Origin of the sequence: Bacillus sp. AG4(2022) (genome assembly GCF_031844465.1) — a bacterium.
Taxonomy (GTDB): domain Bacteria; phylum Bacillota; class Bacilli; order Bacillales; family Cytobacillaceae; genus Bacillus_AB; species Bacillus_AB infantis.
The window spans coordinates 973,136-1,030,806 of sequence record NZ_JAUZVH010000001.1 but is presented as its reverse complement, the minus strand read 5'-3'; the positions used below and the strand labels follow the sequence as shown (position 1 = coordinate 1,030,806).

54 protein-coding genes and 1 other annotated feature (1 of these 55 cut by a window edge) are annotated in these 57,671 nt (G+C 46.4%); of the genes, 41 read left to right on the top strand and 13 right to left on the bottom strand.

Annotated features, from left to right (window positions below; all coding sequences use genetic code 11):
- Together Q9R36_RS05055 and Q9R36_RS05050 are read right to left on the bottom strand one after the other, a co-directional pair.
- A protein-coding gene (locus Q9R36_RS05055) for an MATE family efflux transporter (RefSeq protein WP_009794041.1) crosses the window boundary here: on the bottom strand, positions 1–1,048 show its 5' portion. The gene continues 320 nt to the left of window position 1, outside the view; 1,048 of the gene's 1,368 nt are visible here — the first part of the coding sequence; it begins with the start codon at positions 1,046–1,048; its stop codon lies off the left edge, out of view.
- A gap of 125 nt (positions 1,049–1,173) precedes the next feature.
- Positions 1,174–2,937 (bottom strand): alpha-glycosidase, encoded by a 1,764-nt coding sequence (locus Q9R36_RS05050; protein WP_129611929.1) that lies wholly within the window; start codon positions 2,935–2,937, stop codon positions 1,174–1,176.
- Between the two features lie 327 nt (positions 2,938–3,264).
- Between Q9R36_RS05050 and Q9R36_RS05045 the strand changes: the two genes are divergently transcribed.
- The 6 genes from Q9R36_RS05045 to Q9R36_RS05020 all read left to right on the top strand — a co-directional run bounded on the left by Q9R36_RS05045 (position 3,265) and on the right by Q9R36_RS05020 (position 11,974).
- Complete coding sequence (locus Q9R36_RS05045) at positions 3,265–4,539, top strand: extracellular solute-binding protein (protein WP_022543601.1); 1,275 nt, start codon at positions 3,265–3,267, stop codon at positions 4,537–4,539.
- A gap of 197 nt (positions 4,540–4,736) precedes the next feature.
- Complete coding sequence (locus Q9R36_RS05040; protein WP_009794045.1) at positions 4,737–6,017, top strand: carbohydrate ABC transporter permease; 1,281 nt, start codon at positions 4,737–4,739, stop codon at positions 6,015–6,017.
- Position 6,018: 1 nt separating this feature from the next.
- The gene (locus tag Q9R36_RS05035) at positions 6,019–6,861 is read left to right on the top strand and encodes a sugar ABC transporter permease (RefSeq protein WP_094768262.1); all 843 of its coding nucleotides are present in this window, start codon (positions 6,019–6,021) and stop codon (positions 6,859–6,861) included.
- A gap of 88 nt (positions 6,862–6,949) precedes the next feature.
- On the top strand, positions 6,950–8,491 hold the full coding sequence (locus tag Q9R36_RS05030) for an alpha-amylase family glycosyl hydrolase (protein ID WP_311224616.1): 1,542 nt from the start codon (positions 6,950–6,952) through the stop codon (positions 8,489–8,491).
- A 72-nt stretch (positions 8,492–8,563) separates the two neighbouring features.
- Positions 8,564–10,903 (top strand): glycoside hydrolase family 31 protein, encoded by a 2,340-nt coding sequence (locus tag Q9R36_RS05025; RefSeq protein WP_311224615.1) that lies wholly within the window; start codon positions 8,564–8,566, stop codon positions 10,901–10,903.
- Positions 10,904–10,948: 45 nt separating this feature from the next.
- Positions 10,949–11,974, top strand: coding sequence for a LacI family DNA-binding transcriptional regulator (locus Q9R36_RS05020; RefSeq protein WP_094768260.1), 1,026 nt, complete (start codon positions 10,949–10,951; stop codon positions 11,972–11,974).
- 434 nt (positions 11,975–12,408) lie between these two features.
- On the opposite strand, the gene Q9R36_RS05015 is transcribed toward Q9R36_RS05020, so the two are convergent.
- The gene (locus Q9R36_RS05015) at positions 12,409–13,281 is read right to left on the bottom strand and encodes an SDR family oxidoreductase (protein WP_094768259.1); all 873 of its coding nucleotides are present in this window, start codon (positions 13,279–13,281) and stop codon (positions 12,409–12,411) included.
- A 105-nt stretch (positions 13,282–13,386) separates the two neighbouring features.
- Here Q9R36_RS05015 and Q9R36_RS05010 point away from each other — a divergent pair, with 105 nt between their 5' ends.
- Positions 13,387–13,893: a GNAT family N-acetyltransferase gene (locus Q9R36_RS05010; protein ID WP_311224614.1), complete on the top strand. Its 507-nt coding sequence runs from the start codon at positions 13,387–13,389 to the stop codon at positions 13,891–13,893.
- Between the two features lie 171 nt (positions 13,894–14,064).
- Here Q9R36_RS05010 and Q9R36_RS05005 read toward each other — a convergent pair whose 3' ends face one another.
- A complete protein-coding gene (locus tag Q9R36_RS05005) occupies positions 14,065–14,556 on the bottom strand; it encodes a YajQ family cyclic di-GMP-binding protein (protein ID WP_009794052.1) in 492 nt (163 codons plus the stop codon).
- A 185-nt stretch (positions 14,557–14,741) separates the two neighbouring features.
- Between Q9R36_RS05005 and Q9R36_RS05000 the strand changes: the two genes are divergently transcribed.
- A complete protein-coding gene (locus Q9R36_RS05000) occupies positions 14,742–15,608 on the top strand; it encodes a CvfB family protein (protein WP_009794053.1) in 867 nt (288 codons plus the stop codon).
- A gap of 69 nt (positions 15,609–15,677) precedes the next feature.
- Here the strand turns inward: Q9R36_RS05000 and Q9R36_RS04995 are convergent, their stop codons facing one another.
- Both Q9R36_RS04995 and Q9R36_RS04990 read right to left on the bottom strand, forming a co-directional pair.
- Entirely contained in the window at positions 15,678–15,806 is a 129-nt protein-coding gene (locus Q9R36_RS04995) for a DUF3941 domain-containing protein (RefSeq protein WP_311224613.1), read from the bottom strand.
- A 74-nt stretch (positions 15,807–15,880) separates the two neighbouring features.
- Positions 15,881–16,741: a DegV family protein gene (locus Q9R36_RS04990; protein ID WP_009794055.1), complete on the bottom strand. Its 861-nt coding sequence runs from the start codon at positions 16,739–16,741 to the stop codon at positions 15,881–15,883.
- Positions 16,742–16,870: 129 nt separating this feature from the next.
- Here Q9R36_RS04990 and Q9R36_RS04985 point away from each other — a divergent pair, with 129 nt between their 5' ends.
- Both Q9R36_RS04985 and Q9R36_RS04980 read left to right on the top strand, forming a co-directional pair.
- A complete protein-coding gene (locus Q9R36_RS04985) occupies positions 16,871–17,701 on the top strand; it encodes a YitT family protein (protein ID WP_009794056.1) in 831 nt (276 codons plus the stop codon).
- Between the two features lie 18 nt (positions 17,702–17,719).
- Positions 17,720–18,478: a BsuPI-related putative proteinase inhibitor gene (locus tag Q9R36_RS04980; protein ID WP_311224612.1), complete on the top strand. Its 759-nt coding sequence runs from the start codon at positions 17,720–17,722 to the stop codon at positions 18,476–18,478.
- Between the two features lie 41 nt (positions 18,479–18,519).
- Here the strand turns inward: Q9R36_RS04980 and Q9R36_RS04975 are convergent, their stop codons facing one another.
- The 3 genes from Q9R36_RS04975 to Q9R36_RS04965 form a co-directional block, all read right to left on the bottom strand.
- A complete protein-coding gene (locus tag Q9R36_RS04975) occupies positions 18,520–18,711 on the bottom strand; it encodes a DUF3813 domain-containing protein (protein ID WP_009794058.1) in 192 nt (63 codons plus the stop codon).
- A gap of 2 nt (positions 18,712–18,713) precedes the next feature.
- The gene (locus Q9R36_RS04970; RefSeq protein WP_009794059.1) at positions 18,714–18,866 is read right to left on the bottom strand and encodes a hypothetical protein; all 153 of its coding nucleotides are present in this window, start codon (positions 18,864–18,866) and stop codon (positions 18,714–18,716) included.
- A gap of 129 nt (positions 18,867–18,995) precedes the next feature.
- Positions 18,996–19,817, bottom strand: coding sequence for a Cof-type HAD-IIB family hydrolase (locus tag Q9R36_RS04965; RefSeq protein WP_311224611.1), 822 nt, complete (start codon positions 19,815–19,817; stop codon positions 18,996–18,998).
- A 272-nt stretch (positions 19,818–20,089) separates the two neighbouring features.
- Between Q9R36_RS04965 and Q9R36_RS04960 the strand changes: the two genes are divergently transcribed.
- From Q9R36_RS04960 to argF, 12 genes are all read left to right on the top strand, one after another.
- Complete coding sequence (locus Q9R36_RS04960) at positions 20,090–20,884, top strand: prolyl oligopeptidase family serine peptidase (RefSeq protein ID WP_009794061.1); 795 nt, start codon at positions 20,090–20,092, stop codon at positions 20,882–20,884.
- 70 nt (positions 20,885–20,954) lie between these two features.
- Positions 20,955–21,263: a metal-sulfur cluster assembly factor gene (locus tag Q9R36_RS04955; protein WP_009794062.1), complete on the top strand. Its 309-nt coding sequence runs from the start codon at positions 20,955–20,957 to the stop codon at positions 21,261–21,263.
- A gap of 1 nt (position 21,264) precedes the next feature.
- A complete protein-coding gene (locus Q9R36_RS04950) occupies positions 21,265–21,603 on the top strand; it encodes a DsrE family protein (protein ID WP_311224610.1) in 339 nt (112 codons plus the stop codon).
- Between the two features lie 80 nt (positions 21,604–21,683).
- Positions 21,684–22,949, top strand: coding sequence for a molybdopterin molybdotransferase MoeA (locus Q9R36_RS04945; RefSeq protein WP_101550885.1), 1,266 nt, complete (start codon positions 21,684–21,686; stop codon positions 22,947–22,949).
- A complete protein-coding gene (mobB, locus tag Q9R36_RS04940) occupies positions 22,943–23,458 on the top strand; it encodes a molybdopterin-guanine dinucleotide biosynthesis protein B (protein WP_311224609.1) in 516 nt (171 codons plus the stop codon). The genes Q9R36_RS04945 and mobB overlap by 7 nt, the downstream gene beginning before the upstream one ends.
- A gap of 205 nt (positions 23,459–23,663) precedes the next feature.
- Positions 23,664–24,695, top strand: a complete 1,032-nt coding sequence (argC, locus tag Q9R36_RS04935; protein WP_311224608.1) for an N-acetyl-gamma-glutamyl-phosphate reductase — start codon at positions 23,664–23,666, stop codon at positions 24,693–24,695.
- 106 nt (positions 24,696–24,801) lie between these two features.
- Positions 24,802–26,034, top strand: coding sequence for a bifunctional ornithine acetyltransferase/N-acetylglutamate synthase (gene argJ, locus Q9R36_RS04930; RefSeq protein WP_311224607.1), 1,233 nt, complete (start codon positions 24,802–24,804; stop codon positions 26,032–26,034).
- A gap of 10 nt (positions 26,035–26,044) precedes the next feature.
- Complete coding sequence (argB, locus tag Q9R36_RS04925) at positions 26,045–26,815, top strand: acetylglutamate kinase (protein WP_311224606.1); 771 nt, start codon at positions 26,045–26,047, stop codon at positions 26,813–26,815.
- Positions 26,812–27,969 carry an acetylornithine transaminase gene (locus tag Q9R36_RS04920; RefSeq protein WP_148950146.1) on the top strand — a complete coding sequence of 386 codons (1,158 nt, stop codon included), beginning with the start codon at positions 26,812–26,814 and terminating at the stop codon, positions 27,967–27,969. Before argB ends, Q9R36_RS04920 begins: the two co-directional genes overlap by 4 nt.
- A 107-nt stretch (positions 27,970–28,076) precedes the next feature.
- Positions 28,077–29,156: a carbamoyl phosphate synthase small subunit gene (locus tag Q9R36_RS04915; RefSeq protein ID WP_009794070.1), complete on the top strand. Its 1,080-nt coding sequence runs from the start codon at positions 28,077–28,079 to the stop codon at positions 29,154–29,156.
- A complete protein-coding gene (locus tag Q9R36_RS04910; protein WP_311224605.1) occupies positions 29,149–32,262 on the top strand; it encodes a carbamoyl-phosphate synthase (glutamine-hydrolyzing) large subunit in 3,114 nt (1,037 codons plus the stop codon). Before Q9R36_RS04915 ends, Q9R36_RS04910 begins: the two co-directional genes overlap by 8 nt.
- Entirely contained in the window at positions 32,259–33,215 is a 957-nt protein-coding gene (argF, locus tag Q9R36_RS04905) for an ornithine carbamoyltransferase (protein ID WP_009794072.1), read from the top strand. The genes Q9R36_RS04910 and argF overlap by 4 nt, the downstream gene beginning before the upstream one ends.
- A 78-nt stretch (positions 33,216–33,293) precedes the next feature.
- Here argF and Q9R36_RS04900 read toward each other — a convergent pair whose 3' ends face one another.
- Complete coding sequence (locus Q9R36_RS04900; RefSeq protein ID WP_022543603.1) at positions 33,294–34,103, bottom strand: undecaprenyl-diphosphate phosphatase; 810 nt, start codon at positions 34,101–34,103, stop codon at positions 33,294–33,296.
- A gap of 157 nt (positions 34,104–34,260) precedes the next feature.
- Between Q9R36_RS04900 and Q9R36_RS04895 the strand changes: the two genes are divergently transcribed.
- Together Q9R36_RS04895 and clpB are read left to right on the top strand one after the other, a co-directional pair.
- Positions 34,261–34,440, top strand: coding sequence for a YjzC family protein (locus Q9R36_RS04895; RefSeq protein WP_009794074.1), 180 nt, complete (start codon positions 34,261–34,263; stop codon positions 34,438–34,440).
- 205 nt (positions 34,441–34,645) lie between these two features.
- Positions 34,646–37,246 carry an ATP-dependent chaperone ClpB gene (clpB, locus tag Q9R36_RS04890; protein ID WP_311224604.1) on the top strand — a complete coding sequence of 867 codons (2,601 nt, stop codon included), beginning with the start codon at positions 34,646–34,648 and terminating at the stop codon, positions 37,244–37,246.
- Positions 37,247–37,307: 61 nt separating this feature from the next.
- Here the strand turns inward: clpB and Q9R36_RS04885 are convergent, their stop codons facing one another.
- Complete coding sequence (locus Q9R36_RS04885; protein WP_022543604.1) at positions 37,308–37,499, bottom strand: YjzD family protein; 192 nt, start codon at positions 37,497–37,499, stop codon at positions 37,308–37,310.
- Positions 37,500–37,691: 192 nt separating this feature from the next.
- Between Q9R36_RS04885 and Q9R36_RS04880 the strand changes: the two genes are divergently transcribed.
- From Q9R36_RS04880 to Q9R36_RS04865, 4 genes are all read left to right on the top strand, one after another.
- Positions 37,692–38,429, top strand: a complete 738-nt coding sequence (locus Q9R36_RS04880; RefSeq protein ID WP_022543605.1) for a lipase family protein — start codon at positions 37,692–37,694, stop codon at positions 38,427–38,429.
- A 209-nt stretch (positions 38,430–38,638) separates the two neighbouring features.
- Positions 38,639–39,445: a Rossmann-fold NAD(P)-binding domain-containing protein gene (locus Q9R36_RS04875; protein WP_009794079.1), complete on the top strand. Its 807-nt coding sequence runs from the start codon at positions 38,639–38,641 to the stop codon at positions 39,443–39,445.
- A 217-nt stretch (positions 39,446–39,662) separates the two neighbouring features.
- Positions 39,663–40,625: a BMP family ABC transporter substrate-binding protein gene (locus Q9R36_RS04870; RefSeq protein ID WP_009794081.1), complete on the top strand. Its 963-nt coding sequence runs from the start codon at positions 39,663–39,665 to the stop codon at positions 40,623–40,625.
- Positions 40,626–40,646: 21 nt separating this feature from the next.
- Positions 40,647–40,838: a ComZ family protein gene (locus tag Q9R36_RS04865; RefSeq protein ID WP_009794082.1), complete on the top strand. Its 192-nt coding sequence runs from the start codon at positions 40,647–40,649 to the stop codon at positions 40,836–40,838.
- A 77-nt stretch (positions 40,839–40,915) separates the two neighbouring features.
- Here the strand turns inward: Q9R36_RS04865 and Q9R36_RS04860 are convergent, their stop codons facing one another.
- Positions 40,916–41,266, bottom strand: coding sequence for a hypothetical protein (locus Q9R36_RS04860; protein ID WP_009794083.1), 351 nt, complete (start codon positions 41,264–41,266; stop codon positions 40,916–40,918).
- 226 nt (positions 41,267–41,492) lie between these two features.
- Between Q9R36_RS04860 and Q9R36_RS04855 the strand changes: the two genes are divergently transcribed.
- The 10 genes from Q9R36_RS04855 to Q9R36_RS04810 all read left to right on the top strand — a co-directional run bounded on the left by Q9R36_RS04855 (position 41,493) and on the right by Q9R36_RS04810 (position 51,835).
- Complete coding sequence (locus Q9R36_RS04855) at positions 41,493–42,431, top strand: beta-ketoacyl-ACP synthase III (RefSeq protein WP_009794084.1); 939 nt, start codon at positions 41,493–41,495, stop codon at positions 42,429–42,431.
- 81 nt (positions 42,432–42,512) lie between these two features.
- Positions 42,513–43,754, top strand: a complete 1,242-nt coding sequence (gene fabF, locus Q9R36_RS04850) for a beta-ketoacyl-ACP synthase II (protein WP_009794085.1) — start codon at positions 42,513–42,515, stop codon at positions 43,752–43,754.
- Positions 43,755–43,900: 146 nt separating this feature from the next.
- Positions 43,901–44,677, top strand: coding sequence for a DUF2268 domain-containing putative Zn-dependent protease (locus Q9R36_RS04845; protein ID WP_311224637.1), 777 nt, complete (start codon positions 43,901–43,903; stop codon positions 44,675–44,677).
- Between the two features lie 165 nt (positions 44,678–44,842).
- Positions 44,843–45,868, top strand: a complete 1,026-nt coding sequence (locus Q9R36_RS04840) for an ABC transporter ATP-binding protein (RefSeq protein ID WP_009794087.1) — start codon at positions 44,843–44,845, stop codon at positions 45,866–45,868.
- Positions 45,868–46,881, top strand: a complete 1,014-nt coding sequence (locus Q9R36_RS04835) for an ABC transporter ATP-binding protein (RefSeq protein WP_009794088.1) — start codon at positions 45,868–45,870, stop codon at positions 46,879–46,881. Before Q9R36_RS04840 ends, Q9R36_RS04835 begins: the two co-directional genes overlap by 1 nt.
- Positions 46,882–46,930: 49 nt before the next feature.
- Positions 46,931–48,664, top strand: coding sequence for an oligopeptide ABC transporter substrate-binding protein (opp4A, locus tag Q9R36_RS04830; protein ID WP_094768242.1), 1,734 nt, complete (start codon positions 46,931–46,933; stop codon positions 48,662–48,664).
- A gap of 33 nt (positions 48,665–48,697) precedes the next feature.
- Positions 48,698–49,663 (top strand): oligopeptide ABC transporter permease, encoded by a 966-nt coding sequence (gene opp4B, locus Q9R36_RS04825; protein ID WP_022543607.1) that lies wholly within the window; start codon positions 48,698–48,700, stop codon positions 49,661–49,663.
- A gap of 13 nt (positions 49,664–49,676) precedes the next feature.
- Entirely contained in the window at positions 49,677–50,597 is a 921-nt protein-coding gene (opp4C, locus tag Q9R36_RS04820; protein ID WP_009794091.1) for an oligopeptide ABC transporter permease, read from the top strand.
- A gap of 196 nt (positions 50,598–50,793) precedes the next feature.
- Positions 50,794–51,006, top strand: coding sequence for a YuzI family membrane protein (locus tag Q9R36_RS04815; RefSeq protein ID WP_311224603.1), 213 nt, complete (start codon positions 50,794–50,796; stop codon positions 51,004–51,006).
- Between the two features lie 82 nt (positions 51,007–51,088).
- Positions 51,089–51,835, top strand: a complete 747-nt coding sequence (locus Q9R36_RS04810; RefSeq protein WP_009794093.1) for a YjbA family protein — start codon at positions 51,089–51,091, stop codon at positions 51,833–51,835.
- Positions 51,836–52,134: 299 nt separating this feature from the next.
- Here Q9R36_RS04810 and trpS read toward each other — a convergent pair whose 3' ends face one another.
- Complete coding sequence (trpS, locus tag Q9R36_RS04805; RefSeq protein WP_311224602.1) at positions 52,135–53,124, bottom strand: tryptophan--tRNA ligase; 990 nt, start codon at positions 53,122–53,124, stop codon at positions 52,135–52,137.
- A gap of 98 nt (positions 53,125–53,222) precedes the next feature.
- Positions 53,223–53,465 (bottom strand) — a binding site (T-box leader).
- Between the two features lie 604 nt (positions 53,466–54,069).
- Here trpS and Q9R36_RS04800 point away from each other — a divergent pair.
- From Q9R36_RS04800 to Q9R36_RS04790, 3 genes are all read left to right on the top strand, one after another.
- Positions 54,070–55,707 carry a peptide ABC transporter substrate-binding protein gene (locus Q9R36_RS04800; protein ID WP_022543608.1) on the top strand — a complete coding sequence of 546 codons (1,638 nt, stop codon included), beginning with the start codon at positions 54,070–54,072 and terminating at the stop codon, positions 55,705–55,707.
- Between the two features lie 105 nt (positions 55,708–55,812).
- Positions 55,813–56,748 (top strand): ABC transporter permease, encoded by a 936-nt coding sequence (locus Q9R36_RS04795; protein WP_009794098.1) that lies wholly within the window; start codon positions 55,813–55,815, stop codon positions 56,746–56,748.
- 3 nt (positions 56,749–56,751) lie between these two features.
- Entirely contained in the window at positions 56,752–57,669 is a 918-nt protein-coding gene (locus tag Q9R36_RS04790; protein WP_009794099.1) for an ABC transporter permease, read from the top strand.
- Positions 57,670–57,671 lie beyond the last annotated feature (2 nt).

Here is a 57,671-nt window from a genome sequence, read left to right as displayed (position 1 = left end):
CTTTGATGATATCCTGATTGTCCGTAAAGATTCCCAGCAATGAGTCTGAGAAAAAGGTGAAAACGACAGCTGCTCCCACTGAAATCGCAATTGCGAGCTTCAAGCTTCTGATGCACCTTTGATAGGCTGATGCAAATTCTCTTGCCCCGATCATGTGCCCGATCATAATCTGGGTTCCCTGGCTGATGGCGAGGCTGAATAGAAAAATGAACATCATCAGATTCTGGGCATAAACCTTTGCCGTCAAAGCTTCTGTCCCAATCATTGCAACAAAATAGGTGATGACCATCTGAGAGGCGTTATAAGACAGCTGTTCGCCAGCAGAAGGGATGCCGATTTGCAGGAGGTTCCGCAGATGTTCCTTCGGGAAGCGGAAAAGGAGCCTGAAGGGCAGTTCTCCTTCCGTACGCTTAATCAGGACCAGGATGGAAGCAGCAAGGCCGATCGTTCTGCTGACTGCAGTAGAAATGGCCACGCCCTCTACGCCCAGTACAGGAATCCCAAAAGGTCCGAAGATGAAAAGGTAATTTCCGATGACATTCAGTATATTCATCCCGATGGTTATATACATAACATCTCTTGTAAATCCGTAGCTTCTGATGACGGCCCCAATGGTCATGATGAGTGCCTGGACAAAGGAAAAGCCGCCGACGATTACAAGATAAACATTTGCTTCATCCATCAGTTCCGAGGGAAGATCCATCAGCTTCAGCATGGGCTTGCCAAAAATAATCAGGACTGCACTGAGCAGTATGCCGAAGCAAAGGTTGGTCCCAAGGGACACCACCGATATTTCACCGGCTTTCCCAAGCTGTTTTGCACCCAGGTTCTGGGCAACCAGGATGGAGGTGCCTGTTGCTACAAATCCAAACATCACGATGATAAGTGACAGAATTTGGTTTGAAACCCCTACAGCAGCAACAGAGTTATCGGAATACTGGGACAGCATAAGCGTATCAGCATTCCCCATCAGCATATGAAGCAGTATTTCAATGAAAATAGGCCAGGTGAGGGCAAATAAAGTTAAGTTCTTTTTCGGTTGTTTCATTTTGCATATCCCCTAAACAATTCGGTGTGATTCTTTGAGATAAAAGAGTGCCTCCCCCGGGAAGTCATTATGCGCAAAGAAAGGGCTGGCAGAAGTGCCAGCCTTATAAATGTTGGTTTGAAATTTTATAGCTCAAAGGACAATATGGCAGCCCCGTAGCCTTCCAATACGGCAGACAGGGAATCTGCTTCAGCCGCATATTCTTCCTCTGTCAGCAGATCGGTGATTTTTTTCCCTTTTAAAGGAAAAGGGAGGGAGAATGATGCTTCTTCACTTGAAGCATTCAAGAGGATGACAATCTTCCTGTTACCCGAACTTCTGGCAAATGCAGCAACTGTACTCTCCTCAGGAAGCTCCAGAAACTCAAGGCTTCCCTCGTTTGCCAGAAGAGGCTCTGATTTGCGCAATTGGATGAGCTTTTTTATATGTTCAAACATTTCCATACTGTATTCTTCTTCATTCCAGGGCATGCATTCCCGGCATCCCGGGTCCATGCCGCCGGAAAGTCCCACTTCATCTCCATAATAAATGCAAGGGGTTCCGATATAGGTCATCATAAATGTGAATATCAGCTTTGCCTTTTCAAGCGAACCCCCGCACTCCGTCAGAACCCTCGGGGTATCATGGCTTCCAGCCAGGTTGAAAGCAGCCTCGTTAACATTATCAGGATACATATGGATAACAGAGATCATATTCTCCGCAAATTGGCGGGGGCTGATTGCTTCTTTAGCAAACAGATTATGAACATTTGTCAGGAATGGGTAATTCATTACAGCATCGAACTGGTCGCCCCTGAGCCAAGGCATACTATCATGCCAGATTTCCCCGAGGATATAAAGATCCGGTTTGATGCTCTTCACTTCAGCACGGAATTCGCGCCAGAACTGATGATCGATTTCATTGGCAACATCCAGTCGCCAGCCATCGATATCGAATTCCCGGACCCAATAGCGCCCGACCTCCAGGAGGTATTCCTTTGTTTCCGGATTTTGCGTATTGAGCTTTGGCATGGACTCGACAAACGCAAAGGTGGAATAGTTTGGACGTTCTCCGCCTTCCAGCGGAAATTCTCCAGCATGGAACCAATCTTTATATTGGGAATCCCCCTGGTTCTCCAGAAGATCCTGGAAGGGGGGGAATTGATATCCGCTGTGATTAAAGACAGCATCGAGCATAACTTTGATTCCTTTGTCATGGCAAATCTTCACAAGTTCGCGGAAAGTTTCTTTATCTCCGAACTGGGGATCGATTTCATAATAATCTATTGTATCATATTTATGATTGGAGTATGCCTTGAATATGGGTGTGAAGTAAATCCCGGTAATACCCAGTCCGGCAAGATAATCTATATGGTCAATGATTCCCTGGAAATCACCGCCAAAGAAATTATCAGGTTTGGGCTCCTCGCTTCTCCACGGCTTTGTATCCGGCGGATTTAAAGATTCATCACCATTAGCGAATCTTTCAGGGAAAATCTGGTACCATACCGTATCCTTCACCCATTCCGGAGCCCTGAAAACCTCGCTTGCGTGCAGGTACGGGAAGCAGAAGAGGCTGCCGGGATCTTCAGGAAGGGAGTCAAAAAAGCCTTTTTCTGTATAAACGGCCTGCTCGTCTCCTGACTTCAGGCAAAAGCCGTATCTTGTCCTTTTAAACTCTGGCTCGGGCTCAGCCAGCCAGTAATCAAATAATTGGTCTGATCCCGTTTTTTTCATCGGGATCCGGCGGCTTACCCAGCCATCTTCATTCCATTCATATTGGTCTCCGTAAATAAGTTCAGCTTCCTCGATATTGCCTTTCTTGGCTTTCAGCCTGATATGGAGTATGTTTTCGCTATAGGCATACGCAAAGCTGTCAGCAGGCTGGTGAAATATTGACGACCTTTCCAGCATAAATTTTCCCCTCTCTTGTGCAATCGATTGCATCGCAAGTTGACTTTTTTAAAATTTATCAAAGAACAGGCTTTCATTCAAGCTGGAGCTCTTATATCAGATATAAACTTTTTAGCGATAATGTTAAAAAAGGGGGTTGTCAAAATGAAAATAGCAAGTATAATAAAGTTAAAGTTTGTGCAATCGTTTTCACAGGCGGCTGTCCCGAAGGTCATCAGCGGTTATTTTTTTTGAATGGCCTGATAACGCTTTCAGTTGCCTTTTATGCAGCGATTTGTGCAAACGGTTGTACTAGAAAAATATAATTTCTTTGGAGGGGTCAAAATGAAGAAGGCTTTATCATTATTTATGATGATTGTCCTGGTTTTTGGAGTGCTGGCTGCTTGCGGTCCTAAAGATGAAGAAACAGGCACTGCAGGAGAAAAAACAGAAGGCGGCTCAGACAAACCTGAAAAGCTGATTGTCTGGGAAGATACAGATAAAGGAGTCGCTCTTAAAGATGCGGCAGACAAGTTTGAAGCAGAACACGGCATCAAAATTGAATTCAAAGAATTGAATATAACAAAGATGCAGGAAAACCTTGCCCTGGATGGCAACACAGCCAATGCGCCGGATGTTATCACAATGTCTCATGACGGCACTGGCCCTGCGATGGTAAAAGGGTATATTAAGGAACTTGAAGTAAGCGACGAGATCCTTGACCAATTTACAAGCTCTTCAGTAGAAGCCCTGAAATATGAAGGCAAGCTTTACGGACTTCCGAAAGCTACTGAAACACCGGTTTTCATTTACAACAAAGCATTGCTTCCTGAAGTTCCGGAAAACCTGGAAGATCTCTATACTAAATCTCAGGAAGTAACAAAAGACGGAAACTACGGATTCCTTGCAATCTGGGATGACTTCTATCATGCACACGGCGTATTCTCCGGGTTCGGCGGATATGTATTCGGCGAGAAAGACAGCAAAGTGGACGTGACTGATATCGGCCTGAATAACGATGCTTCTGTAGAAGCAGCAGATTATATCAAAAAGTGGTACGCAGAAGGATTATTCCCTAAAGGAATCATCGGAGAAAAATCAAACGATAATATGAACGGCCTCTTTAAAGAAGGAAAAGCCATTGCAGTCCAAAACGGCCCATGGGCGTTCCAGGATTATAAAGATGCAGGCATCGATTATGGTGTAGCCGCTCTGCCGAAGCTTCCAAATGGCGAGCCTGTCAAGACATTCATGGGTGTTAAAGGATGGTTTGTTACTAACTTCAGCAAAAACCAGGAATGGGCCCAGAAATTCGTTGAGTTCATTACAAACGAAGAAAATGCCAAGAAGCGTTTTGAGCTGACTGGCGAGATCCCGCCATTGAAATCATTGATGGAAGATCCTGAGTTCGTTAAGAATAACGAAGGTGCTGCAGCAGTAATGGCGCAGTCACAGTATGCTGTTCCAATGCCAAGTGTACCGGAAATGGCTGAAGTTTGGGATCCTATGAAAAAAGCGGTAGAAACAATCATTACCGGTAAATCAGAATCCAAAAAAGCGCTTGATAATGCTGTGAAGACTATTGAACAGCAGATCGAAGCGAACCACAGCGGAAACTGATCTATAGCAATAAAGGGAAAAGGCGGTACTCCTTGGTGGAGTACTGCCTCCCATTTTATTAAGCGTCAAAGAGAGCAGGATTTTAATAGATTCCAACAGGCATAGCTTCGGCTCTTTCAGAAGACAATAGTGCCGCAAAAAAAATCAATAAAAAAATCGCCCTTTATGGGAATCAGATAGAAAGGGGCATCCTTTCAATGGAAGAAGCATACCGTTCAAACCATCGGAAAATTGCTGCAGGCCTGTCCATCATCCCGGGACTTGGCCAAATGTATAATAAACAATTTGTCAAAGGCATCGCCTTTTTAATTCTAACACTATCATTCATCGTTGCTTTTAAAGACTTCCTCAATATTGGCCTTTGGGGACTTGTCACTCTCGGAGAAAAGCTGCCGAGGGATAATTCCATCTTCCTCCTGGTATACGGAATCATTTCCGTCATCCTTCTTCTATTCGCGGCAGGATTTATGTTCATCAACATTCGCGATGCCTATAAAAATGGAAAGAAACGGGACTTGGGCAAGCACCTGAGCTCGATAAAAGAGCAATATCATACATTGATAGATTCCGGATTCCCATACTTGATGATCACTCCGGGATTCTTCCTGCTGGTTTTCGTGGTCATCCTGCCGATTGTGTTCGTGCTTTTGCTTTCGTTCACAAACTACAATCTGTATCATCAGTGGCCAGCGAAGCTGATGGACTGGGTGGCATTAGACAACTTCGCCAAACTGGTCACATTGGATATCTGGCGTGATACTTTCGTAAACGTGTTTGCCTGGACGATCATCTGGACGTTCGGTGCGACAACATTCCAGATCGCCCTTGGGGTCTTCCTGGCAGTACTTGTCAACCAGAAGGATCTAAAAGGAAAAGCGATCATCAGGACAATCCTGATCCTGCCATGGGCCGTACCGGCATTTGTATCCATCCTGATTTTTTCCGGCCTGTTCAATGAAACGTTCGGTGCCATCAATAACGTAGTACTGGATTTCATTGGAATCGGTCCGATCCCTTGGATGACAGAGGCCCTGTGGACAAGGATCGCTCTCATCATGATCCAGACCTGGCTTGGATTCCCGTTCATTTTTGCGATGGTCACAGGTGTGCTGCAGGCGATCCCGGATGAGCTTTATGAAGCGGCAACAGTCGATGGAGCGACGATTTGGCAGAAGTTCAAGAATATTACGTTCCCGCTGATCATGCTGTCCATCGCACCAATCCTGATTACGCAATATACCTTTAACTTTAATAACTTCAATATTATCTATCTATTCAATATGGGCGGCCCTGCTATTTCAGATCAAAATGCAGGCGGCACCGATATCCTGATTTCGTGGATCTATAATCTGACTGTCACGAAGTCTGAGTACGGAATGGCTGCAGCCATCACGATGATTCTATCTGCGATAGTCATTTCCGTGGCATTATGGCAGTTCAGAAGGACAAAAGCTTTCAAAGAGGAGGATATGATGTGATATGACTACAAAAAAAGAGAAATTCATCAGGCTGTCACTGACCTATCTTGTCATTCTTTTTATGGCGGTCATCATCATTTATCCGATTCTGTGGGCCATTGGAGCATCACTGACGCCGGGAACAAGCTTGACCAATTCATCACTCATCCCGAAAAACGCGACATTTGCCCATTATAAGACGATATTCAACCCGGAAGAGAGCAATTATCTGATCTGGTATTGGAACACGTTGAAAATCTGCGTGATCACCATGCTGGCATCTGTCATTACCATCAGCTTGATGGCTTACTCTTTTTCACGGTACCGCTTTGTCGGCAGGAAAAATGGACTTACCACGTTCCTGATTCTTCAGATGGTGCCTAACTTTGCAGCATTGATTGCGATCTTCGTCCTTGCACAGGTAACAAACCTGCTGGATACCCATCTCGGGCTCATCCTCATTTATGTAGGCGGGGCCATTCCAATGAACACTTGGCTGATGAAAGGATATCTCGACAGCATCCCTAAAGAGCTGGATGAAAGTGCAAGGATGGATGGAGCAGGCCACTTCAGGATTTTCTGGCAGATCATCATGCCGCTTGCGAAACCGATTGTTGCAGTCGTTGCACTCTTTACGTTTATTGCTCCGTTTACGGACTTCATCCTGGCAAAGGTCATGCTAAGAACACCTGAAAAATATACACTTGCCGTTGGATTGTATGAGCTTGTATCAAGACAGTATGGAGCCGAATTCACAACGTTCGCAGCCGGATCTGTCCTGATTGCAATCCCGATTTCAATTTTATTCTTATCCTTCCAGAAATATTTCGTTTCAGGTTTGACTGCCGGGGGCACAAAAGGCTAATCTTAAAGGGTTAGTGACTTTAGGGCTGGGCTGCTTAAAGGGGTGTTTCCTTATGGCAGCTCAGCTTGATATTTAAGGAGGAGCGGAGATGAAAAAAGGAGTCATGGCTCTCATCTTAATTCCGTTTCTTCTTTTTTGCGCCCTACCGGTAGGAGCAGTTGAAAAAGAAGAGCGTAAATGGCAGGATGAAACAATTTATTTTCTAATGGTCGACCGTTTTAACAACGGCGATTTCAGCAATGACCTGGAAACAAACGCAAGTGACCCGAAAGCCTATCACGGAGGGGACTTCCAGGGTATCATTGACCAGCTAGATTATCTGAAGGATATGGGCTTTACAGCCATCTGGCTGACGCCGATTTTCGAAAATGAAGCAGGCGGCTATCATGGCTACTGGATCAATGATTTTTACAAAACGGAAGAAAACTTCGGATCTATCGAGACGTTTAAAAAGCTTGTAAAAGAAGCCCATAAGCGTGATATGAAAATCATCCTTGATTTTGTTGTCAATCATGTCGGACCCAATCATCCCTGGGTGAATGATCCGGACAAGCAGGACTGGTTCCATGAACAAAAGGAAATAACCAACTGGGAGAATCAGGATGAGCTTGAAAATGGTTGGATCTATAATCTTCCTGACCTCGCACAGGAGAATCCGGAGGCCAGGCAATATCTCCTGGATGCAGCCAAATGGTGGATAGAGGAAACCGATATTGACGGATACCGCCTTGATACGGTCAAACATGTGCCAGTTGACTTCTGGGAGGATTTCACGAAAGAAGTAAAAAGCGCCAAGGAGGATTTCTATCTTCTCGGCGAAGTATGGACCGATGACCCTGCTTATATTGCACAGTATGAGAAAGCAGGGATCGACGGATTTGTCGATTATCCGCTGAACGGGCATCTGCGCACGGCATTTGAAAAGCCCGGGCAGCCCTTTGACTGGCTGTTTGCCAGCTGGGAGAGGAATCAGGCCCAATACGATCAACCTTATTTAATGGGAACGTTCATGGACAATCATGACACCGTTCGTTTCACGCGCGATGCAGTAACCAATAATGAGCATCCGGGACCGAGATGGCGTCTGGCCCTCACATATTTGTACACATCACCGGGGATTCCCATTGTTTATTATGGAAGTGAAATAGCACTTGATGGCGGGGAAGATCCCGATAACCGCCGCCAAATGGATTTCCGGACAGACCAGGAGCTTGTGGAATACATCTCGAATATCGGGACATTAAGGCAGCAGCTCCCATCCCTTACGAGGGGCACAATGGAGCCTTTGTACAATAAGGATGGCATGGCAGTGTACAAGCGGACCTATGAGGATGAAACCACTGTCGTGGCCATCAATAATACCGTCAAAACGCAGACCGTCTCCCTTGATTCCGGCCTGCTTGAAGGCGATAAGCAGCTGAAAGGCCTTTTGGGCGGGGATCTTGTAAGGTCTGATGAGGGAAAATATAAGCTGATCGTTGACCGGGAAGAAGCCGAAATCTATGCGCTGTCAGAGAAGACAGGTTTGAATATCCCTTATCTGGCAGTGATGGGACTGGTCTATGCAGCCTTCATCGTCTTTATTATCCTTCTTTGGAGAAGGTCGAAAAAGAGGAAGCCTGTTTCCTGACCCCAGCCGGCACTGCCGGCAGCTTCCCAATCCCGGTCATATCAGAAGGGATTTGAAGGAGGAGTCGGCTACATGAATGATACAAGTTTTGCCATACATCCAGGAAAGAGCAGAAAGATAGAAAACAGTGATTACCAGGAAGCAGGAGATGTCCTTGCTATAGAAGAGTGCAGGAATGGCCTGAAGGCCCGGACAGAAACAGGGGAACTCAGGATTGTATTCTACGCAAATGAAATCGTCCGCATCACTATGAATTTTTTTGGCGAAGCGGATGCGGGAACGAGCCCTGCCGTCATTGGGGGGCTGCAGGAAGTTAAGCTCGAGCATTATGAATCAGGAGACCAGGCAGAGGTGAAAACCTCTTGTCTGACTGTCAAGCTGACCAAATCCCCTCTTCGAATTACGGTGGCAGATGCAGAAGGCAGGGTTTTGGCCGGAGAAAATCAAAAAGGGATGGGCTATAAGCATTCTAAAGAGGTCATCTGCTTCAAGAATATGGAGGAGAGCGATCAATTTTACGGATTTGGAGAGAAAACGGGCTTTCTTAATAAAAGAGGGGAAAAGCTGGTTATGTGGAATAGTGACGTATATGCCCCGCATAATCCGGAAACAGATCCGCTCTACCAGTCAATCCCTTTCTTTCTTACCTTGAGGGAAGGGCAAGCCCATGGCATATTCTTCGATAATACTTTCCGGGCAGAGTTTGATATGCGCGGAGATGAGTTTTATTCCTTTTCAGCCGATGGCGGCCAGCTTGATTATTATTTGATGGCTGGACCTTCGCCGAAGGATGTTATTCGTCAATACACATCGCTGACAGGCAGAATGCCCCTGCCGGCCAAGTGGGCAATCGGCTACCACCAATCGCGGTACAGCTATGAAAGCCAGCAGGAAGTGATGGAGCTGGCGGCAGCTTTTAAGGAGAAAGGGATTCCGCTGGATAGCATCCATCTGGATATTCATTATATGGATGAATACAGGGTTTTCACATTTGACCGTGATAAATTCCCTGATCCTGAAAAAATGATCAGTGATCTGAAGGAAATGGGCATACACATCGTTCCGATTGTTGATCCGGGCGTAAAGGAAGATCCGGAATATATGGTCTATAAACAGGGCATCCAGGAAGATCTTTTCTGCAAATATCTGGAGGGCAATGTATATTACGGAGACGTCTGGCCCGGAAATAGTGCATTCCCTGATTTCACAAGCAAAAAAGTGCGCGACTGGTGGGGAAGCCTCCATTCGTACTATACAGAGCTTGGGATTGAAGGCATCTGGAATGACATGAATGAACCGGCGGTCTTTAATGAAAGTAAAACAATGGATTTGAAAGTCATGCATGATAACGATGGAAATCCCCGAACACATAAGGAGCTTCATAATCTCTACGGCCTTCTGATGGGGAAATCGACATATGAAGGCATGAAGAGAAATTTGAAGGGGAAGCGGCCATTTCTGCTTACACGTGCAGGATATTCGGGTGTCCAGCGGTATGCGGCCGTATGGACAGGGGATAACCGGAGCTTCTGGGAACATCTGCAGATGTCGCTGCCAATGGTTATGAACCTTGGCGTCTCCGGCATTCCTTTCTCTGGCCCGGATGTAGGCGGTTTTGCCCATGATTCCAATGGGGAGCTTCTCGCGAGATGGACACAGGCAGGCGCATTCACCCCGTTTTTCAGGAATCACAGTGTACTAGGATCAGCAAGGCAGGAACCATGGGCATTCGGGGAGAAATATGAAGCTATCATTAGAAAATATATTGAGCTCCGCTATACATGGATGCCCCATCTTTATTCTTTATTTGCCGAGGCTCATAAAGAGGGCACTCCTGTAATGAGGCCATTATTCCTGGAATTCCCGGAGGATGAGCATACCTGGAATCTATCTGATCAATTCATGATCGGCGACAATGTCATCATTGCCCCGATCATGCAGCCGGGCACCTTCCACAGGGCCGTCTATCTGCCTGAAGGTATGTGGACAGACTATTGGACTGGCAGCACCTATGAGGGGAAAAAGCACCATTTAATTAAAGCTCCTTTGGAAACGCTGCCGATTTTTATCAAAAAAGGAACGATGGCTGCCCATGGGGAAGCAGGTGCAGCAGGTCCCCTGACACTTCATCTTTATTATGAAGAAGGATCAGAATGCTCTTATACCCTTTATGAAGATGACGGGGAAACTTTCGCTTATGAAGAAGGGGAATACAGGGAGATTTGCTTTAAAGTGAAGTGTGAGGAAGGGACGGTCTATCTGAACTCTGCAATCGCAGGCACTTATGAGCCTGTCTGGAGCACTGTTCAGCTTGCTGTGCACAGCAGAGAAAATGTCAGGTTAAAGATAGGAAGCAGCACGCTGCTCCCTGAAAAAATTGAGGAAGGCCGCCATTATTTTATACTTTCATAAATAGAAATAGCAGCGGTTTACTCTTATGGATAAGGGGGGAAGGGAATGGCAGTTACCATAAAAGACGTGGCAAAACTGGCGAATGTGGCCCCTTCTACAGTTTCCCGCGTGATTGCGAATAGCCCGCGGATCAGTGAAAAAACGAAGCAAAAGGTCAGGAAAGCGATGGATAAATTGGGATATCATCCGAATTTCATCGCCAGGAGCCTTGCCAGCCAGTCCACACAGGCAATTGGACTAATTATGCCAAGCTCCACTGACGTCGTATTCCAGAATCCTTTTTTCCCGACTGTTCTGAGGGGCATAAGCGAAGGTGCCCATGAAAAGCATTATGCCCTTCATATGACGACAGGCAAAACAGATGAAGAAATTTATAACGGAGTTGTCCAGATGGTGCAGGGCGGCAGGGTGGATGGGGTCGTCCTTCTGTATTCAAAGATTGAAGATAAGGTCCTGTCATTTTTACAGGATGGACATTATCCGTTCACCGTCATCGGAAAACCGTTCCGTGATGTAGAGGAAATCACACATGTTGACAACGACAATTTCAGGGCTGCGAAAGAAGCAACCGACTATTTAATTGAGCTGGGGCATACCCATATTGCCTTTGTCGGCGGGGATTTGAATCTGGTTGTCACCGTTGAGCGCCTGCTGGGCTATGAAAAGGCTCTAAGAGCTGCGGACATTGAGCTGGACAACGATTACGTCATCCATGAAGAATTCCTTAAGGAAGGCGGCCAGGAGGCAGTAAGGGAGCTTCTATCGCTTGAAAAGCCCCCGACAGCCCTGGTGGTAGCTGACGATCTTATGGCGCTCGGTGTGCTTAATACATTGGATGAAATGGGGATATCCGTGCCTGATGATATTTCTATCATCAGCTTCAATAATGTCCTTCTGTCAGAAATGTCCCGGCCGCCGCTGACCTCAGTCGATATCAATATTTTCGACCTTGGATACCAGGCTGCCAAAAGCCTGATCCAGATGGTGGAGGATCCAAAAGAGCCGACCAAAAGGATTATCATTCCGCATCAGATTATTAAAAGGCATTCCTGCAGTGTTACTGCAAGATAAGGTTAAAAGCTGTCTCCCGGCAAATTGCCGCGGGGCAGCTTTTTTGGTTCAGAAGACGATGATGCTATTGATGATCGGTGTTAGGATTTCGATAAAAAAATGCATATTTCGATAATAAAATTTTGATTTCGATAATATAATCATTTTTCCGATAATAAAAGGCCAGCCGGAAGTTGTGCTTCCGGCTGGCATGATTGATCTGCAATTGTTTTTATAAAGGTGCAGCGCCCTCCGCTTTTCTACTTGTCCAGCTCCAGGCGCTAGCCCCTCGAGTCATAAGCCACTTTAGGATTGAAGGCAGAGAACGCAAAGAACGCCTTCTATCCTAAAGCGTCTTATGCTTGAGGCCCACAGGATGTGGGTCATGCAGACGTTGCCACAGGACGTGGCGTTCTTAGTCTGCGTTCCTTAGTGAGCGAGCGCCTTCCGCTTTTCTAACCATTAACAACCTTCCCGCCATTAATATGAAGCATTTGGCCGGATACGTAGGAGGAGTCGTCGCTTGCGAGGTATACATAGCCTGGTGCCAGTTCGTACGGCTGGCCGGCTCTGCCGAGCGGTGTGTCAGTTCCGAATTTGGCGACATCTTCCTCTGTGAAGGTGGAAGGAATGAGCGGCGTCCAGATCGGCCCTGGTGCAACTGCGTTGACCCTGATCCCTGAATCAGCCAGGTTTGTGGACAGGGAGCGGGTGAATGTAACGATCGCTCCTTTTGTGGAAGAATAGTCTATCAGCTTAGGATGTCCTGCATACGCTGTGATGGAAGCCGTATTGATGATAGAGCTTCCTTTGTCAAGATGCGGCAGTACAGCCTTTGTCAGGTGGAACATAGAGAAAATATTTGTCCTGAATGTCTTTTCAAGCTGTTCTGTGCTGATATCCAGCAGACTTGTCTGCGGATGCTGCTCACCCGCATTATTGACAAGGATATTTACCTTCCCGAACTCATCCAGCGTCTTGGAGACCACTTCCTTTGCAAAGCTTTCATCTCCAAGGTCGCCGGCAAGGAGAAGGCATTTGCGGCCGGCTGCTTCGACTTCCTGTTTGGTTTCCTTTGCATCTTCAGTTTCTTCCAGATAAACAACAGCCACATCAGCACCTTCTTTTGCAAAATAAATAGCAACAGATTTGCCGATCCCGCTGTCTCCTCCAGTGACAATGGCCACTTTGCCCTCAAGTTTTCCTGAACCCTTATAATTCGGGTCAATATAAGAAGGCTCTGGGGTCATTTTATCCTCAACCCCCGGCTGCTGGTTCTGGTGCTGAGGGATGAATCCGTTCTGATTATCTTTCTGTTCGTTCGCCATTGTGAAAAACCTCCAATTTTTTAATAGATATTAGGTGTATTCCATGCTAGTATGTGATAAAAACATGGAAAAAATTTCTTGTGTTCAAAAGGGGAGGATTTTTTTATGGTAACAGTCAGGCGGGCCAGGCAGGAGGATGCTGAGAAGCTGCTTCTCCATACACGGCAAATTTTGCATGAATCAGAGAATATGCTGACGGTGCCCGAGGAATTTCAGGCAACCGTTGAAGAAGAGAGGCAATGGATCATTGATCATGGACGGCCTGGGAATCTGCTTTTGACTGCCTGGAGCGGAGAAGAGCTTGCCGGAGTTTTGAACTTTACCCGGAAAACACGCAAAAAAATCAGCCACATCGGAATGTTCGGAATATCCATTAAAGAAAAATATTGCAATCAAGGCATCGGAAAGCAGCTGATCGGCACCTGCCTGGAATGGGCTAAAGAGGAGCCGGGCATTGAAAAAGTATGCCTGGAAGTGTTCTCACATAATGAACGGGGCATTCATTTATATAAAAAAATGGGATTCCAGGAGGAAGGCAGAAGGATCAGGCATGTGAAGAACTTTGATGGCTCTTATTCTGATGAGCTTTTGATGTATGTGTTTGTAAAATAAAATTAAAATCCCCGGCATGCCTCTGGCATCCGGGGATTTTAACTAAACAAGCGCCTTCCGCTCTGCTCGTCTTAAGCTTGATGCCCACAGGATGTGGGTCATGAAGACGTTGCCACAGGACGTGGCGTTCTTAGTACGCGTTCCTTTATCGAGCAAGGCTTTTCCGCTTTTCTATCTGTAATTTATAAACTGCACATCGACTGTCAGGTCGGCTTCTCTTACAGCAGCTATTACCTGCTGAAGGTCGTCCCTGTTTTTTCCTGTTACCCGGACCTGGTCGTCCTGCACCTGGCTCTTTACTTTCAGGCCGCTGTTTTTGATGAGGGTGTTGATTTTCTTTGCATTATCTTTATCGATCCCCTGCATAAGCTTAGCGCGCTGCCTCACTGTGCCCCCGGAAGCGGCTTCGACTTTTCCATAATCCAGATTTTTGATGGGAATTCCGCGTTTAATCATTTTGCTGAGCAGTACATCCTTCAGCTGGTCAAGCTTATATTCATCGTCCGAAATCAGGACAAGCTCTTCCTTATCAAGGGTAATATCACTTTTACTGCCCTTAAAGTCATACCGGGTCTTGACTTCTTTCATTGCAATACTAATTGCATTTGTCACTTCAGATAAATCTACTTTGGATACAATATCAAATGAGCTTTCTTTTGACATGGTTAGACCTCCGTTAATCCTTATATTTAACCGGCTGTATTGAAGCCTTTGGCCGGATATTTCCTAAAGCCGGCCGCTCCTTCTTCGAAACCGTTTTACCTTATTCGTTTATTATAGTAAAATATAGCAGTTCAAACAACTTTCAGATTGTCAGCAGACAATAAAGCCATTGAGGAGGAAATTACATGCCTTTGGCAGACTATATCGGACAAGTCACAACTTTAACCGTATCAAGAAAATCATCTTTCGGTTATTTTCTGACAGACGGTGATGAAGATGTATTATTGCATATAAATGAAGCGGCAAAAGAGTATGAGGTGGATGAAAAGGTCGAAGTGTTCCTTTATACAGATTCAAGGGAACGCATCTCGGCAACGGATACCCTTCCGGAGATCCGGGTGGGAGTGTATGGCTGGGCAAAGGTCAGTGATGTAAGGGAGGATCTCGGCGTATTTATCGATATCGGGATCCAAAAAGAAATGCTTCTCGGCCAGGAAGATTTGCCTCTGCACCTGTCAGTCTGGCCGCAGAAGGGCGATCTTCTCTATATCACCCTCCGTGTTAATAGAAATAACCGGGTGTATGTGAAGCATGCGAAGGACCCCATTATCGAGGAGATTTCCATTAAAGCTACGCGGAAAGACTTTAATAAGAACGTCCACGGCCATATCTACAGGACCGCTAAAGTAGGCAGCTGGGCTTATACGGCAGAAGGATTCAAGGGATTTATCCATGAGTCCCAGAGGAAGACAGAGCCTCGCCTTGGCGAGAAAATCGAGGGGCGGATCATTGACGTAAAGGAAGATGGAACAGTCAATATTTCCCTTCTGCCCCGTAAAGAGGAGGCGCTTGACGCTGATTCACAGAAAGTCCTTTCTTATCTGGAAGAGCGGAATGGATCCATGCCTTATGGAGACAAAAGTATGGCAGACGAAATCCAGGACCGCTTCCAAATGAGCAAATCTTCCTTTAAGCGTGCTCTTGGAAGACTAATGAAGGAAGGGAAGGTCTATCAGGAGGACGGCTGGACATATATAAAGCAGCAATCATAGAAAAAAGCAAGCGCTGAGCGCTTGCTTTTTTCTGTTTCGGGAAAGTCATCCATAAAGAGCCCTGGCTGCTTAGAGATGATCAGTTTTTTTCGAGTACTGATGCCCGGCTTTTCTGTTTTTTTCGCGCATCATATTTTTCTCATGCCTCAGGGCATTATTGTCCTGTGCTTTTTTATCATTGTCTGAAGTGTGCGGCATAGAAAAAACCTCCTTTATTCCGGCTTGATCGCCGTCGGTTTAGTGTCTGCCGCAATCAGAAGGAGTATGTAGATTTATGATGCTATTTCATTTAAAAAGAAGAGTGCAATAGTGCCGGCCCCTGTGTGGGATCCTATGGCTGCCCCAATGTCAGAGATCAATACCTCCTTGGCTCCGAGCTCCTCGATCAGCATCTCTTTTACTTCTTCAGCTGTTTCAAGATTGTCTGCATGGCTGATGGCAATCGTCTGTCCTGAGAAGCCTTTGCCCCGCTCTTTGGCAACCTCGATCATACGGCGAAGCAGCTTCTTTTTTCCACGGATCTTTTCAATAGGAACAAGCTTCCCGTCTTCTACATGAAGGAGAGGCTTGATATTCAGCAGGCCTCCGAGAAAAGCGGAAGCCTTGGAAACACGCCCGCCTTTTGCGAGATAATCCAGATCTTCGACAGTGAAAAGGTGTTCCATATGGCGGCTCCGGAAAAGGATATCCTTTTCGATTTCTTCCAGTGATGCCCCTTCGGCAGAAAGCCTTGCCGCCTCTTTTACGATCAATCCCGCTCCAAGAGATGCGCATTTTGTGTCTATTATGGACAAGCTAAGGTCAGGATAATCTTCTTTTACCTGATCCCGCACCATGGCTGCTGTCTGGTATGTACCGGAAAGCTGGGAGGAAAATGCGATGTAGATGCCTTCCCGGCCGCTCCTCGCAAGCTCCCTGAATTCCTTTTCAAAATCTACTGGAGAAACCTGGGAGGTTTTCGGGGTTTGGCCGCTTCTGATGCTATCATAAACTTTTTTTGGTTCAATTGTGATCAAGTCTTTGTATTCCTGCCCATCCAGAAGAACCTGCAGAGGAAAGAGCAGGACATCATTGTCCTTGAAAAAATGCAATGGTAAATCACTTGCACTGTCAGCCATGATTTTTACTGACATATAGGTCACCTGCTTTCAGCACGTTAATATGCTTTTAGTTTATAGAATCAAGGGAAAAAATACAATGAAATGTGTTGAAAAAACACAATATAGGGTAAAGAAACACCAAGTGTTTTAAGGGGGTTCTGTATGATTTTATTAGAAACCAAGAAATTTGTTGTGGTGCTTATAGGCGCCATCCTTAATGCGATTGCGATGAATTTTTTCCTGATCCCGGCCAATGTTTATGCCAGCGGGTTCACAGGTGTCGCGCAGCTGCTTTCCAGCATTCTGGGCGGCTTTGCTTCAACAGGTATTTTATTGTTCGTCCTGAATATACCTGTAACAATCCTTGCATGGAAAAAGGTGGGCAGGTCTTTCACAGTGTACAGCTTTTTAAGCGTTTTCCTTATGTCCCTATTCCTGGAGCTCATTCCTGTGATCCATGTATCAGAGGATATTCTTCTGAATGCAGTATTTGGAGGCGTCATTGCTGCTGTTGGCGTAGGGATGACACTTAAATGGGGGGCATCTACTGGAGGAATGGACATCGTCGCGATGCTCCTGTCAAGAATGAAAGACCGTCCTGTCGGTACATATTTCTTTACTTTAAATGCCATCATCATCATTACTGCAGGTTTTCTTTACGGCTGGGAAAAAGCTTTATATACGCTTGTGACGCTTTATGCATCTACAAGGGTGATCGATGCCATCCATACAAGGCATGAAAAGCTGACTGCCATGATTGTTACGAAAAAATCGGCCGAGCTGAAGCAGGCCATCCACGATAAGCTTGTGCGCGGCATTACGACCATTCCCGCAAAAGGGGCTTTTACGAATGAAAATAAAGAAATGATGATCATCGTCATCACCCGCTATGAGCTTTTTGACCTTGAAAGGATCATAAAGGATGTCGATCCTTATGCATTCACCAATATTGTTGAAACAGCAGGGATTTTCGGCTTTTTCAGGAAAGATTGATAAAAAGGAGGTATTGTCATGTTAAGAATTGCAGCAGTCTTGTTCATGATCTTTGCTTCACTCCCGATGAATGGATCAGGCGCAAATGCGGAAGGCGGTCCTGAGGTTTCCTTGAGCCTGAATCCCGGCCCGGAATCGGCTGAAATTAAGGTGGGGCTTATCAACAGCTCTGATCAGGCACAGGTTTTTGAGTTCCCAACCTCACAAAGATATGATCTGATCATTCGCGATAAAAGCGGTAAAATCGTGTATGATGCTTCGGCAGGAAAGTCCTTTTTGCAGGCCATACAGTACTTGAAGCTGAATCCCGGGGAATTTGTATCCTGGACCGAATCCTGGGACTATGAAACTGCATCTGGAAGGGTTGGGGAAGGATCCTATTCAGCCGAGTTGTCCATCCCGCTCAAACGGAAAGGTGAAACCCATGCATCAGTGGTGCTGAGGGATAAAGCCCAGCTCGATGTCCCGGAGGAGAACCCTGCATTCAGGAAAGTGGAGGTAAGCGGGGAGAATGGTGTTTATGAGGTGAGAGGGGAAGCCAGGGCTGAAACTGGCAGGTTTTACTATACAGCCGAAGACGGCCATCAGGTGCTTGCTGGGGAGGCAGCAGGCCCTTCTGATTCAAAATTTCCTGATTGGTCGCCTTTCCATTTCAAAATTAACATACCGGAAAAATCCTTGCCCGAAAATGGCACAGTCATCCTCAGCTTGTACGAAAAGGATAAAGAAGGAAGGGTCATCCATACCTATGCTGCAGTCCTGGAAAATTTCCGATAATCAATAAGAGCATGCCCGCACTGCGGGCATGCTCTTATTCGTCAGCGGCCTGCAAGCTGGTCCAGCTGGTCCTGCAGCTCGCGAAGCTGCTCCTGTTCAGCTCTTGTGGAGTTCGCATAAGCTGAATGGAGTGCGTTTTTGGCTTTCGCAATCGTCTGCTGCTGTTCAGCCGGCCCTGCCTGTGAGGCCATCTGGACAAATCTCTGCGCTTCCTGATAAAGCCTGTTTCCCATCGCTAAATTCCTCCAAGAGAAGATTCCTGTACATTCGCCATCTTCCTCGCTTCAGCTTCAGCATATGTGGTGTGATAGGGTATGCGGGAATCATGCTTGCTTACTGTATCTGCACCTTGCTGTACAAAGCGTTTCGATTTGTTGCGTTTGCCCATTCGGATCCCCTCCTAAGGAAATATGAAACAGCTCTGCTGCCTCTTTGTTATTATGCGCCAGGGCATGTTTATTTAAAGGAGGGAACAAGAGGAAAAGCCCTGCCGGTCAGCGGCAGGGCCCATGTTAAATTATTTTAAGGCGTTCAGGCCCAGCAGATCATTGAGATACACGCCGATTCCATCCTGCTCATTGGTCAGCGTCATTTCATTTGCGACATTTTTCACCACATTGATTGCATTGCCCATGGCAATTCCGCGTCCGGCATATTCAAGCATCTCCAGGTCATTATCTTCGTCCCCGAATGCAATGATTCTTTCAGGCGGGATCTGGAAGTAGTCGGAGGCCTTCTTCAGCCCGACGGCTTTGTTCAAACCGGATTTTACGATCTCGATGACATGCCATGGAGCAGCCCACCGCCTGTGATCAATAACCTCGGCATGGACCTCTGATAAATGGCTCCGGATGGTTTTGACTTGTTCCTCATCGGTATGGATCAGCATACTGGTCGGTGAATCTGTGAGGAATCTCCTTAAATCTCCCGTGGTTATTTCAGGGTCTCCCATGCCAAAAACGTCGAGCAGTTTCTCATCATGGTAGTGGAAGTATACCTCATCAATCACTTCTGCAATGATATTGTGAAATGAAAAGCCGCTGCAGGCTTCGACAATTTCCTTTGCCACTTTTATATCCATTGGGGTATGGTATACCCCCCAGTTCCTGTCCTTAGGGTGGTGGATAAAGGCGCCGTTAAAGTTAACAATAGGAGTATCCAGCCCCATTTCATGATAATACATCTGGCTTGATCTGAAAGGCCTCCCGGTTGCAATCATGACAACATGCCCTGCCTCCCGGGCTTTTTGGATCACATGCTTTGTTTTTGCGGAAATGGTTTTATCGTCTTTTAATAAGGTTCCATCTAAGTCCAATGCAATTAAATGTTTTTCTGCCATAAAGTCTCCTTCTCATTTCTGTATTAGGATAATCTCAGTGTAAAGCTTTAGGCAAATAAATGTCAGCATGCTACACTAAAGATATAGAAAGAATTTACATAAGGAAATTCCGGGGAAGCTGTTTTTTCCGGGAAGTCCGGGGGTCTGCCATGCCCAGCCGATTCCTGTATGTGTATTTACCACTATCGTACCAATTTAATATTTATTTTGTAAAAAAAATCGCATTTTTAAAGAAAAAATGATCTTTTTTATGTGAACGCGGGAGGAACACCATGATTATTATTGAAAATAGAAAAGTGGAAGGCATTCCTGTGCTGCATCTCGCAGACAAAGAGAAGTTCGGTGAAAAACTGCCATTCATTGTATTTGTACATGGTTTTACAAGTGCGAAAGAGCATAATCTCCATTATGCCTATCTGCTCGCGGAGAAAGGCTTTCGGGTTGTCCTTCCGGAGGCTCTCTACCATGGGGAAAGAAGCACAGGCCTGACCGGAAATGATCTGAACGTGAAATTCTGGGAAATTGTGCTCACTGAGATAGAAGAGCTGAATGTAATTAAAAATGCGTTTGCATCAGAGGGCCTGATTGATGAAGAAAAAATAGGACTTGCCGGAACCTCGATGGGCGGCATTGTTACCATGGGCGCCCTGACGCGGTATGACTGGATTAAAACGGCAGTAAGCCTGATGGGCATGCCTTATTATGAGAAGTTTGCCCTTTGGCAGATCGACGAGCTGAAGAAGCACGGAATTGATCTTCCTTTTAAAGAAGAAGAACTGGCCGGACTGCTGCAAAAACTGAAAGAGCTGGATATCAGCCAGCAGCCTGAAAAACTTGCAGGGAGGCCGATATTGTTTTGGCACGGAAAGAAAGACCAGGTTGTCCCTTATCACTATACTTATCATTTTTATGAATCGATTAGAACAAACTATGAAGAGATGCCCGAAAAGCTTGTCTTTCTGACAGACGAAAACGCCGGGCATAAAGTATCAAGAGAAGGGCTGCTCAAAACGGTTGAGTGGTTTGAAACGTATTTAGGGGATGGACCTTCCGGCCTGGAGTCATAAGTTTTTTCAAGAGCGCGGCTTTTTGTTATCATAGAATCAGCTTAATAATAACTGCTAAGGAGTGATTAGCATGGATCAGGAATTAAAAGACAGCATCATGGGGGCCCTTGAGCTTGTAGTCGACCCTGAACTTGGTGTAGATATAGTCAATCTTGGACTGGTATATGATGTGAAAATGGAAGACGAAGGAACGGCTGTAGTCGATATGACGCTCACTTCCATGGGCTGCCCGCTTGCCGGAACGATTGTTGACCAGGTAAAGGCTGCTCTTTCAGATATACCTGAAGTGAAAAATACAGAAGTGAACATTGTCTGGAGCCCGCCATGGACAAAGGATAAAATGTCCCGCTACGCTAAGATAGCCCTGGGCGTACAATAATATGAAAAACAAGGTTATACTGGTCAGCTCCGATCAATTGGGCAAAGGAGATGCAGAGCTTGGCTCCGGTGTGCTTGAAACCTTTTTTACCCTATTGAAGCAGCAGAAGGAGCTTCCTGCCGCAGTCTTTTTCATGAATAGCGGCGTATATGCCCTGACAGGGGAATCATTTGTTTCGGTTCATGCAAAAGAGCTGGAGGAAAAAGGAGTCGGCATCTTTGCATGCAAGACATGCGTGGATCACTATGGTGTCGGGGACAAGCTGTATGCCGGGAAAATCAGCGGCATGGCCCATTTTGTCGAGCTTGCCGCCAGTCATGAAGTTCTGACAATTTCTTAAATAGACAGCGGAGAAAACAGCAGGATATCCTGCTGTTTTTTAGCACTTTCAAAAATGAATACATAAGGAGTGGAAAAGGCATGGTCGAAAGGAGAAAGCCTATCCCTGTAAGGGAAGCTATTGATAAAATCCTGCAGATGGATTTTTCCGGGGAAACTGAATGGGTCCCAATCAATCAAAGCTATGGCCGTTATCTTGCGGAAGATTTAAAGGCAGCGAATGATGTGCCTCATTTTGACCGTTCCCCGTATGATGGATTTGCCGTCAGGGCAGCTGATACAGCAGGTGCCTCAGCTGACAGCCCTGTGGAATTTGAGGTTGTGGACCATATTGGGGCCGGCTATGTGGCAAAGGTGCAAGTGGGAGCATACCAGGCTGCGAGAATCATGACAGGTGCTCAAATGCCCGCAGAATGTGATGCAGTGGTTATGCTGGAGCTTGCCAGGACAGAGGAGCGGGACGGAAAGAATTTTATGAGCATAAAAAGGTCCTTTAAATCAGGAGATAATGTTTCTTTTCAGGGGGAGGATGCGAAAGAAGGAGACATCCTGCTCAGAAAAGGAAAAAAAATCAATCCGGGTGTGATCGCCATGCTGGCCACCTTCGGCTGCAGCAAAGTGCCTGTCGCCAAAAAGCCTGCTATCGGGCTGTTTGCAACAGGCACTGAGCTGCTTGATGTGGATGAGGCGCTTGAACCGGGCCGAATCAGAAACAGCAATTCCCATATGGTGATGGCGCAGATTGAGCGCTCGGGCGCCGCCTGCGAGTATTATGGGAAGCTTCCGGACGATTTTGATACGTGCTTTACAGCCATAGAGGCAGCGCTTGAAAAAACCGATATCCTGGTCACTACAGGCGGTGTGTCGGTAGGGGATTATGATTATCTGCCGGCTATATACCAAAAGCTTGGCGCTGAAGTGCTTTTTAACAAGGTGGCCATGCGCCCTGGAAGTGTCACAACTGTAGCCCGCCTTGGCGGAAAGCTGTTATTTGGGCTGTCAGGCAATCCATCTGCCTGCTATGTGGGTTTCGAGCTGTTCGTAAGGCCGGTGATCCGGGGAATGCTGTATACGGATAAAATTCATTTACGGATGGTGCAGGCGGCTCTTGGGGAAGACTTCCCAAAACCGAATCCATTTACACGGTTTGTGCGGAGCAGGCTTGAATACGAGAATGGCCGGCTCATCTCAGTGCCAAGCGGCGTGGATAAATCAAATATTGTCATGAGCCTGGCGGGGGCAGATGCTCTTATGGTGCTTCCCGGCGGTACAAGGGGATACCAAAGGGGCGATGAAGTACATGTGCTGCTGCTCGAGGATGACCAGGGAAGCAGCCAGCCATGGTAAAGCCCGTTGTTTTTCAGATTGTGGGTTTCAAGAACAGCGGGAAGACAACGCTTGTCCAGGCAGTAATAAGAGAGCTGCAAAAGAGAGGGTTTGCAGCCGTGACGATCAAGCATCATGGACATGGGGGGAAACCGGGTGTTCTTGAGGATAAAGATACCTCTTTGCATATGAGAGCTGGTGCGCTGGCCAGCCTCGCGGAAGGGGAGGGCAGCATCCTGATCCAGGCTGACAGGCTGGACTGGCCCCTGGAGCGGCTTATTCAGCTGATGTCTGCTTTCGGGCCTGACATCATCCTTATCGAAGGATATAAAAAGGAGTGCTATCCGAAAGCTGTAATTGTCCGGAACCTGGAAGAGGCGGAAGACTTGTCCCGTCTTGACAATATCCATGCTGCCGTAACTCCCCTTTTGCCTGAAGATATGCATCCCTATTTCGGGAAGAATCTTGTCTGGTCATCTTCGGAAGCAGCAGATAAATTGGCTGCTTATGTTATCAGTCTTTCTCAATAGATTTGTTGAACAGCCACCCTTCGGGGCGGCTTTTTTTTATTTGAATCAGGCACGATATGAATTTTCATTCATGATTTTGAATATTTAATTAAAAATTAACATATTTATGGTTGATTTTGTTTTGCTAAATTTCTATAATAAGAGAAACATTATACATATTTATAAATATATTTGATTAAATATACAAAGGTGAGGGAGGGAGCCCATGAAGGCATCCATTATCGGTACAACAGGATACGGCGGGGCAGAGCTTCTCCGCATTTTACAGCACCATCCTTATTTCCGGATTCAATCCATACACTCTACCAGGGGGGAAGCACCTGTTTCCAATGAATATCCGCATCTGCTTGAGATAAACAGGCAAACTTTAGAGGGAATTGATATAGAGAAGATTTCAGAGCAATCTGACGTGGTCTTTCTGGCAGCTCCTTCAGGTGCATCTGGCCAGCTTGCCTGCCAGTTTGCAGGAAGGGATATTAAAGTCATCGATCTGTCCGGGGATTTAAGGCTGCCGGGGGATCAGTATAAAACCTGGTACAAGAAAGATCCACCGGACGTTTCGGTGATTGAAGAATCTGTATACGGTCTGAGCGAGTGGAATAGAGAAAAGATCGAGGGGGCGGATATCATAGCCAATCCCGGATGCTATCCAACAGCAGCTTTGCTGGGCCTTGCTCCAGCACTCTTAGGGGGGCTTATAAAGCCGCAGGGAATTATCATCGATGCAAAATCAGGGATATCGGGTGCCGGCCGTTCTCCTTCAAAAGGGACCATGTTTGCGGAAATGAGCGAAAACTTCAAGATCTACAAAGTGAATGAGCATCAGCATACACCTGAAATTGAACAGCAGCTCAAGCTGTGGAATAAAGATACTTCCCCAATCACTTTCAGCACACACTTGATTCCTGCCGTACGTGGAATCATGGCAACCATGTATGGTGAACTGGAGGAAGGCATTACAGCAGAAGAAGCAGCAAGCGCATACCGGGAAGCTTATGAAGCTGCGCCATTTATAAGGGTAAGGCAGCAGGGAAATTACCCTGCCACCAAGGAGGTCACAGGCAGCAATTATTGTGATATCGGACTTAGCGCAGATAAGCGGACAGGAAGGCTTACCATAGTAGCAGTCATTGATAACCTGATGAAAGGGGCTGCCGGCCAGGCTGTCCAGAATGCCAATCTGATGTTCGGATTTCCGGAAAATGCGGGGCTTGAATTCATACCAGTATTTCCATGATGGCAAACGTCCGTTAAGAACTGGTCGATTATAGCATTATGGACTGTTCAATTACTGGTGCCAAATGCATAGTGTTTTTTAAAAGAAAATTCTTAGGAGGCAAATCATGCAAGCATTGTCACAAGAAAGTGCTGTGAAAGAGATTCCGGATGGCAGCATTATCAGCCCAAAGGGGTATAAATCTGCAGGTGTACACGCAGGGCTAAGGTACAGTAAAAAGGATGTTGGTGCCATTATCAGCACAGTCCCGGCAAACAGTGCGGCTGTTTATACAACAAGCCTTTTCCAGGCAGCCCCTTTGAAGGTAACCCAGGAAAGCCTGGCCGCCGGAGGAGTGCTGCAGGCGGTGATCGTGAACAGTGCCTGTGCAAATGCCTGTACAGGGCAGCAGGGATATAAGGATGCGCTTGAGATGAGGAAGCTGGCAGCCGGGAAATTCGGCCTTGAGGAATGTTCGGTAGCGGTTGCTTCCACTGGTGTGATAGGCGAGTATTTGCAAATGGAGAAAATCCAGGCGGGAATAGCGGCGCTTGAGCCAAAAAATGGAGCAGAAAGTGCAGAAGACTTCCAGACTGCCATATTAACGACCGATACAGTCATGAAAAGCTGTGCTTATGAAGCAGACATTGACGGTGTTCCGATCCGGATGGGCGGAGCAGCCAAAGGCTCAGGCATGATTCATCCTAATATGGCTACAATGCTTGGTTTTGTTACAACCGATGCCTGCATCTCTCAATCAGTCCTGCAGAAAGCATTAAAGGAAGTCACAAACAGTACCTTCAACCAGATTACGGTTGATGGTGATACCTCTACAAATGATATGGTCCTGGTTATGGCCAACGGACTTGCCGGGAATCAGCCTCTGTCTCCGGAGCACCCTGAATGGGATGTATTCCTTGGCCTCCTCGGGTCCTGCTGTGAGAATCTTGCAAAGCAGATCGCAAAGGACGGTGAAGGGGCGACGAAGCTGATTGAGGCAGAAGTTGCCGGTGCTGTTTCCGATCAGGAGGGGGCCGCAGCAGCAAAGCAGATCGTAGGATCTAATCTTGTTAAGACTGCTGTATATGGAGCAGATGCAAACTGGGGCAGAATCATCGGCGCCCTCGGACAGAGCAATATCAGCCTGGATCCTGAAAATGTGGATATCTGGATTGGTCCGATATGCATGCTGAAAAACAGTGAACCGCAAGCATTTTCGGAAGAAGAGGCAAATGCCTATCTCCAGAAGGAAAATATAAAGATTTCGGTCGACCTGCATAATGGAAAAGGCCGGGGAAAAGCATGGGGCTGTGATTTATCCTATGACTACGTCAAAATCAATGCGAGCTATCGCACTTAAGGGGGCACGGATGAGTCTAATTGTCATTAAATGCGGAGGCAGTATCTTAGAAAAGCTGACAAGCGATTTTTTTGACAGCCTTAAGAATCTGAATATCCAGGGTTATCAGATGATCTTTGTTCATGGAGGCGGTCCTGAGATCAATGATATGCTGAGGCTTAAAGGAATAGAGTCCCAATTTGTACAGGGGCTGAGAATAACGGATGAAAGAACCCTTGAAACAGCTGAAATGGTCCTTGCCGGCCAATCCAACAGGAAATTGGCCGATCTGCTTCAGCAGAATGGGTTCAATGCTCTTGGAATGAATGGTCCGGACGGTATCCTCCAAGCAGAATATGTTGATAAGGAAAACCTGGGCTTTGTCGGCAGGATTGATCATGTTTCGGCTGAAGTGCTGCAGCTTCTCCTGCAAAACGGGTATCTTCCAGTTCTCACACCATTAGCTAAAACAAAGGAAGGCCAGAAGCTCAATGTCAATGCAGATTACGCAGCGGCTGCCGTGGCCCTGGCCCTGAATGCAGAGCAATGCCTGTTTGTGACTGATGTAGAAGGCATCAAGGCAGAAGGGGCTTTAATAGATAGGCTGGATGATGAAAAGGCTTCAGCATATATACAGGATGGAACCATCTCAGGCGGGATGATCCCGAAGGTGGAATCGGCCCTGGCTGCTATCCGGCAGGGAGTGAAAAGCGTCCGGATCATTTCAGGAGTAAAGCCGTTTTATACAGGCGGTGCATGGGGCGGAACACAAATTAATTGCAAAGAGAGGACAATGGCATGAGCAATCTTTTTCCTGTATACCAGCGCTGGGATATCGAACCAGCAGAAGCAAGCGGATGCACCATCATCGACAAGGCCGGAAAAGAATATCTCGATTTCACGTCAGGTATCGGCGTCTGCAATCTTGGGCATCGTCCAGTGGCGGTAGAAGCAGCTGTCAAGGAACAGCTGGGAAACTTCTGGCATGTTTCCAATCTTTTTGAACAATCAGGCCAGGAGAAAGCAGCCTCACTTTTATGTGAATATGCCGGGATGGACAGGGCGTATTTTGCCAACAGCGGGGCCGAGGCAAATGAAGCGGCCATCAAACTGGCCCGGAAGGCAACCGGGAAAACGAAAATCATTACCTTTCTCAACTCCTTCCATGGCAGGACATTTGCGGCCATGTCAGCTACTGGCCAGGAGAAGATCAAACACGGCTATGGGCCGATGCTTGAAACATTTGTGTATGTTCCTTTCAATGATATAGATGCAGTGAAAAAATCAGCAGATGAAGAAACAGCGGCAGTCATGCTTGAAATGGTGCAGGGAGAGGGCGGCATCCATATTGCAGATAAAGTGTTTGTAAGGGAGCTTGCTGCATTTTGCAAAGAAAAGGGCATCCTCCTGATCATCGATGAGATCCAGACAGGGATTGGCAGGACGGCTAAGCCATTTGCGTATATGCACTTTGATATTCAGCCGGATATGATAACATCGGCAAAAGGGCTGGGCAGCGGATTGCCGATAGGCGCCATGCTTGGAAAAGAACATCTGGCAGAGTCATTTGGCCCGGGGAGCCACGGATCTACTTTCGGCGGGAACCCGATAGCGATAGCTGCAGCTTCCGCGACTCTGGAGGCCGTCATGGATGAAGGATTCAAGTCAAGCCTCAAAGAACTGAGCGGCAGCTTCAAGAATGTTTTGCAGGAGACGCTCTCAGATATTCCGGGAGTGAAGGATATCCGCATCCTCGGAATGATGGCAGGGATCGAACTCTTGGTTGAAGCTCAGCCTGTTCTTCAGATGCTGAGAGAAAAAGGTCTGATCGCCCTACCGGCTGGAACACATGTCATCAGGCTTCTTCCTCCTTTAACATGCACATTGGAACAGATAGAGCAAGCTGCAGGCATTATTGCAGATACACTGCGGACTACTGCATCAGTCCATTCATAAGAGAAGCAAGAAATATATCATACAGCTGAAAAAGCTGTTTTATTTTGAAGGTTATGTATAAAAATTAATAAAAAATAATATTTATGCGTTAGCAGAGGTGTTTGCACATGAAGGGCTACTTACATTTAAACAGCGGAGAAACATATGAAGGTGAGTGGATTTCTGAGTCCCCGCCGGAGCATACAGAGGGGGAAATTGTCTTTTTCACCGGCATGACCGGCTATCAGGAGGTTTTGACAGACCCGTCCTACAAAGACCAGATTATTGTGTTCACCTATCCGCAAATAGGAAACTACGGAGTAAATGAAACAGATTTTGAGAGCAGAAAGCCGCATGCTGCAGGGGTCATTATCTATGGAACCCCGGAAGGTGCGCATCATTACCAGTCTAAATACAGCCTTAAAGCGTATTTGAAGAAATGGGGAATACCGCTCCTGGGACATATCGATACAAGAGCAGTCGTAAAAAAAATCAGAAATGCAGGCACAATGCCGGCTGTTATGTCGCTTCAAAAAGAAAAAACCTGCTGTTCACATGAAAAAAGCTCCTTAAAAGTAAGAGCTGTCTCGCAAACCGTGCATACTCCTGCCGGTGCCGGAAGCATCCATATCGTCCTGATCGATTATGGAAATAAGAAATCGATTGCTGAATCACTGCTTAAACGCGGATGCCGCATCACAACCGTACCTTTTAACACCAGCTTTGAGGAAATCAATGGTCTGCAGCCGGATGCAATCCTGCTTTCAAATGGACCTGGTGATCCAAAGCAGCTGAAAGATATGCTGCCTGAAATCAAGAAGCTGATATTCAGCTTTCCAGTCCTGGGAATCTGCCTGGGCCATCAGCTTGCAGCTTTGGCACTTGGTGCAGACACTAAGAAGCTGGCATTTGGCCATCGGGGGGCCAACCATCCAATAGCGGATTCCCGCACAGGAAGAGTCATGATGTCATCCCAGAACCATAGTTATGTTGTGGATGAGAAAAGCCTGAAGGGAACCGGCTTGAAGACAAGATTTCATAATCTCCATGACCGGTCAGTTGAAGGTCTTGTTCATCAATCACTTCCGCTCAGTACAGTCCAATTCCATCCGGAAGCCCATCCCGGGCCGCAGGATGCAGAATATATATTTGATGAGTTTATTGAAATAATCAATGCAGCACATGGGAGAGTTACAGCTTATGCCTAAAGACCAGACGATCACTTCAATACTAGTAATAGGATCTGGCCCGATTGTCATCGGCCAGGCCGCAGAGTTTGACTATGCAGGGACACAGGCCTGCATGGCACTGAAAGAGGAAGGCTATAAAGTCATACTCGTCAATAATAACCCTGCGACAATCATGACAGACCACAGTTATGCGGACACGATTTATTTTGAGCCGCTCACCGTTGATTCACTTGAAAAAATTATCATGAAAGAACGCCCGGATGGCCTGCTGGCTTCGCTGGGGGGCCAGACAGGCCTGAATCTGGCAATGGCACTGAGCGAAACAGGAGTGCTGGAAAAATATAAAGTCAAAATGCTCGGCAGCCCGATTGCCAGCATAAAAAAGGGCGAGGACAGGGAGGAATTCCGTCAGCTGATGAAAGAACTGGATGAACCTGTACCGGACAGTGAAATTGTCAGGGAAGCAAAGGAAGCAAAGCGGTTTGCCGAAGCTTCTGGCTTCCCGATTATTGTCCGCCCTGCCTATACGCTCGGCGGCTCAGGCGGCGGGATCGCACATTCGATGGAAGAATTCATGCTTCTCGTCGAGGGAGGGCTCCTCGAAAGCCCGATTTCCCAATGCCTTGTGGAAAAAAGCATTGCAGGCTATAAAGAGATTGAGTATGAAGTGATGCGCGACAAAGATAATACATGCATCACCATCTGCAATATGGAAAACATCGACCCAGTAGGCGTCCATACCGGGGATTCGATTGTTATCGCACCTTCCCAGACGCTGACTGATGAAGAATATCAGATGCTGCGCTCTGCGTCTATCAAGATCATCTCCGCACTCGGAATCATCGGAGGATGCAATATTCAATTTGCCCTGGATCCCGAAAGCAAGAAATATTATTTGATAGAAGTGAACCCGAGGGTCAGCAGATCGTCTGCGCTTGCTTCAAAAGCGACAGGATACCCAATTGCAAGGATGGCTGCCAAACTGGCTGTCGGGTACAGCCTGTCCGAGCTGCTCAACCCGGTTACTGGCGATACGTATGCAAGCTTTGAACCAGCCCTTGATTATGTGGTCGTAAAATTCCCGAGATGGCCATTCGATAAGTTCTCAGAAGCGGACCGCAGGCTTGGCACTCAAATGAAGGCAACGGGGGAAGTGATGGGGATTGACCGCAATATCGAAAGGGCGCTGCTAAAAGCAGTGCAGTCGCTTGAAGGCGGCAATCTGGATTTGAAAAACTACGGGCTGGGCGGCTTGACAGATGATAGCCTCATCACCAGGATGAAGGGCCAGACTGATGAAAGGTTCTTTATCGTAATGGAGCTCCTGCGCAGAGGGCATCATATCCATTCCATCCATGAGCTTACAAAAATCGATCTCTTTTATCTTCAATGCTTTGCCGGCCTTGCCAGCCTTGAAAAGGAAATTGCATCCTGTTCTCTTGAAACGGTTTGTAAAGAACAGATGCAGGTGTTCAAGGAAAAAGGATTCAGCGATGAGTATCTTGCATCCATATGGAAGGAAGATGCTCTGTCAGTCAGGAAGAAGAGAAAGCAATTGGGAATACTGCCTTCATACAAAATGGTGGATACCTGTGCAGCTGAATTTGAAGCACAGTCCAATTATTATTATTCAAGCTATTATGGGGAAAACGAGCAGCTGCCAAGCGAAAACAAGAAGGTGCTGATCATCGGAAGCGGACCTATCCGCATCGGGCAGGGAATCGAGTTCGATTATTGCTCTGTACACGGGGTATTTGCCCTGAAGGCAGAAGGCATTGAAACAGTGATGATCAATAATAACCCTGAAACGGTCAGCACAGACTTTGCAACAGCCGACCGCCTTTATTTTGAACCGCTGACACCGGAGGCAGTCCTTAATGTTGCCGATTCAGAAGGCATTAAAGATGTCATCGTCCAGCTGGGGGGACAGACTGCGCTTAACCTGGCCGATAAGCTGGAAAAGGCAGGGCTCAACCTGCTTGGGACGCGTTCGGCAGTCATTGATGACCTCGAAGACCGCGACCTGTTCTACCGCCTCCTCGATAGGCTGGAGATTCCGAGGATCAAGGGAGAGACTGCTGCAGGGGACACAGAGCTGAGAGAAGCAGCAGAAAGAATCGGCTACCCAGTCCTGATCAGGCCTTCTTTTGTCATCGGCGGAAAAGGAATGCACATAATCAGGAGCAGCAGCGAGCTGTCGAGCTTCTTGGAAAAGCATGAAATCACCTACCCTGTGCTTTGTGATCAATTTTTGCATGCTGCTGAAGCAGAGCTGGATCTTGCAGCTGATGGAGACAATATCCTTGTCCCGGTCATCATGGAACATATCGAAAAAACAGGGGTCCATTCCGGGGACAGCCTCTCCGTACTGCCGGCACAGTCCGTTTCCGGGACAGCTAAGAAAAAAATGTTCGAGTATGGGAAAAAAATTGTTAAGGATCTGGCCTATAAAGGTTTGATGAACATCCAGTATATTGTTGACGGAGAGGAAGTATACCTGCTTGAAGTAAACCCGAGGGCTAGCAGGACTGTGCCGGTTGTCAGCAAGGTGGCAAATGTCCCTCTTGTACAAATTGCGACAAAAATATTGCTTGGGAAATATAAACTGCCCGAATCAGAAGGGCCGGTGTACGATAATCTGCCGTTTGTCTGTGTGAAATATCCGGTATTTTCAAATTATGCCCTTAAAGGGCTTGATCCAAAAACATCACCGGAAATGAGGTCGACAGGAGAAGGAATTGCTTTGGCCACTTCATTGAATGAAGCTGTGAAAAAAGCATTTCATAAAGAAATAAAGCCTGCAGCAGCAGCTGTCATCATGACGGGAAGAGGCGAAACAGATCGTATGGAAGGTCTTGAAGAGACATTGGACCTTTTAGGAATAACTCTTCAGACGGCAGGTGGAGACCGGGATATGGATGCAAACATCCTTGCTGTCTTCAGCAGGGGAGAAGCACAGGAAGATTTTGTGCTGAGAGAATTTGCTGTCAAGAACCGCCTCCCTGTCTTTACACAGCCGGAAACGCTCAATGCCTTCCTGGAATCTCTCCAGGTCAAAGAATGGGAAGTATGCCCTCTTCAGGAATGGCATAATCAAATCATTAAGGATGTGACACATGTATGATAACCGCACAAGCAGCTGATAAAAGCCTCGATATCCAGGGGAAGGATTTCTTGACCCTGGCTGATTTCTCTAAAAATACAATTCTGGGTCTTGTCCAGAAGGCCAGGAAGATGAAGAATGCCTCCCTGCTGGGCAAGGATTCCAAGTCTTTGAATGGAAAGATATTGGGAATGATTTTTGAAAAGCCATCAACAAGAACGAGGGTGTCTTTTGAGGCTGGTATGATCCAGCTCGGAGGGAGTGCCCTTTATCTGAACAGCAATGATCTCCAGATTGGGCGAGGGGAAACCGTTGCAGATACAGCAAAAGTTCTTTCCCAGTATGTTGATGCGATTATGATCAGGACCTTTTCCCATGGGATGGTTGAGGAGCTTGCACTGCATGCAGATATTCCGGTTATCAACGGGCTGACGGATCTTTACCATCCCTGCCAGGCGCTGGCCGACTTGCTGACCATCTATGAAGTGAAAGGAAGGCTTGAAGGATTAAAGCTTGTTTATGCAGGTGATGGGAATAATGTAGCCCACTCCCTGATGATTGCAGCAGCCAAGGTAGGCATGAATCTGACAATTGCAGCACCGCCAGGATATGAACCCCAGGAAAAGGTGCTGGCGCTGGCAAAGCAGTTTGGCAAAGAAACCGGCGCGGAAATTGAAGTAGTGAATAGTGCCATTGAAGCAGCTGCAGGTGCTGACATCCTTTATACTGATGTTTGGACCAGCATGGGCCAGGAACAGGAAAATGCCGAGCGTCTTGAGATATTCAAGTCTTACCAGGTAAATGCCCAGCTTGCAGCAGCTGCAAAACAAGATTATACCTTCCTCCATTGTCTCCCGGCGCACAGAGGTGAGGAAGTTGCTGCAGATATAATCGATGGCAGCCATTCTGCTGTATTCCAGCAGGCGGGGAACCGTCTCCACGCCCAGAAGGCGCTGCTCTCAGAGCTCTTATAAATACTTAAAACCCAGAGACCGCGGACTCTGGGTTTTTTTTGTGGCAAAGGTATCATTTTTTAGGGCAGTCAGTTTGACTTATGATAGAAAATAGACGATTGGCCCAACAATGAAGCAGTAGATGGCAAAATAAATAAGGTTCCCTTTAGCCATGATATTCATGAACCACTTCAGTGAAAAATAGGATGCCACCAAAGAAGCGATGAAGGCAATGGCGTAGGGGAGGGCCAGTGATCCTAAGTTTGGGTCGCCGAGCAGGTCCTTAAGGCCAAGGATCATTCCTCCGGCACTGACTGGAATATACAGCAAGAAAGAAAATCTAAGCGCAGTTTCCTGCTTCATGCCAAGGCCCATGGAAGCTACGATGGTCGCCCCGGACCGGCTGATGCCGGGAATGAGTGCAACTGCCTGAGCAAGGCCGACAATGACGGCATCCTTGACCGTGAGCCCTGCATCATTCTTCCTTCCTTTCATATTGCGGATCAGCCACAAAGCAAGACCAGTTACTACCAGGGTGATTCCCACGGTTTTAATATTGGCGAGATGCTCATCGATGTAATCCTCAAACAGGATGCCGATTACGCCGGCAGGAATGGTGCCGATGATCAGATAAATGATAAAGCGAAAATCAGCTTCTGCCCTTTTATCCTTTGTTGTTATGTACACAAGGCCGTTTTTGGCAAGCCTGATGATATCTTCCCTGTATATAATGAGAACCGCAATCAAAGAAGCAGCGTTAACAAGCAGGGCAAAGCTCATGCCTTCTATTTTTAAATCCATAAAGTGCTCGGCAATTTCCAAATGTCCGCTGGAGGAGATGGGGATAGGCTCAGTGAATCCCTGGAATAATCCTAAAAGCAGATACTTGACTAAAGTGAAAAAATCCAATTGTTTATCCTCCAATTTTCTTTTTTATCCTTATTCATTTAACTATAACCAGCCGGACGTGTAAAGCGATATCAGGGCGTGGGAATTGTTTCTTCCTTTAACACGGTTGTGGATGGATATAATAATAATGATTTTGACTATAAGGAGGAGTTGCACGATGGGGCAGAACCGCCAATTCCGTCCGGGCCAGAAGGCTCCCAATAACGGGATCTATATCGAAATCGGTGAAACCGGGAGCAATGTCAATAACCCGAAGCAGCTGAAAATGAAAGCGGGAGACACATTTCCGGAAGCTTCCAATCATAACCGGATCTGGACATACCAGCGAAAGCCTTAAGAAGCGGGGGGATCATTCCCCTCGTTTTTTTTCATATGTTCCCAAAACTGCCCGGCCGTATGCTTTGCTGGTGCATAACCTGTAAAAGCTTGTTTTTAACGAGAGTGAAAAGGCAATAGATAAGAGGGCATCTAAATTCTTTACATACATGTACAAAAGTCTATAATATAAATAAAGGTCAATAAAGGTCAAAGGAGGTTTTTTAATGGATCTTAACAAAATGACGGAAAGGATGCAGCAGGGGTTCTTGAATGCCCAGTCAAAGGCAGCGATCATGCAGCATCAGGAAGTAGACGAAGCCCATCTGTTCCTGAGCCTCATGGAACAGGAAGACAGCCTTGTCAGCACGATCCTTGAGAGAGCCGGGGCTTCTGCTAAAAGCTTCAGCAGCGGTCTTGAGGATAGCCTGGAAAGAAAACCCCAGGTATCAGGCGGAGGAGCAGAACAAGGTAAACTGTATATAACTGCCGCCCTGCAGAGGCTTCTCGCTGAGGCGGAGAAAATGATGCAGGAGCTTGAAGATCTTTATCTTTCAGCAGAGCATCTGATGCTTGCTGCTGTGCGCGGAAAAACCCAGGCTGGCAAGCTCCTGGCCGGTATTGGTGCTGGCTTTGAAGAATTAAATACGGCCATTATGGCTATCAGGGGGAATCAAAAAGTGACCTCGCAAAACCCGGAAGCTTCTTATGAAGCGTTGAAGAAATATGGCAGAGATCTTGTTGCGGAAGTAAAGGCAGGAAAAGTGGATCCTGTAATCGGCAGAGACAGTGAAATCAGGAATGTTATCCGCATCCTTTCCAGGAAGACGAAAAATAATCCCGTTCTTATCGGCGAGCCGGGCGTTGGCAAAACAGCCATTGTAGAAGGTCTGGCCCAGCGGATTGTGCGCAGGGATGTGCCGGAGGGGCTGAAGGATAAAACGATATTCTCACTCGATATGAGTTCCCTTGTTGCAGGGGCCAAATTCAGGGGCGAGTTTGAAGAAAGGCTGAAAGCGGTATTGAATGAAGTGAAAAAAAGTGAGGGCAGGATTCTCCTCTTCATTGATGAACTCCACACGATTGTAGGGGCGGGGAAGACCGAAGGGGCAATGGATGCAGGGAATATGCTGAAGCCGATGCTTGCACGAGGAGAACTGCACTGCATTGGTGCCACTACACTTAACGAGCATAGAAAATATATTGAAAAAGATCCGGCGCTTGAGCGCAGGTTCCAGCAGGTGCTGGTAAGCGAACCGGATGTAGAGGATTCCATCTCCATCCTGCGGGGGCTTAAGGAGAGATTTGAAATCCACCATGGCGTCAACATACATGACCGTGCCCTGGTCGCTGCAGCAGCTCTTTCTGACAGATATATCACAGACCGCTTCCTGCCGGACAAAGCGATTGACCTTGTTGATGAGGCATGCGCCATGATCCGGACAGAAATCGATTCTATGCCTGCTGAGCTTGACGAAGTGTCACGCCGCGTCATGCAGCTTGAAATAGAAGAAGCGGCTCTCGAAAAAGAAAGTGATGACAGCAGCCGCGAACGCCTTGAAGCCCTCCAGAAAGAACTGGCAGGACTGAAAGAAAAGGCATACTCCATGAAAACGAAATGGGAGCTTGAAAAAGAAGCTATCCAAAAGGTTCAGGAAAAAAGAGAGCAATTGGAGAAATACCGCCTGGATCTTCAGGAGGCTGAGAATAATTATGATCTCAACAAAGCGGCGGAATTGCGGCACGGATCTATCCCTGCTCTCGAGAAAGAGCTGAAGAAGCTGGAATCCGAGGAAGGGGAAAGGCAGGGAGAGCGTCTCCTCCGCGAAGAGGTAACAGAAGATGAAATTGCCGGCATTGTGGCGAGATGGACCGGAATCCCTGTCACAAAGCTTGTAGAGGGTGAAAGGGAAAAGCTCCTCAAGCTTGAGGATACTCTCCATCAGCGCGTCATCGGCCAGGAGGAAGCGGTCAGCCTTGTAGCTGATGCCGTTCTCCGGGCAAGAGCCGGCATCCAGGACCCGAACCGGCCGATCGGCTCTTTTATCTTTCTGGGGCCAACCGGAGTAGGAAAGACTGAGCTGGCCAAGGCACTCGCTCACTCCCTTTTTGACAATGAAGAACAGCTGATCCGGATCGATATGTCCGAATATATGGAAAAACATGCGGTTTCAAGACTAATCGGCGCACCTCCCGGGTATGTAGGATATGAGGAAGGCGGACAGCTTACAGAAGCAGTAAGGAGAAAGCCGTACTCAGTCATTCTTCTTGATGAAATTGAAAAGGCCCACCCTGAAGTTTTCAATGTTCTCCTGCAGATGCTGGATGATGGACGGGTAACGGACTCTCAGGGCCGGACGGTTGATTTCAAGAATACAGTCATTATTATGACTTCCAATATCGGCTCTGCTTATCTGCTCGAACAGGCAGGCAAAGAAATCCCGGAGGAGACAAGGGATAGGGTCATGACCGAATTACGAAGCCGGTTCCGTCCTGAATTTCTTAACAGAGTCGATGAAATGATTCTGTTCAAGCCCCTGTCGCTGGGAGACATTAAAGGGATTGTCGGCAAGCTGATGCTGGACCTTCAGAGGAGGCTTGAAGACCAGCATATTAAAATAAGTATAAAGGATGAAGCAAAAGAATATATTGCACAAAATGGATTTGATCCGGTGTATGGGGCGCGCCCGCTTAAACGATTCATCCAAAGGAATATCGAAACCAGGCTTGCAAAGGAAATCATTTCCGGAAGGATCCGGGATAACAGCTCTGTCGAAATAGGAATTGAAGATGGGGGCATCAGACTTAATGCTTTAAGGAAGTCCTGAAGGGCCGCAGCCAAAAAAAGTCATCCTGCTTCATGCAGGATGACCTGGTTTTGGCGGCTGATTAATGCAAGCCTTGTTTGCCTGCAGATTCCTCAGGGATAATGGCGGACAGAACAAGAATAAGGATAGTGGCACCTGCAGCGAGGATGGCACCGGTTACAAAATCAAATGTTGAGCCAATCATGGAACTGACTACATATGTCAGCATTTCTACAAGCAGGAAAGTCCAGAAAAGAGTCCAAAAGTATTTCACTGTTTTCACCTCATTATGTAATCTTATATCATATTACCACAACCTGAAAAAATAATAAACGCCTTTTAGCCATGACTGTCCGCGGGCCGGGGGCTGTTTCCTCTTTTTCACTGATGGTAGGCATATTCCCTTGCATTTATCCATGCTTTTCATACATTAATTATGATCACATATGTAAAAGGAGTTTTTATAATGGAACACCGAAACTTCAAACTCGATACCGAATGGAATATGATCCACTATCCTGAGCGGCCAAAAGGTTTCGGTATCATGATCATTGGGGATGAGAGGCATTTCGTTGACGAAAAGAGCAGCTTCTGGACGCAGAATGAAGGAAAGGCAGCGATTCTCCGCCTGCTGAGAAGAGCAGGATATACAGTGTTCTATTCCAATCTATACGGGAGGAATTGGGGCAGCGATAAAGCGGTAGAAATGGCGAGGAATTTATATGAGCATGTCCTGAGGACAGAAATCATCAATGAAAAAATCCACATTATCGCAGAAGGAATGGGAGCGCTGGCTGCCTTGAAGCTTATGAAGGAAATGGAAGGGAAGATCCGCTCTGTCATCCTCCTGAACCCTGTCCTTTCACTCAAGGACCATCTGGAGCAGGAAAAGGAACATAAATTCTTTTATAAAAAGCTTCTTAAGGAGCTTGCCATATCACATGAGTCTGACTCGCCCCGGGCTCTGGCAGAACGTAGCATGCCGGCAGAGGAAATAATGGACCGCACGCCGATCCCGGTGAAAATCATCCATGTACTGTCAGGAGGCAGGGCATATAAACAGTCAAGCCTGCTGAATGAACTTTCTGTCAAGTGGAAGGATGAGAAAGCGCCCATATCAATCTGCTATATGCTCCCAGATAAAAAGCAGCAGCTTGGCAGCCAGATGGCCAAATTTTTAAAATCATATGAGAAGATTTTATAGGAGCCTATTATCCAATAGGCTTTTTTTACATGATGCTGTGTGAGTGTACCTTGTTTAACAAAGCCTTCATGATAAGAGAAAGCAATTTTTTAACTTCGGTTTCAGTCTGGCAGCAGCGCCAATCCCCTTTGAGATTACAAGCCAAGGAGAAATATTTCCAGTTCCCCGGCATAGGATACTAAAAGTAGGTGTATCAGGGAGGAAGTGCAATGAATCGGGCAATTGTTGTAGGCGCATACGAATTTTTGGGTTTCCATTTGGCGATGAAGCTGCTGGACCGCGGGCTTGAAGTGACAGGGATTGTTCCAGGCTCCAGGGGGGATGACAGGTATACAGCAGATAAAGAATTGCTGGTTGGACGCAATGCCAATTTTACTGTGTTCAGCGAAGCAGACTGGAAGGCAAATGGCTCCATTGAGGAACCTCATCTCATCTTCCTTTCGCTTTATGACTTTTATTTCAGGGAAGAAACGGAGCTTTCCTTATGGGAAGGGATGTTTGGACATTTAGAGGCATCAATAGAAGAAACACGCTCCAAGCCTGTTATCCTGATGCCCGTCCAGTATTATGAAGCCGGGAACGAGGGGAACTGCCATTCTGGAGCCCTGAAAATATATCTTCCTACCCTGTTCGGGCTATGGCAGCCTTCTGCTTTTGCTTTTCAGAGGGCAATCGAGGGGCTGGAAAATAAGGATAACACCATGCTTGAACATAAAGGGGATGCAATACATGCAGCGGAAGCCGCTGAAGGAATTATTGAAGCAGCCGCAACAGAAGAAACCGGGTCTCTTTTGTTATGGAGCGGTGAAAAAGGCCGCTGGGGAAAATGTGCCAAGCATCTTGGCATGAAGGAGCCCGCCGATTGCAGTCCCGCAATTGCTCCTGAAGCAGACAGGAAAATCATCAAAGAACAAATACCTTATCATATTGTGCTGGATAAGCAGCAGGAATATGTGAAAAGAAGCGCGGATTCTTCCAGCCGGCTAAGCGGGCCGGGCAGCCCCAAAGTTTTCTAATGGAGGAAAAATATTTTCATTCCGCTGAATTAAGGGTAAAATGAAAAAAGACGAGGAAATTATGGGTCTTATGACTCTTTCATCCGGTGCCGGAACAGCCGGTGCCGTCCTTAAATACTGAAGCTGCACTACTGCCTTTTTGCTGGCCTGTTCTAATGGCCAGCGGCACCATTTAGAGAGCCTTTATCAGTGCACTTGGAAAGGCGGTCAGATATACATGCTCCGTTTTGTGAAATTCATAAGCCCGATTCTGCTGCTCCTTCTGGTGCTGTCGTCATGCGGACAAGCTTCTCCCCGCGGAGAGCTGAAGAAAGCAGGGCTGCTGGTGCCCGATACGATCAATGACCAGGTCTGGGGCACGAAAGGCTATAAAGGGATGCTGAAAATCCAGTCCAAATTCGATGTGGATGTATTCTATAAAGAAGGAATGAACTCTCTTCCCGTTGTTGAGCGTGCTGTAAGGGAGTACGCCCAGAAGGGGGTAAACCTTATTTTTGGCCACGGAAACGAGTACGCCTTATATTTCAATGAAATTTCGGATGAATACCCTGACATCCATTTTGTCAGCTTTAATGGCGATGCCAATAATGAGAACACCACCAGCTTGAATTTTGAAGGGTATGCTATGGGTTATTTTGCAGGGATGCTTGCGGCAGAAATGTCAGAAACCAATAAAGTTGGAGTGATGGCAGCCTTTGAATGGCAGCCTGAGGTCGAGGGTTTTTATGAGGGAGCCATCTACCAGAATGAAGATACAGAGGTGGAGATACGCTATGTCGGAGAATGGGATAATGAACAGAGGGCCCTGGAGCTTCTGGATGTCATGGCCAGGAATCATTCTGATGTGATTTACCCTGCCGGCGACGGCTTTAATGTGCCTGTGATCGAAAAAGTAAAAGAACTGGGTCTGTATGCGATCGGCTATATATCCGACCAGTCAGACCTCGGGGAATCGACCGTCCTTACGAGTACGATCCAGCATGTAGATGCACTTTATGAGCTGGTGGCTGAAAGGATGAATAATGGGGAGCTTAAATCGGGGAATCTGTCATTTGATTTTGATGATGGTGTGATTTCGCTTGGAAAATACAGCCCGGATGTTGACCCAAATTATCGGGATGAGCTAAACTCATCTATTGAAAGGTATAAAGAGACAGGCAAATTGCCTGGCCAAAGTTGAGGAAAAGGAGGGAATGTCCTTATGCAATCCAATGATAAAACGATGGAGTTTATGCAAATAGCCATGAAATATATGCCTGAAGCCCAGCAGGAGCTGGAAAAGGCAGGTATTGAGCTGTCGCTCGAGATGATCCAGCCATTTATGACACTTTTCACAAAAGTTATGAATGAGGCATACGAGCTAGGCAGGCAGGATGCCCAAAGCGGGGAATAAAACGGATATCAATACATAAAACAAGCTGCCCATAATCAGGCAGCTTGTTTTTTATTCAAATTAATGGAAAACTCTTCTTATCCTTTTTTCAGGAGCTGCTGGAATAGAGGTGTCACCTTTTTAAAAAGCGGCTTCAGCTGTCCGGCTGAAGTCATCAGAGTATCAATATTGTCCATCAGCTGTCCAAGGTCTACACCATCGAGAATCTTTTCAATCTGGCCAGGCTCCCGCGCATCTTCCCGTCCGTTTGCCGGCTTGCGCTCCGGGCCGCCTAGTATCCAATCCCCCATTGGTCTCACTGATGGGCCTTTGCTCTCTGAAGCCTCATTTGCCATATCATCCTGTACCCTTTGCCTCGGGCCGAACATGAACCTGGAGAATCCGTCCAGCTCCGAATGCTGCTTTTCTTCCCTGCTGTCCGTGTCCATCGTGCATTCCCCTTCCCCTGAATATCTTTATAATAACGTATGCCGCGGGATTTCCTGTGATAGGGCAGAAGCCGTGGCGTAAGAGAAATTTTCGAGTAAAAAGGTTGCTTCTTCTTTATTATTTTTGCTAAAATTAGTACCAAGTCATAATAATTGATAATAATATGAGTATAAATACGGCTGATTCGCCGGCTGGCTTTTAAATTGTGAGAAGGAGTGGGTTTCCATGAATGCAGGCATACTTGGAATCGGAAAGTTCGTTCCGGAAAAGATACTGACAAATTTTGATTTGGAAAAAATGGTTGATACAAACGATGAGTGGATCAGAACAAGGACAGGGATAGAACAGAGGCGGATAGCGGGTGACGATATGGATACTTCCGACTTAGCCTATAATGCTGCGGTTGCCGCCCTTAAAAATTCAGGGGTCTCTGCAGAAAGCCTTGATATGATTCTGGTGGCAACAGTAACTCCGGACCAGCCGTTCCCGACTGTTGCATGTATGCTGCAGGAGAGGCTTGGCGCTGTCAAGGCTGCTGCTATGGATATCAGTGCTGCGTGTGCAGGTTTTATGTATGGTATGATAACTGCAAAGCAGTTCATTGAAACCGGTGCGTATAAACATATCCTTGTCATAGGCGTGGAAAAGCTGTCAAAGATAACCAACTGGGAAGACCGGAACACAGCGGTTCTTTTCGGCGACGGGGCAGGCGCTGCAGTGATAGGACCGGTATCGGATGATAAGGGAATCCTGTCCTTTGAGCTTGGGGCGGACGGCACTGGCGGAAAGCACTTGTATCAGAATGAGAATGACCACATTTACATGAACGGCCGGGAAGTTTTCAAATTCGCCGTCAGGCAAATGGGGGAAAGCAGCCTGAATGTCCTGGAAAAAGCGGGGCTGTCCAAGGAAGATGTGGATTTCCTTATCCCTCACCAGGCGAACATAAGAATCATGGAAGCTGCACGCCAGCGCCTTGAGCTGCCGGAAGAGAAAATGTCCAAAACTGTCCATAAGTATGGAAATACATCAGCAGCCTCCATTCCGATCTCGATAGTCGATGAACTGGAAGCCGGAAAAATCAAGGACGGAGATCTCCTTGTCATGGTCGGTTTCGGGGGCGGACTTACATGGGGCGCCATTGCTATGCGCTGGGGCAGATAACAGAATGCCAGCCTGAAAGCCGGGCCGGCCGGAAGTGTATGAAGAAAAAGTATCCTTGGCAAAGAAGGAGATGTGTAAATAATGGAAAATAGAAGAGTTGTCGTGACAGGAATCGGAGCAGTAACTCCAGTCGGTAATGATGCAGAAACTGCATGGAAGAATATAATAGAGGGAAATTCAGGTGTAGGGCCTCTGACAAGGCTCAACAGCGATGAGTATCCTGCAAAGGTTGCAGCTGAAATCAAAGGGTTTGACCCCCATGAGTTCATTGATAAAAGAGAAGCAAGGAAAATGGACCGCTTTACTCATTATGCAGTAGCTTCTGCGCTGATGGCGGTAAAGGATGCCGATTTAACGATCAATGATGAGAATGCGCCAAGGATTGGCGTCTGGATCGGTTCGGGGATCGGCGGTATGGAAACATTCGAAAATCAGTTTGAAACCTTCCTAAACAGAGGATACAGAAGGGTAAGCCCGTTCTTTGTCCCTATGATGATCCCGGATATGGCGACAGGGCAGGTATCCATCACCCTCGGGGCGAAAGGCTTTAATTCCTGTACGGTCACAGCCTGTGCGACAGGGACCAATTCCATTGGAGATGCCTTCAAGGTCATCCAGAGGGGTGACGCGGACGCCATGGTAACAGGGGGGGCTGAAGCTCCGATCACACGTATGTCTGTTGCCGGCTTCTGTGCCAATACCGCATTGTCGACTAATCCGGATCCTAAAACCGCGAGCCGCCCTTTTGATAAAAATAGAGATGGCTTTGTCATCGGCGAGGGCGCTGGGATTGTTGTTCTGGAAGAGCTTGAGCATGCAAAGGCAAGGGGCGCCAAAATTTATGCAGAAATCGTGGGTTATGGCTCTACTGGCGATGCCTATCATATTACGGCTCCAGCTCCTGCCGGAGAGGGCGGAGCACGGGCGATGAAAATGGCGATTGATGATGCCGGTCTCTCCCCGCAGGATATTGACTATATCAATGCACATGGCACAAGCACAGATTATAACGACAAATTTGAAACGCTTGCCATCAAGGAAGTTTTCGGGGACCATGCCTACAAACTGGCCGTCAGCTCAACCAAGTCAATGACAGGCCACCTTCTTGGGGCAGCAGGCGGGGTAGAGGCAATCTTCACGCTTCTCGCTATGAAGGATGCTATTCTCCCTCCAACCATCAATTATGAAACGCCTGACCCGGAATGCGACCTGGATTATGTGCCAAACGAATCCAGAAAGAAAGATATCAGGGCTGCAATGAGCAACTCGCTGGGCTTTGGCGGCCATAATGCCACCATCGTTTTCAAACAGTATACAGAATAAAACATAGAAACAAAAAAGGCAGCACACGCCGGTTCCGGCCTGTGCTGCCTTTTTGCATTTCTGTAAGTCTTCAGGGAAACATTCCTGCCGTCAGCCAATAGAATATAAAGATTATCTTACAGGGAGGCGCAGGGCGTTTGGGGATCATGGAAACAGATAAATGGCTTGAACAGGATTTCTGGGAGCCCGAGAAAATTTGCAGCCGGCTTCTGGATGAATTCGGGGAAAAGGAGCCGGAGCTTATTTATGGTTATCTAACACGGTTTGGGATGTACAGGCCGGACCGGGTGAATTTCAGGGTGTACGAAGAATTGGCCGGCCAAGGCACTTGGAAATCAGCAGGCGGGCTTTTTAAGAAATACCGGAAAAAGTGGAACGGGCCGGATATACCTGTCTATATCTTTCCGGTGAACAGGAGCGGGAGCAGGGCCAGGCGTTCAGGAACGGTAAAATCAGGGGTCTCATTTCCCGATAAGATGTTTCTTTTCTTTGAACATGCCCAGGATGATAAGGAGCTGGAATCCCTTTTTATCCATGAGTACCATCACGTCTGCCGGATCAGGGAGCAAAAGAAAAAACTCCAGGACTACACCCTTATGGACTCCATGGTGCTGGAAGGAATGGCGGAATATGCGGTTGAAACGAATTGCGGCAAAGAATATGTGGCAGCATGGTGCACCCGCTATACGGAAAAAGAGCTTGGAAACTGGTGGGAGAAATATATTAAAGAAAACTTGAAAAAAACCAAAAAGGATCATGTTCATGATCAGATCCTTTTCGGAAAAGGCAGATACCCGGACCTGCTCGGATATGCTGCAGGATACTGGATTGTGAAACAATATTTCGAAAAGAATAACTTTTCTACAAAAGTTTCTTTTAATTTAAAACCCGAAACTTTAGGAGACCAAATTATAATTTTTTAGTATATTAAAGCGCTTTAAAGCCCTAAACTAAGGGCTTTCTGTTTTTTCTGAAATAATGAAAGTTAATAAATTTTAAAAAAATCTTGCAATTGTAATAAATCTGTAATAGTATTTTAATCAAATACAATGAATTAACAGACAATTCAAAAAGGTAAGAGGTGTCCCATGAGCTTTAAATCACACTCCAATTCAGATGCACCTTTGCTAGAGGTGAATAATTTAGAGACTGCTTTTTCTATCGATGGAAAATACTACAATGCAGTCGATAATGTGTCTTTCAAAGTCAAGCCGCGTCAGGTAGTAGGCATCGTAGGGGAATCCGGCTGCGGTAAATCGGTCATGAGCCTTTCCGTCATGAAGCTGCTTCCGAAGGGGATCGGCAAAATCAAATCAGGAGAGGTCGTCTTCGATGGGGTTCACCTCGAAGACATGGGTGAACGCCAGATCAATAAAATACGGGGCAAGGATATCGCAATGATCTTCCAAGAGCCGATGACCTCGCTCAACCCGGTGTTTTCAATAGGGTTCCAGCTGCAGGAAGTGCTCTTCAACCATATGAAATTATCAAAAAAAGAAGCCAGGCAAAAAAGCATCGCACTCCTGAAGAGCGTTGGCATCTCCCGTCCGGAAAAAATAGTTGATGAGTATCCTCACCAGCTGTCCGGAGGAATGAGGCAGAGGGTTATGATCGCCATGGCGATTGCCTGCCAGCCGAAGCTTCTTATTGCAGATGAGCCGACCACTGCCCTGGATGTAACCGTACAAGCCCAGATCCTTGAGCTCCTGAAAGAAATACAGGAAGTAAATGATATGTCCATCATCCTGATCACGCATGATCTCGGGGTAGTGGCAGAAATGTGCGATGACGTCTTTGTCATGTACGCAGGAAGAATTGTAGAGCGCACAGATGTCGACACACTCTTCCATAACCCGAAGCATCCATATACAGAGCTGCTGATGGGCGCCATCCCGAAAATGGATGAAGAAGTCGAATCGCTAAGCACCATAAAGGGGATTGTCCCATCACTGAAAAACATGCCTAAAACGGGATGCAAGTTTGCAGCCAGGTGCCCAAAGGCAATGCCGGAATGTACTGCCGTCACCCCGCTGCTGGCTGAAAATGAAGATGGGCATGAGGTAGCATGCCTGCTCTATGAAACTAGCAGGCCGAAAGAAGGAGTGACATTATAATGACGACAGCAACAACATCCCCGGCACTGAAAAAAGACAAAAGCGCCAATGAAACGCTGCTTGAAGTCAAGAATCTGAAAACCTACTATCCTATCAAGGGCGGAATCCTGAGAAGGACAGTAGCTGCCGTTAAAGCAGTAGACGATGTATCTTTTGAAATCAAAAAAGGCGAGACTCTCGGCCTTGTCGGCGAGTCCGGCTGCGGGAAGTCCACTACAGGAAGGACAATCCTGAGGCTTCTGGAGCCTACTGAAGGGGAAATCATTTTCGACGGCCAGGATATTACAAATCTCCGCGGAACAACTCTCAGGAAGATTCGCAAGGATTTCCAGATGGTCTTCCAGGATCCATATGCTTCCCTGAACCCGATGATGATGGTAGGCCATCTTATATCCGAGCCGATCCGCAACTATACAAAACGTTCAGAAAAGGACCTGAAGCCTGAGGTCATGGAACTTCTTGCAAGGGTAGGCCTTCCGGAAGATGCCTATTATAAATATCCGCACGAATTCTCCGGCGGCCAGAGGCAGCGGATCGGAATCGCGCGGGCCCTGGCACTGAAGCCTAAGCTCATCATCGCAGATGAACCGGTCTCCGCCCTGGATGTATCAGTCCAGTCCCAGGTGCTGAACCTTTTGAAAGAGCTTCAGGAAGAGTTTGACCTTACTTTCCTCTTCATTGCCCACGACCTTAGCGTCGTGAAGCATATGAGCGACCGGATTGGCGTCATGTACCTCGGCGGCCTTGTTGAAGTAGCAGATAAGTCCAGTTTATATGCAGAGCCGCTGCACCCGTATACACAGGCTCTGATCTCGGCTATCCCTGAGGCTGATCCGCGCAAAAAGAAAGACCGGATCATCCTTGAAGGCGATGTCCCAAGCCCGATCGACCCGCCTTCCGGCTGCACATTCCATCCGCGCTGTGCACACGCAATGCCGGAGTGCTCGAAGATCAAGCCTCAATTAAAGGAGGTGAAGCCTGGACATAGGGTTGCATGTCACTTATATAACTAAAGCTTGGCCATTTTGAAAAAAAAGAAACGATAATTATGGGGGGAAAACGATGAAGAAATCAGCATTTTGGCTATTTTCAGTCTTGCTGGTAATGTCCATGTTCCTTGCTGCCTGCTCTGGGAATGAAAAGACTTCAGGCGATGACACTGATAAAAAAGACGATGACACAGATGCTAAAACAACTGAAGTTGAAGGCGGAAAAGTAACATTTGGTTATACTCAGGCGTTTAAAGGTGTTTTATCTTATGCCTATTATGAAGGGGAAGACGATGCAAATGCCCTTCAGTTCATGCACGAAGGAATGGTTGCTTACAATGATGAGCTGCAGCCGATCCCTAACCTTGCTGAATGGACTTTCAATGAAGACAACACTGTTGTAACTTTCAAGTTGAAAGACGGCGTAAAATGGCATGACGGCGAACCATTGACTGCTGAAGATATGGAATATGCCTGGTACCTGATCGCAGATCCTACATATGAGGGAGCACGTTTCGCAAACGTGGCGATGATTAAGGGTGCACAGGAATACAAAGATGGAAAAGCTGACACGATTGAAGGTATCAAGGTTATTGATGACCTGACAGTAGAAGTTACAGTTACAGAACCTTCTGTCAACCTGATTGACAACATCTGGTCTATTCCAGAACCAAAGCATTATTATGGAGATATTTCTTCTAAAGAACTTCCTGACTCTGACCAAGTCCGTAAAAACCCGATTGGTGTCGGGCCGTTTAAAGTAACGAACATCGTTCCTGGCGAAATGATTGAATATGAGCGTAATGATGATTATTGGAGAGGCCCTGCCAAGCTTGACGGCGTTGTCTACAAAATCATTGATCCATCCCTTGCTGCCGGCCTGATCGAAAACGGCGAAGTGGATGTTATCCAGGCTCCTTCTGACCAGTGGGGACAAATTAAAGAACTTGGCAATATCAACCCTGTAACAATCGATGCTATGTCTTACAGCTATATCGGTATCGACCAGGGACGCTATGATGCAAAATCAGGAAAAGTTGTAATGGATAACCCTAAATTCTCTGACAAGCGCGTGCGCCAGGCATTGGTTTATGCACTGGACCGCCAAGCTTATATCGATGCGTTCACAAACGGTTTAGGTAAACCGCTTAACGTTCCATTCCCGTCCGTTTCATGGGCTAAGATCGACGATTCAGAAATCAACACTTATGACTATGATCCAGAAAAGGCAAAGAGCCTGTTGGATGAAGCCGGCTATAAAGATGTGGACGGCGACGGATTCCGTGAAGATCCAGACGGAAAGCCTTTCTCTATCAACTTCGATGCGATGGCAAGTGCTGAAACTTCTGAAGCGCGTGCTCAGTTCATTCTTCAATCTTGGGGTGAAGTTGGAGTCAAGGCTCAGCTTAACGGCGGTTCCCTGAAAGACTTCAACCTGTTCTATGACACTATCGAAGCAGATGATCCATCTGTTGAAACTTTCCATGGTGCATGGGGACTTTCATATGATCCAGATCCATCCGGCATCTGGCTGTCAACTGACAAGTGGAATATGTGGCGCTGGTTGAATGAAGAATCCGATGCGCTTATCAAGAAGGGTGTTCAATTCCCTGAAGATAAAAACCAGGATGTTATCGAATACCGTAAAGAAGTATACAACGAGTGGCAGAAACTTGTTAACGAAGAGCTTCCTGTAATCTTCTTCGACCAAAGGGAAGATGCATGGGCAATCAACAAACGTGTTGGCGGAGTCAAAGTAACTCCAGGCGGCACAGATGAGTTCTACAACTGGCACATTGTTGAGTAATAAGAAATAAGGTTTAGATAAGGGGAATGGAGTATGCTGCAATACACAATCCGAAGACTTATAGGTATGATCCCAATAATTTTCCTTATCTCCATTGTGGTGTTTACCCTGGCAAAGCTTATGCCAGGGGACGCCCTCTCTGGAAAAATCGACCCGCTAAATTCCGATCCGGAATATATCGAGGAAATGCGTGAAAAGATGGGCTTGAATGACCCAATCCATACACAGTATTTCCGCTGGATAGGCGGAGTGGTTCAAGGGGATTTTGGGGATTCATTCATCCATAAGCGCGATGTAATGGAATTGATCGGCGACAGGCTGCCGAACACAGTTTTCTTAGGTTTTACTTCACTCATGATTACGTATATTCTAGCTTTTATGATGGGCAGGTTCTCAGGCAGATTTGCCTACAGTCCAGGAGATTATCTAATATCAGGAATAAACTATTTGGCCTTGGCCATTCCAAGCTTTGTTGCAGCCCTAGTGGCGATTTACGTTTTCTCTTTCCAGCTGGGATGGGTCCCGGCGACTGGAAGTATCGGTTCAGGTGTTGAACCAGGATCTTTTGAATATTATTTGAGTAAAATCAAGCATACAATTCTTCCTGCGCTTGTATTGGGCACCATGGCTACGGCTGGATATACCCAGTTCCTGCGCAATGATATGATCGAAAGCTCTCGCAAAGATTATGTTCGTACAGCCAGAGCAAAGGGTACGAAAGAATCCGCGATTTATAATAAGCATATCCTCAGAAATTCGGTCATTCCGATTATTACACTGCTGGGCTTTGACATTGCAGGTCTTTTCGGGGGAGCTATTATTACCGAAACCATTTTTACATATCCGGGAATCGGATACCTGTTTGTAGAATCAGTAAACTCACGTGATTATTCCGTTATGATGGCCATCACCATGATGCTGACCATCCTGACGCTTATTGGAAATTTAGTGGCAGATATACTATATGGAATAGTAGATCCGCGCATACGTTTAAGTTAGGTAGGTGAGAGTTATGGAACCAACAATTTCGCAGCAAAGTACAACGGCTATTGAGGAGCCTGTAAAGCCTCCCAAGAGCCAGTCGCCATGGGCTCTCGCCCGCAGGAAATTTTTAAAGAATAAACTTGCCATGATCAGTCTCTGCTATCTTGTGCTCATTGTCTTAGTATCAATATTTGCCGAGCCGCTGTCCATGCCGATTGAGGAAACGGCTAAGCTGAATTTGACTGAAATCAGCAAAGAGCCTTCAGCAGAACACTATTTTGGCACAGATAAGTCTGGGAGAGATGTATTTGCCAGGACCCTCCATGGCGGAAAAACGTCATTGACTCTTGCTTTCTCCATCACCATTTCGGTAGTGGTGATTGGAACGATCGTAGGAGCCACAGCCGGATTCTTCGGAGGCTGGGTTGACAATGTGCTTATGCGCTTCACCGACTTTATGATGAACTTTCCGTTCCTGCTTTTCGTCATCGTGCTAAAGTCTATTTTCATAGAATCAAGTACAGCTACACTCATCTTCGTCATTAGTGTGCTGAGCTGGACCGGAATAGCCCGTCTGGTGCGAAGCAAGGTAATGGTAGAGAAAGAAAACGAGTATATCATGAGTTCCATCTCTATCGGCTGTTCGTCAGTTACAACGATTTTCAAGCATCTATTGCCGAATGTAATGTCTACCATTATTGTACAGGCTACATTGACACTTGCTGCCATGATCGTGGCGGAAACTGGCTTAAGCTTCCTCGGCTTCGGTGTACCGATGAACATTCCGAGCTGGGGCAATATGCTTCAGGATGCAAGAAGTCCGGATGTATTGACCAGCAAGTGGTGGATATGGATACCGCCTGCAACGGTTCTGACACTGACAATACTATCAATCAACTTCGTTGGCGAGGGTCTGAAGGACGCATTTAACCCTAAGTCAAATAGATAATGCGGCTGGCATCAGCCGGAACCATAAAGGGCGAGACACTTCAGGTGCTCACCCTTTTTTAATGAAATCCGCAATTAAAGATCCTTTTAGGGGTCTTTTTTCTTTTTGCCGTATGATTTAACGCTTTCTATCATATATATGTAAAAAAAAAGAGAGCAGGAGTATATATGGGACAAGCCAGAAGGGATCCAGCCCAATGATCTTCAGGCTGTTTATTTTTATTACTGGTTTTGGACTGGCTGTAGCAGGCGGGATCAGCACGGTGGCTTATTTAAATCTCTTAATTGCCGGGCATGAATTGAGTGACTATTTTTCATACATTCTTAAAAGGCCTGAGTGCGGCCTGCTCCCGGCGGGGATTGTCATTATTACAGTGGCCGTATACTTTCCGCAGGGAACTGAGGAGTAAACTGTTGCACGTGGAGGAATAAATTAACTATTTCCTGTTCATACTGAGTGACAAATAGTTACTTGAAGTGAGGGGTTATAAGATGTTGTATCTTCATGATGTATGGGTGAACTGGTTTGAAGGAGAAGAAAACGGATATAATGTATGCCACTTTCATGAATGGAGAAAAGATGACAGTGTGGAATTGCTTGATCAGGTCCCATTGTTAAAGGTAGAGCCGCTCCTTTTCAACTACATAGAAAACGACTTATCAGAACTGCCGCAACAGCTGCTGAACGACATCTACCAAAAAGCATATTTGCGAAAAAACCACGAACGGACACAGCTTGATTACTGTTTTGTCGTCTCCGACGGTTCAGGCATATTGGCAGTCGATACGATCAGCTATAATATACCCATCCGCAAAAGCCGGCTGATTCCAAGGCAGGAGCAGCTTGCTTACGAAATGCTTGATAATCAGGAAACCATCCAATATGCATTTAACGACCAATCCTGTTTAAAGGATTTTCACATCCTTTCGCCAGCCCCGGAAATGATGAACGGCCTTACCAGAAAAGAAAGGCAGCTGAAGCAGCTGCTCTTTATGGCTCTTGATCAGCTTCATTCATCTGGGAATACAGCTGAAATCCGCTATTGGTATACAGAGTGGAATCCAGAGAAATATACTATAATCCAGCAGCTGGAATTCGAACAGGCCTGGAAGTCACTGTATGAGGAAACGAAGCTGGGATGGTCAGGAAAACATGAAGCTTTTTGCGAAAATATCATTAAAGGGCAGCCATTTTTTGAGAAACTGTGGGAAATGGAGCATGGCTCGAAAGTGAATTAATATGCATAATTCTATACTGAAGGAAAAAGGAGTATCTTTTTCCTAAAGACCAAATAAAGTTTGAAAACCCTGTTGATTGGAGTGCAAGGCACGTAGACTCCTGCGGGAAATAGCGGAAGAGTTGAGACCCCGCAACCGCTTGCGGTGAGGAGGCTCAACTCCGCCCCGCGGAAAGCGAAGTGCCTGGAACGGAAATCAACAGCCCCATTTAAAGACCTGATTTATGGGGAGAGGGATTACAAAACCATGCCCTCTTTGGTTTAATGAAAAAAGGAGCTGATCACAGCTCCTTTTTTTCATTATCGGCGTTTTCTGCCGAGGCCCATGGCGTTTTCCATTTTGGCCAGCATTTTATTGGCAGTGAATTGAGCCTTTTCGGCTCCTCTATCCAGGATTTCATCCAGCTCGCTTGATTCCATGAGCTGAGTGTATTTTTCCTGGATTGGCACGATTGTATCGACAACCACTTTTGCAAGATCGCCTTTGAAGTCTCCGTAGCCTTTTCCTTCGTATTGCGCCTCGATCTCGTCTATAGTCCTGCCGGAAAGGATGGAGTAGATAGATAAGAGATTGGAAACTCCAGGCTTATTTTCTTTATCAAACTTTACAATTCCTTCAGAGTCCGTAACTGCGCTTTTAATTTTTTTCTCAATCTGCTTTTGATCATCAAGCAAAGAGATGAAAGACTTTTTGTTAGAATCAGATTTACTCATCTTTTTAGCCGGATCCTGGAGGGACATAACTCTTGCTCCTACTTTTGCGATCCGCACTTCCGGGATTGTAAAGATGTCATTATATTTCTTGTTGAATCTTTCTGCCAAATCCCTTGTAAGCTCCAAATGCTGCTTCTGATCTTCCCCTACAGGAACCAGGTCTGTCTTATATAGAAGAATGTCGGCAGCCATGAGCGGCGGATAGGTCAGCAGGCCGGAAGATACTGCTTCTTTTCCGTGGGACTTATCTTTAAACTGGGTCATCCTCTCAAGCTCCCCGATATAGGAAACGCATTGCATCATCCATCCGGCCTGTGCATGGGCAGGGACTTCAGACTGGATGAAAAGTGTTGCTTTCTCAGGGTCGATCCCGACAGCAAGATAGAGGGCTGCAAGGCTCCTGATATTTTTGCGGAGCTCCATCCGGTCCTGCTGGACAGTGATGGCATGCTGATCGACAATGCAGAAATAGCAGTTATATTCGTTTTGCAATTCCACGAATTGCTTCATGGCACCTATATAATTCCCCAGTGTAAGAGTGCCGCTGGGCTGGATGCCGGAAAAAATGGTTTTCATATATATTCCTCCTTGGATGTATCAGCAGACAAAAAGTGAGCCGAAAAAGTGGCGGAAATTCCGCAAAAGACGTAAAAAGACCATTCGTCCCCCTGAAAAATAGGGACGAATGGTCCGCGGTGCCACCCTAAGTGCCTCGGCTGAGGCCTCTTAACCCCGGCTTGCCTGCAGGCCGGGCTTCCCATAACGCGGGATACGCCGGAAGCTAATAGGCAGCAGGAAGCAGCCTTTCGCAGCCGGAGCTCTAAAGTCCATTCGATTTGCCGGGATGTTTGTTTCCACCAGCCACAAACTCTCTTTAATCCCTGAGCAAATGTACTACTCTTTGTCATTGCTTTATCATCAACAGTATTGGTTTTATACATTAAAATATACCAAAACTGCAGAAAAAATCAAGGTAATTCGAAATAACACACCTGGAATTCGTATAGGAAAACAAGAAAAATATGGGAAAAATCAAGGTCCAAATAACCTTCGGCAAAAGGGGAATTAAGAAAAATTTCAAAAAAATTAAAACTAGCAAACTCTTGATTTAAAAGTATTTTTTCGACAATTTTCTCACTATACCCTCCATTGAAAAATAAAAGCCCCTTGCAAACAAGTTTTAAAATACATATAATAAACGTAACAAATGATTCTTTACGAATCTGTAACATTCTTGCATATAGTTCTGAAAACCTATGGATAAAGAGATTAGTAGTAAGTTTATAGCTTACAGAATTTTGGCTTATCCTTTTGATTTTTCTCTCGAATTGTCAGAATAGAGGATAATCTTTGTCTTTTGAGTTATAAGCTTACTTTTTTTGCTGCGCGGATAATCAGTTTATTTTTACAGTTAATTTACTGACTATTTGAGCAATATATCCAAGGCGGACAGTTGTTTATGGAAGCGTGGACAGATTCCTGCAAAAGGCATTTGTGGAAATTATATAGGGGGGTAACACCGTGAACAAAAGATTATCGATCTTTTTTAGTATGTTGCTTGTTCTAAGCATGTTCCTTGCAGCGTGCAGCGGCGGCGGCGATGATGCCGGCAGCGGAAGCGATGGAGACGGAGGGAAAGACGTACCTCAGGACTTAGCGGTTAACATTAACTCTGAACCGCCTTCACTTCACCCGGGCCTTGCAAAGGATGCAACTTCCGGTACTGTTCTTCGCCAGACTTTCGAAGGTCTGACACGCATCAATCCAGATGGAAAGCCTGAACCGGCAGCAGCTGAGAAAATTGAAGTTTCTGAAGATCAGAAAGTTTATACTTACACATTAAGGGATGCTCAATGGACTAATGGCGATCCTGTAACGGCAGAAGACTTTGCATATGCATGGAAGTGGGCTATCGATCCTGCCAACCAGTCTGAGTATGCTTACCAGCTTTACTACATCGCAGGTGCTGAAGCTGCCAACACTGGCGGCGGTTCACTTGATGACGTAGGAATCGAAGTTGTAGATGAAAAAACGCTTAAAGTAACTTTGGCAAATCCTACTCCATTCTTTGATGAATTGACTGCATTCTATACGTACCTGCCGATCAACAGCAAGGTTGCACAAGCAAACCCTGACTGGGCAAACGATGCAGGCGACGATTATACTTCAAATGGTCCATTCAAGATGACTGAATGGTCACACAGTGACAAGATTGTTCTTGAAAAGAACGATACTTACTGGGATAAAGATACTGTAAAGCTTAACTCGATCGAAATGATCATGGTAAATGATCCAAACACTGAACTGTCAATGCTTGACAACGGCGAGCTTGACTGGGCAGGAGCACCGACTGGAGCACTTCCGACTGATGCTATGCAGGCCCTTAAAGACGAAGACCGCCTTGTAACACAGCCTATCGCTGGTGTTTACAACTACAAATTCAACACAACTGCAGAACCTTTCAACAATGTGAATATCCGTAAGGCATTCACATATGCAATCAACCGTCAGGAGCTTATCGACAACATCCTTCAGGGTGAACAGCTTCCAGCGATGGCTATCGTTCCGCCGTCAATGTTCGCTGAAAATGAAGAAGGCTATTTTGCTGACAATGATGTAGAAAAAGCTAAAGAATTCTTGCAAAAAGGTCTGGAAGAGCTTGGCTACAAGGATGCTTCTGAGCTTCCTGCAGTAACTCTTTCTTATAATACTTCTGAAGCACACCAGAAGATTGCTCAGGCAATCCAGGATATGTGGAAGCAGAACCTTGGCGTAGAAGTAACACTTGATAACTCTGAGTGGGCTGTATACCTTGATAAGGTTCACGCTCTTGACTACCAGGTAGCTCGTATGGGCTGGCTTGGAGACTTCAACGATGCAATCAACTTCCTTGAGCTTTACCGTGATGCTGATGGAGGTAACAACGATACTGGATGGGAAAGCAAAGAATTCCAGGATCTGTTAGCGCAATCTGCAACAGAAGCTGATGCAGAAGCACGTCAGCAGCTGCTTAAAGATGCTGAAGCAATCTTCATGGAAGATATGCCTGTAGCTCCTATCTATTTCTACACAAACAACTGGGTTCAGGATGAAAGCCTTAAAGGCGTAGCTGTTTCCGGACTTGGCGACGTTCAATACAAATGGGCGTACTTTGAATAAGAATAGCTAATACTAATAGCTGTCTAAACGAGAGGTATATGGGGTTTTTCCCCCATATACCTTCGTTTCTGAATGAAGCAGAAATAAAATTGGAGGTGTTTGACAATGGCGAAATATATTGGAAAACGCTTAATCTATATGATTGTCTCGCTGTGGCTTATCATCACAGCAACGTTTTTCTTTATGCGCATTGCACCAGGGAATCCATTTACATCAGAAAAACAACTGCCTCCCGAAATTGAAGCAAACCTGAATGCCCACTACGGGCTCGATCAGCCATGGTATGTTCAATATGGGGAGTATCTATTAAGAATCATAAAATGGGATTTTGGCCCATCTTTTAAGTATAAGAGCCAGACTGTCAATGATTTAATCAGCGAAGGTTTTCCTGTATCTCTTATGCTCGGTATCGAGGCGATTCTGATCGCAGTTTCAATCGGTGTTGTTTTAGGGGTTATTGCAGCCCTCAAGCACAATAAGTGGCAGGACTACACTGCAATGATCGTTGCAGTTATGGGGATCTCGGTTCCTTCCTTCATCATGGCCACATTCCTGCAATATTTCCTTGCGATTAAACTTGGCGTCTTCCCGGTAGCCAGGTGGGAGTCCTTCATGCATACGATATTGCCTGCGTTGGCGCTTGCGGCATCTCCAATGGCGTTTATCGCCCGTCTGACGCGTTCTTCCATGCTGGAAGTGCTCTCGAATGATTATATTAAAACGGCTAAATCTAAAGGTTTGAGCCAGGGTGTTATTACCATTAAACATACAATCCGAAATGCTATGCTTCCTGTCGTTTCCTATATGGGACCTCTTTCAGCAGGTATTATTACAGGCAGCTTCGTAATTGAAAAGATCTTTGGTATTCCGGGACTCGGCTCCCACTTTGTATTAAGCATCGGAAACCGTGATTACACTGTTATTATGGGAGTTACCGTATTCTACAGTATCATTCTGTTAGTGTCTATTCTCCTTGTCGACATTGCGTACGGACTCATTGACCCGCGCATCAAACTTGCAGGCGGGAAGAAAGGAGAGTAAATTATGGGACAGTTATCAAAAGATAAATTCAGAGTTGTTGGCACACAAACAACTGATGCAGAAAAAATCAGTAAACCAAGCCTATCTTTCTGGAAAGATGTTACACTTAGATTCCGAAAAAACAAGCTTGCCATGTTTGGGATTGTGCTTTTGGCCATCCTTGTATTTATGGCGATCTTTGGACCATATATGACACCATATGATTATGCATCAAACGATCTAGGCAATAAAAATCAGTCACCATCTTCCGAGCACTGGTTCGGTACAGATGATCTGGGACGCGATGTATTTGCCCGTACATGGGAAGGTGCACGAATCTCCCTGTTCATCGGTTTGGCAGCTGCATTAATTGATCTCTTCATTGGCGTACTATGGGGCGGCATCGCCGGCTTCAAAGGCGGACGCACAGATGAATATATGATGCGTGCAGCGGATGTCCTTTATGGGATTCCTTACTTGCTGCTTGTTATCCTTCTTATGGTTGTATTAGGCCAGAGTGTCGGCACGATGATCCTTGCCATGACCATTACCGGATGGATCAATATGTCACGTATTGTCCGTGGACAAGTCCTTTCACTTAAGAATCAGGAATATGTCCTTGCTTCAAGAACTTTGGGAGCAAATGTTTCGCGCATCATGTTCAAGCACCTGATCCCGAATACAATGGGCCCTATTCTTGTAACCATGACACTTACAGTGCCATCAGCTATCTTTACTGAGGCATTCCTTAGCTATTTGGGTCTTGGTCTGACACCGCCTGTAGCGAGCTGGGGAACCATGGCAAATGACGGCCTTCCGGCACTTAGATATTATCCTTGGCGCTTGTTCTTCCCGGCAACGTTTATCTGCTTGACCATCTTTGCATTTAACGTAATCGGCGACGGACTTCGTGATGCGCTAGATCCGCGACTACGCAAATAAGG

Bases quoted from the DNA above. Each gene is read 5' to 3' on its own strand.
- Q9R36_RS04810 (WP_009794093.1), top strand. From the start codon at position 51,089: ATGTTGTATCTTCATGATGTATGGGTGAACTGGTTTGAAGGAGAAGAA.
- Q9R36_RS04895 (WP_009794074.1), top strand. From the start codon at position 34,261: ATGGGGCAGAACCGCCAATTCCGTCCGGGCCAGAAGGCTCCCAATAAC.
- Q9R36_RS04840 (WP_009794087.1), top strand. From the start codon at position 44,843: ATGAGCTTTAAATCACACTCCAATTCAGATGCACCTTTGCTAGAGGTG.
- Q9R36_RS04870 (WP_009794081.1), top strand. From the start codon at position 39,663: ATGCTCCGTTTTGTGAAATTCATAAGCCCGATTCTGCTGCTCCTTCTG.
- opp4B (WP_022543607.1), top strand. From the start codon at position 48,698: ATGCTGCAATACACAATCCGAAGACTTATAGGTATGATCCCAATAATT.
- Q9R36_RS04950 (WP_311224610.1), top strand. From the start codon at position 21,265: ATGAAAAACAAGGTTATACTGGTCAGCTCCGATCAATTGGGCAAAGGA.
- Q9R36_RS05045 (WP_022543601.1), top strand. From the start codon at position 3,265: ATGAAGAAGGCTTTATCATTATTTATGATGATTGTCCTGGTTTTTGGA.
- trpS (WP_311224602.1), bottom strand. From the start codon at position 53,124: ATGAAAACCATTTTTTCCGGCATCCAGCCCAGCGGCACTCTTACACTG.
- argB (WP_311224606.1), top strand. From the start codon at position 26,045: ATGAGTCTAATTGTCATTAAATGCGGAGGCAGTATCTTAGAAAAGCTG.
- Q9R36_RS04815 (WP_311224603.1), top strand. From the start codon at position 50,794: ATGATCTTCAGGCTGTTTATTTTTATTACTGGTTTTGGACTGGCTGTA.
- Q9R36_RS04920 (WP_148950146.1), top strand. From the start codon at position 26,812: ATGAGCAATCTTTTTCCTGTATACCAGCGCTGGGATATCGAACCAGCA.
- Q9R36_RS04980 (WP_311224612.1), top strand. From the start codon at position 17,720: ATGTTAAGAATTGCAGCAGTCTTGTTCATGATCTTTGCTTCACTCCCG.
- Q9R36_RS05005 (WP_009794052.1), bottom strand. From the start codon at position 14,556: ATGTCAAAAGAAAGCTCATTTGATATTGTATCCAAAGTAGATTTATCT.
- Q9R36_RS05035 (WP_094768262.1), top strand. From the start codon at position 6,019: ATGACTACAAAAAAAGAGAAATTCATCAGGCTGTCACTGACCTATCTT.
- Q9R36_RS04860 (WP_009794083.1), bottom strand. From the start codon at position 41,266: ATGGACACGGACAGCAGGGAAGAAAAGCAGCATTCGGAGCTGGACGGA.
- argJ (WP_311224607.1), top strand. From the start codon at position 24,802: ATGCAAGCATTGTCACAAGAAAGTGCTGTGAAAGAGATTCCGGATGGC.
- argC (WP_311224608.1), top strand. From the start codon at position 23,664: ATGAAGGCATCCATTATCGGTACAACAGGATACGGCGGGGCAGAGCTT.
- Q9R36_RS05010 (WP_311224614.1), top strand. From the start codon at position 13,387: ATGGTAACAGTCAGGCGGGCCAGGCAGGAGGATGCTGAGAAGCTGCTT.
- Q9R36_RS05025 (WP_311224615.1), top strand. From the start codon at position 8,564: ATGAATGATACAAGTTTTGCCATACATCCAGGAAAGAGCAGAAAGATA.
- Q9R36_RS05040 (WP_009794045.1), top strand. From the start codon at position 4,737: ATGGAAGAAGCATACCGTTCAAACCATCGGAAAATTGCTGCAGGCCTG.
- opp4A (WP_094768242.1), top strand. From the start codon at position 46,931: ATGAAGAAATCAGCATTTTGGCTATTTTCAGTCTTGCTGGTAATGTCC.
- Q9R36_RS04795 (WP_009794098.1), top strand. From the start codon at position 55,813: ATGGCGAAATATATTGGAAAACGCTTAATCTATATGATTGTCTCGCTG.
- Q9R36_RS04960 (WP_009794061.1), top strand. From the start codon at position 20,090: ATGATTATTATTGAAAATAGAAAAGTGGAAGGCATTCCTGTGCTGCAT.
- Q9R36_RS05000 (WP_009794053.1), top strand. From the start codon at position 14,742: ATGCCTTTGGCAGACTATATCGGACAAGTCACAACTTTAACCGTATCA.
- Q9R36_RS04790 (WP_009794099.1), top strand. From the start codon at position 56,752: ATGGGACAGTTATCAAAAGATAAATTCAGAGTTGTTGGCACACAAACA.
- Q9R36_RS04915 (WP_009794070.1), top strand. From the start codon at position 28,077: ATGAAGGGCTACTTACATTTAAACAGCGGAGAAACATATGAAGGTGAG.
- Q9R36_RS04975 (WP_009794058.1), bottom strand. From the start codon at position 18,711: ATGGGAAACAGGCTTTATCAGGAAGCGCAGAGATTTGTCCAGATGGCC.
- mobB (WP_311224609.1), top strand. From the start codon at position 22,943: ATGGTAAAGCCCGTTGTTTTTCAGATTGTGGGTTTCAAGAACAGCGGG.
- Q9R36_RS04855 (WP_009794084.1), top strand. From the start codon at position 41,493: ATGAATGCAGGCATACTTGGAATCGGAAAGTTCGTTCCGGAAAAGATA.
- Q9R36_RS04875 (WP_009794079.1), top strand. From the start codon at position 38,639: ATGAATCGGGCAATTGTTGTAGGCGCATACGAATTTTTGGGTTTCCAT.
- fabF (WP_009794085.1), top strand. From the start codon at position 42,513: ATGGAAAATAGAAGAGTTGTCGTGACAGGAATCGGAGCAGTAACTCCA.
- Q9R36_RS05020 (WP_094768260.1), top strand. From the start codon at position 10,949: ATGGCAGTTACCATAAAAGACGTGGCAAAACTGGCGAATGTGGCCCCT.
- Q9R36_RS04985 (WP_009794056.1), top strand. From the start codon at position 16,871: ATGATTTTATTAGAAACCAAGAAATTTGTTGTGGTGCTTATAGGCGCC.
- Q9R36_RS04845 (WP_311224637.1), top strand. From the start codon at position 43,901: ATGGAAACAGATAAATGGCTTGAACAGGATTTCTGGGAGCCCGAGAAA.
- Q9R36_RS04990 (WP_009794055.1), bottom strand. From the start codon at position 16,741: ATGTCAGTAAAAATCATGGCTGACAGTGCAAGTGATTTACCATTGCAT.
- Q9R36_RS05015 (WP_094768259.1), bottom strand. From the start codon at position 13,281: ATGGCGAACGAACAGAAAGATAATCAGAACGGATTCATCCCTCAGCAC.
- Q9R36_RS04965 (WP_311224611.1), bottom strand. From the start codon at position 19,817: ATGGCAGAAAAACATTTAATTGCATTGGACTTAGATGGAACCTTATTA.
- Q9R36_RS04835 (WP_009794088.1), top strand. From the start codon at position 45,868: ATGACGACAGCAACAACATCCCCGGCACTGAAAAAAGACAAAAGCGCC.
- opp4C (WP_009794091.1), top strand. From the start codon at position 49,677: ATGGAACCAACAATTTCGCAGCAAAGTACAACGGCTATTGAGGAGCCT.
- Q9R36_RS04995 (WP_311224613.1), bottom strand. From the start codon at position 15,806: ATGCCGCACACTTCAGACAATGATAAAAAAGCACAGGACAATAATGCC.
- Q9R36_RS04910 (WP_311224605.1), top strand. From the start codon at position 29,149: ATGCCTAAAGACCAGACGATCACTTCAATACTAGTAATAGGATCTGGC.
- Q9R36_RS04865 (WP_009794082.1), top strand. From the start codon at position 40,647: ATGCAATCCAATGATAAAACGATGGAGTTTATGCAAATAGCCATGAAA.
- Q9R36_RS05030 (WP_311224616.1), top strand. From the start codon at position 6,950: ATGAAAAAAGGAGTCATGGCTCTCATCTTAATTCCGTTTCTTCTTTTT.
- Q9R36_RS04955 (WP_009794062.1), top strand. From the start codon at position 20,955: ATGGATCAGGAATTAAAAGACAGCATCATGGGGGCCCTTGAGCTTGTA.
- clpB (WP_311224604.1), top strand. From the start codon at position 34,646: ATGGATCTTAACAAAATGACGGAAAGGATGCAGCAGGGGTTCTTGAAT.
- Q9R36_RS04945 (WP_101550885.1), top strand. From the start codon at position 21,684: ATGGTCGAAAGGAGAAAGCCTATCCCTGTAAGGGAAGCTATTGATAAA.
- Q9R36_RS04970 (WP_009794059.1), bottom strand. From the start codon at position 18,866: ATGGGCAAACGCAACAAATCGAAACGCTTTGTACAGCAAGGTGCAGAT.
- argF (WP_009794072.1), top strand. From the start codon at position 32,259: ATGATAACCGCACAAGCAGCTGATAAAAGCCTCGATATCCAGGGGAAG.
- Q9R36_RS04880 (WP_022543605.1), top strand. From the start codon at position 37,692: ATGGAACACCGAAACTTCAAACTCGATACCGAATGGAATATGATCCAC.